Annotated in this window: 39 protein-coding genes (2 of these 39 cut by a window edge); 18 read left to right on the top strand and 21 right to left on the bottom strand. The window is 40.9% G+C overall.

Annotation, left to right across the window (positions count from 1 at the left end; translation table 11 throughout):
- From AACW45_RS28005 to AACW45_RS27980, 6 genes are all read right to left on the bottom strand, one after another.
- Positions 1-1,636, bottom strand: partial view of a two-partner secretion domain-containing protein gene (locus AACW45_RS28005; protein WP_190629392.1) — the 5' portion only. It extends 1,277 nt beyond the left edge of the window; 1,636 of the gene's 2,913 nt are visible here — the first part of the coding sequence; its start codon is at positions 1,634-1,636; its stop codon lies beyond the left edge, outside the window.
- Positions 1,637-1,992: 356 nt separating this feature from the next.
- Positions 1,993-4,911 carry a two-partner secretion domain-containing protein gene (locus AACW45_RS28000; protein WP_190629390.1) on the bottom strand — a complete coding sequence of 973 codons (2,919 nt, stop codon included), beginning with the start codon at positions 4,909-4,911 and terminating at the stop codon, positions 1,993-1,995.
- A gap of 280 nt (positions 4,912-5,191) precedes the next feature.
- Positions 5,192-8,101, bottom strand: a complete 2,910-nt coding sequence (locus tag AACW45_RS27995) for a two-partner secretion domain-containing protein (RefSeq protein ID WP_190629388.1) — start codon at positions 8,099-8,101, stop codon at positions 5,192-5,194.
- A 760-nt stretch (positions 8,102-8,861) separates the two neighbouring features.
- Complete coding sequence (locus AACW45_RS27990; protein ID WP_190629386.1) at positions 8,862-11,327, bottom strand: two-partner secretion domain-containing protein; 2,466 nt, start codon at positions 11,325-11,327, stop codon at positions 8,862-8,864.
- Positions 11,328-11,505: 178 nt separating this feature from the next.
- Positions 11,506-13,992, bottom strand: coding sequence for a beta strand repeat-containing protein (locus AACW45_RS27985; protein WP_190629384.1), 2,487 nt, complete (start codon positions 13,990-13,992; stop codon positions 11,506-11,508).
- 85 nt (positions 13,993-14,077) lie between these two features.
- Positions 14,078-16,561: a two-partner secretion domain-containing protein gene (locus AACW45_RS27980; RefSeq protein WP_190629382.1), complete on the bottom strand. Its 2,484-nt coding sequence runs from the start codon at positions 16,559-16,561 to the stop codon at positions 14,078-14,080.
- Positions 16,562-16,687: 126 nt separating this feature from the next.
- Between AACW45_RS27980 and AACW45_RS27975 the strand changes: the two genes are divergently transcribed.
- Positions 16,688-16,837 carry a hypothetical protein gene (locus AACW45_RS27975; protein ID WP_190629379.1) on the top strand — a complete coding sequence of 50 codons (150 nt, stop codon included), beginning with the start codon at positions 16,688-16,690 and terminating at the stop codon, positions 16,835-16,837.
- 7 nt (positions 16,838-16,844) lie between these two features.
- Here the strand turns inward: AACW45_RS27975 and AACW45_RS27970 are convergent, their stop codons facing one another.
- From AACW45_RS27970 to AACW45_RS27960, 3 genes are all read right to left on the bottom strand, one after another.
- Complete coding sequence (locus AACW45_RS27970; RefSeq protein ID WP_190692790.1) at positions 16,845-19,340, bottom strand: hypothetical protein; 2,496 nt, start codon at positions 19,338-19,340, stop codon at positions 16,845-16,847.
- Complete coding sequence (locus AACW45_RS27965) at positions 19,321-21,831, bottom strand: beta strand repeat-containing protein (protein WP_190629375.1); 2,511 nt, start codon at positions 21,829-21,831, stop codon at positions 19,321-19,323. Before AACW45_RS27965 ends, AACW45_RS27970 begins: the two co-directional genes overlap by 20 nt.
- Before the next feature lie 206 nt (positions 21,832-22,037).
- Positions 22,038-23,807, bottom strand: a complete 1,770-nt coding sequence (locus AACW45_RS27960) for a ShlB/FhaC/HecB family hemolysin secretion/activation protein (protein WP_242045539.1) — start codon at positions 23,805-23,807, stop codon at positions 22,038-22,040.
- 632 nt (positions 23,808-24,439) lie between these two features.
- Here AACW45_RS27960 and AACW45_RS27955 point away from each other — a divergent pair.
- From AACW45_RS27955 to AACW45_RS27915, 9 genes are all read left to right on the top strand, one after another.
- Entirely contained in the window at positions 24,440-25,627 is a 1,188-nt protein-coding gene (locus tag AACW45_RS27955) for an RNA-guided endonuclease InsQ/TnpB family protein (RefSeq protein WP_190629374.1), read from the top strand.
- A 126-nt stretch (positions 25,628-25,753) separates the two neighbouring features.
- Positions 25,754-26,596: a YaaW family protein gene (locus AACW45_RS27950; RefSeq protein ID WP_190629370.1), complete on the top strand. Its 843-nt coding sequence runs from the start codon at positions 25,754-25,756 to the stop codon at positions 26,594-26,596.
- Positions 26,578-27,903 (top strand): O-antigen ligase family protein, encoded by a 1,326-nt coding sequence (locus tag AACW45_RS27945; RefSeq protein WP_190629368.1) that lies wholly within the window; start codon positions 26,578-26,580, stop codon positions 27,901-27,903. Before AACW45_RS27950 ends, AACW45_RS27945 begins: the two co-directional genes overlap by 19 nt.
- Positions 27,904-28,260: 357 nt before the next feature.
- Positions 28,261-28,671, top strand: coding sequence for a hypothetical protein (locus AACW45_RS27940; protein WP_190629365.1), 411 nt, complete (start codon positions 28,261-28,263; stop codon positions 28,669-28,671).
- A 169-nt stretch (positions 28,672-28,840) separates the two neighbouring features.
- Complete coding sequence (locus AACW45_RS27935; RefSeq protein WP_190629362.1) at positions 28,841-29,362, top strand: Ycf51 family protein; 522 nt, start codon at positions 28,841-28,843, stop codon at positions 29,360-29,362.
- A 390-nt stretch (positions 29,363-29,752) separates the two neighbouring features.
- Positions 29,753-29,995: a hypothetical protein gene (locus tag AACW45_RS27930; RefSeq protein WP_190629358.1), complete on the top strand. Its 243-nt coding sequence runs from the start codon at positions 29,753-29,755 to the stop codon at positions 29,993-29,995.
- Between the two features lie 57 nt (positions 29,996-30,052).
- Positions 30,053-31,249, top strand: a complete 1,197-nt coding sequence (locus tag AACW45_RS27925; protein ID WP_190629356.1) for an iron-containing alcohol dehydrogenase family protein — start codon at positions 30,053-30,055, stop codon at positions 31,247-31,249.
- Positions 31,246-32,427, top strand: coding sequence for an aspartate aminotransferase (locus AACW45_RS27920; RefSeq protein ID WP_190629354.1), 1,182 nt, complete (start codon positions 31,246-31,248; stop codon positions 32,425-32,427). The genes AACW45_RS27925 and AACW45_RS27920 overlap by 4 nt, the downstream gene beginning before the upstream one ends.
- Positions 32,428-32,821: 394 nt before the next feature.
- Positions 32,822-33,232, top strand: coding sequence for a response regulator (locus AACW45_RS27915; protein ID WP_190629352.1), 411 nt, complete (start codon positions 32,822-32,824; stop codon positions 33,230-33,232).
- A gap of 94 nt (positions 33,233-33,326) precedes the next feature.
- On the opposite strand, the gene AACW45_RS27910 is transcribed toward AACW45_RS27915, so the two are convergent.
- Together AACW45_RS27910 and AACW45_RS27905 are read right to left on the bottom strand one after the other, a co-directional pair.
- Complete coding sequence (locus AACW45_RS27910; RefSeq protein ID WP_190629350.1) at positions 33,327-33,602, bottom strand: hypothetical protein; 276 nt, start codon at positions 33,600-33,602, stop codon at positions 33,327-33,329.
- A gap of 137 nt (positions 33,603-33,739) precedes the next feature.
- Positions 33,740-34,918, bottom strand: a complete 1,179-nt coding sequence (locus AACW45_RS27905; RefSeq protein ID WP_190629347.1) for an ARPP-2 domain-containing protein — start codon at positions 34,916-34,918, stop codon at positions 33,740-33,742.
- A 150-nt stretch (positions 34,919-35,068) separates the two neighbouring features.
- Here AACW45_RS27905 and AACW45_RS27900 point away from each other — a divergent pair, with 150 nt between their 5' ends.
- Positions 35,069-35,224, top strand: coding sequence for a hypothetical protein (locus AACW45_RS27900; RefSeq protein WP_190629346.1), 156 nt, complete (start codon positions 35,069-35,071; stop codon positions 35,222-35,224).
- 126 nt (positions 35,225-35,350) lie between these two features.
- Here AACW45_RS27900 and AACW45_RS27895 read toward each other — a convergent pair whose 3' ends face one another.
- The 3 genes from AACW45_RS27895 to AACW45_RS27885 all read right to left on the bottom strand — a co-directional run bounded on the left by AACW45_RS27895 (position 35,351) and on the right by AACW45_RS27885 (position 37,820).
- On the bottom strand, positions 35,351-36,811 hold the full coding sequence (locus AACW45_RS27895; protein ID WP_190629344.1) for a hypothetical protein: 1,461 nt from the start codon (positions 36,809-36,811) through the stop codon (positions 35,351-35,353).
- Positions 36,812-37,209: 398 nt separating this feature from the next.
- Positions 37,210-37,578, bottom strand: coding sequence for an alr0857 family protein (locus AACW45_RS27890; RefSeq protein ID WP_190629342.1), 369 nt, complete (start codon positions 37,576-37,578; stop codon positions 37,210-37,212).
- Positions 37,579-37,694: 116 nt separating this feature from the next.
- Complete coding sequence (locus AACW45_RS27885) at positions 37,695-37,820, bottom strand: hypothetical protein (protein ID WP_277880212.1); 126 nt, start codon at positions 37,818-37,820, stop codon at positions 37,695-37,697.
- A 461-nt stretch (positions 37,821-38,281) separates the two neighbouring features.
- Here AACW45_RS27885 and AACW45_RS27880 point away from each other — a divergent pair, with 461 nt between their 5' ends.
- From AACW45_RS27880 to AACW45_RS27855, 6 genes are all read left to right on the top strand, one after another.
- Positions 38,282-38,437, top strand: coding sequence for a hypothetical protein (locus AACW45_RS27880; RefSeq protein ID WP_190629340.1), 156 nt, complete (start codon positions 38,282-38,284; stop codon positions 38,435-38,437).
- A 99-nt stretch (positions 38,438-38,536) separates the two neighbouring features.
- Positions 38,537-38,938 carry a ribosomal maturation YjgA family protein gene (locus tag AACW45_RS27875; RefSeq protein ID WP_190629339.1) on the top strand — a complete coding sequence of 134 codons (402 nt, stop codon included), beginning with the start codon at positions 38,537-38,539 and terminating at the stop codon, positions 38,936-38,938.
- 258 nt (positions 38,939-39,196) lie between these two features.
- Positions 39,197-40,801 carry an alkaline phosphatase D family protein gene (locus AACW45_RS27870; RefSeq protein WP_190629338.1) on the top strand — a complete coding sequence of 535 codons (1,605 nt, stop codon included), beginning with the start codon at positions 39,197-39,199 and terminating at the stop codon, positions 40,799-40,801.
- Positions 40,802-41,350: 549 nt separating this feature from the next.
- Positions 41,351-43,753 carry a spherulation-specific family 4 protein gene (locus AACW45_RS27865; RefSeq protein ID WP_190629337.1) on the top strand — a complete coding sequence of 801 codons (2,403 nt, stop codon included), beginning with the start codon at positions 41,351-41,353 and terminating at the stop codon, positions 43,751-43,753.
- Positions 43,754-44,047: a hypothetical protein gene (locus AACW45_RS27860; protein ID WP_190629336.1), complete on the top strand. Its 294-nt coding sequence runs from the start codon at positions 43,754-43,756 to the stop codon at positions 44,045-44,047.
- A 284-nt stretch (positions 44,048-44,331) separates the two neighbouring features.
- Positions 44,332-47,268 carry an NACHT domain-containing protein gene (locus AACW45_RS27855; RefSeq protein ID WP_190629335.1) on the top strand — a complete coding sequence of 979 codons (2,937 nt, stop codon included), beginning with the start codon at positions 44,332-44,334 and terminating at the stop codon, positions 47,266-47,268.
- A 492-nt stretch (positions 47,269-47,760) separates the two neighbouring features.
- Here the strand turns inward: AACW45_RS27855 and AACW45_RS27850 are convergent, their stop codons facing one another.
- The 7 genes from AACW45_RS27850 to petC all read right to left on the bottom strand — a co-directional run bounded on the left by AACW45_RS27850 (position 47,761) and on the right by petC (position 57,223).
- Positions 47,761-48,309 (bottom strand): GrpB family protein, encoded by a 549-nt coding sequence (locus AACW45_RS27850; RefSeq protein ID WP_190629334.1) that lies wholly within the window; start codon positions 48,307-48,309, stop codon positions 47,761-47,763.
- 210 nt (positions 48,310-48,519) lie between these two features.
- Positions 48,520-49,017, bottom strand: coding sequence for a DUF427 domain-containing protein (locus AACW45_RS27845; protein WP_190629333.1), 498 nt, complete (start codon positions 49,015-49,017; stop codon positions 48,520-48,522).
- A gap of 149 nt (positions 49,018-49,166) precedes the next feature.
- The gene (locus AACW45_RS27840; protein ID WP_190629332.1) at positions 49,167-50,768 is read right to left on the bottom strand and encodes an HlyD family efflux transporter periplasmic adaptor subunit; all 1,602 of its coding nucleotides are present in this window, start codon (positions 50,766-50,768) and stop codon (positions 49,167-49,169) included.
- 85 nt (positions 50,769-50,853) lie between these two features.
- Complete coding sequence (locus tag AACW45_RS27835; protein WP_190629331.1) at positions 50,854-53,889, bottom strand: peptidase domain-containing ABC transporter; 3,036 nt, start codon at positions 53,887-53,889, stop codon at positions 50,854-50,856.
- Positions 53,890-54,732: 843 nt separating this feature from the next.
- Positions 54,733-54,966: a photosystem II protein, Psb35-related gene (locus AACW45_RS27830; RefSeq protein ID WP_190629330.1), complete on the bottom strand. Its 234-nt coding sequence runs from the start codon at positions 54,964-54,966 to the stop codon at positions 54,733-54,735.
- A gap of 591 nt (positions 54,967-55,557) precedes the next feature.
- The gene (gene petA / locus AACW45_RS27825; RefSeq protein WP_190629329.1) at positions 55,558-56,559 is read right to left on the bottom strand and encodes a cytochrome f; all 1,002 of its coding nucleotides are present in this window, start codon (positions 56,557-56,559) and stop codon (positions 55,558-55,560) included.
- Between the two features lie 124 nt (positions 56,560-56,683).
- Positions 56,684-57,223: a cytochrome b6-f complex iron-sulfur subunit gene (gene petC, locus AACW45_RS27820; RefSeq protein WP_096646536.1), complete on the bottom strand. Its 540-nt coding sequence runs from the start codon at positions 57,221-57,223 to the stop codon at positions 56,684-56,686.
- Positions 57,224-57,453: 230 nt separating this feature from the next.
- Here petC and AACW45_RS27815 point away from each other — a divergent pair, with 230 nt between their 5' ends.
- Positions 57,454-57,671, top strand: partial view of a DUF3067 family protein gene (locus AACW45_RS27815; protein WP_096646535.1) — the 5' portion only. 91 nt of this gene lie beyond the right edge of the window; 218 of the gene's 309 nt are visible here — the first part of the coding sequence; it begins with the start codon at positions 57,454-57,456; its stop codon lies off the right edge, out of view.

The following is a 57,671-nucleotide window of genomic DNA, read 5'->3' as shown; positions in this document are numbered from 1 at the left end:
CAGAGCCAGTAGTAGAAGTACCAATAAAACTGAGTTGTGCAGGTGAAACTGGCGATGCACCTACTATATTAATACTTTGTTCTGCAACTACCGTAACATCTCCGCTATTGCCAAAACCGGTTCCTGGTATTCCTGCTAAACGACTAGCAAAGGTAAAAATCCCTCCGCCATCGATGAGATTTAATATTCCTGTAGACACTTTGACATTGCCACTATTGCCAATACCAAATGTGTAAGTACTTATACCACTAGAAAGCAAACTGATAGGGTTAACCCCATTGGCGTCAATCTGCTCGGCAATATCAACAGTAACATTTCCACTTTGCCCAGTAGCTCCAGGAAAAACAATTGTTCCGATTAAACCACTATCTTCGAGAGTGAGTTTGCGAGCAACTACACTGACATCTCCGCCATTTCCCGATGCGAAAGTTTGACTAGCAATGCGGCTATTGCTGCTACCAGATGGAGCTAAGGGCGATTTCAGCGCCACGGCACCCTTAGCAGTAATGGTATCTGCTATTACTTGCACTTGACCTGCTGCCCCTGCACCCAGGCTAAGGGTTTCAATCGCTGCGCCATCTTGTAAAGTTATATCCCCAGCTTGAATATTCACGCTGCCGCCGTTGCCTGTAGCCCCTGGCGCTACTTGATTGACAATCCAAGCACTGGGAGCAAAAGCATAGGGATTTACGCCACCCAAAGAAAGCGATCGCTCTGCATTTACCGTAATATTACTACCCTGTCCTGTGCCTGCTGTTGCTGCGGCTATTTGCGATTGCTCGAGGCGAATATCTCTGCCTACTACTTGAATACCGCCAAAGGGATTGCCCACAGGATAGGGATTCCAAAGTGAAGAACGCTCTGTAAATTGAATATCGCCAAAATCTGTGACTTGGTTATAACCTAACTGCCATCCTGTGAGTGTGGGTGTTAAATTCACTGTCCCACTTTTGACAGCACCTATTTCGATTCGACCGAAAGGTGCAGTTATCACACCACCTGTAAATTTGATGTCTCCCCCTACTAAAGCAATGGTTTTTCCTGGATTTGCCACTATCCCCAAGTTATTTGTCGGGACAATGCCATCATTACCTTTACCTTGGATCTCAATAGCAGCTGAACTACCCATCTGCAACCCAATGGGTACACTGATAGTTAATAATGGTGTTGTTGCAGAATTTACTGCACTAAATTCACTACCATCGCTAAACTTAATACTATTAGCAGTTGTCCCAACAAATGAGCCGCTAATATTCAAGACTGCATCTTTACCAAAAACAATTCCTGCTGGGTTAATGAGCAATAAATTTACAGAATTATTGCCATTGATTGTCCTAATTAATCCATTTATTTCCGAAATCTTTCCCCCAGTAACTCGACTAAATATGTTGGTAATATTGGGTGTATTGACTAAATCAAAGATTGCTGAACCAGCACTAGGAACTGAGAAGTTACTGAAACTATGAAATAAATTATTACCTTTTTCTATGCCATTAATAATAGTGAAATTATTACCATTTGAGTTGACAATAGTGTTGATTGTACCATCAGAAATCACCTGAGACATTGCAGGTAATACCATCCCCGCAGTCAATAATCCTGTGGTGAATGCTGCGAGAAATTTAATTGCCCTCATGTCTTGAATACTCCCTTGATATGACACAATTTAGATTTCCCAAAATCGGAGAAATCCTAACAATGTCAAAGCATTTATTTGGCTTTTATATTACGCTATGAATAGCGTTTATACGAGTTAATATTTGTTTTAAAATAACATGATATTTATATATAATTCACTCAATTGTGCATGGAGTATTCATACCAATTCACGAAATTACTGATACAAATCACTTCCTCTGCTTCCTCTGCCCCTCTGCTTGCCTATGTGTATCATTTTTAAAGTGAAGCGGTATCAGATGCCAAACCAAGTGCGTAGACGCTCCGCATCTTGTCGCTAGACATCGCTGATTATATTTTCTTTCTCCAAGCAAATTAACTCTTGGGAATCGCCGCACAGGTTAATGCTGATTGCACTGGAGTCGAAGATTTCGCTGCGACTAGCTCAATTTTGCCTTGGGCGTTACGATGCCAAGATGTAGCTTGGATGAGAACTTTTGGCGATTGGGAGATTTGGGTTATGACTTCCTCACTGTTCCTGAATATCGAGATATTGCGGATATCAGCCCAAGTGCGATCGCTCCTCATTTCTTGCATCGGATTTTGCGGTATTCCACCCTTTCCTGTTGCCACAAAACTACTGGCACTATTACCAGTACAACCCGTAGCAATTTGTTGGGATGAATCAGCGATATTTAAGGGTAGTTCAATTAAACCAGAATTCGGGTCAACACCAAAATTTTGAATATCTACTGTACCATTTACACCAAATTGCGAACTAGCAGTAATATCACTTTCGTTTGTCAGTTGGCTGCTATATTTTAAGCCAAATATACCTTGGGTACTAATTTGAATATTACCGCCATTACCGTCAAAGGCATTAGCAATGATATCGCTGTTTTCTAAACCGATAATTACTGGTGTATTGATAGTGATATTGCCACCATTACCACTGCTGCGGGCTTCGGTGCTAATTTTACTTCCATGACGAATTACCAGAGCATCTGTTAGAAATAAGCTGGTATTACCACCTTTTCCTGATGCAGTGGTAGCATTAATATTCCCACGTTCCAAAAATATACTATTGGCTGTGATATTTAATTGTCCAGCGTTACCTGTACCTTCATGGGTAACACTAATACTACCACCATCGCGAACCGTTAGCTGTTGAGTATTGATGTTCAACACACCTGTGTTGCCTGTCGGCACATCTGGTAGATTATAAAATCTTCGGGTGGTTTCATTAAATATGGGTGCGCTAGCACCAATCACCGAGGGACGGTTATTCTTACCTTCTACCAGAATGTTATTTGCCTGAATGGTTAAATTTCCAGCATCACCAGTAGCAGCAGTACCGTTAGCAATTGCTCCACCATTTTGAACGAACAATTGATTAGTTTGCAGCTTGACATCCCCAGTTTTGCCATTGCCATAGTTACCGCTTCCTAAGAAACTAGTAGCTAATGTAAACTTATTGATGCCAGTGACTGTTAAACGCTCTGCAACATTCACGGTGATATTGCCACTATTTCCCAAATTATTGGACTGCTTGGGATCGCCAAAGTTGCCAATCACAGGCACAGTGGTGGTTGCTAAACCTGCTCCGGCTTGCAGTGAAAGAATAGGCGTTATAACTGACACATCGCCGCCATTGCCAGAGCCAGTTGTAGAACTACCAAGAAAGGTAAGTTGAGTAGGTACAACTGGTGATGTACCTACCAAATTAATACCTTGCCGTGCTATTACTGAAACATCGCCTGCATTGCCAATCCCTGTACCTGGTATTCCTTTCAAGCGAACAACAAAGGTAACAATTGCTCCCCCTTCTGTGAGATTTAATTTCTCTGTGTTGATGTTGATATGACCACTATTACCAATGCCAAATGTATATGCAGCAATGCCACTGAAGGTTAAACTAATGGGACTGACCCCAGTAGCATAAATCTCATCAGCGACATCAACAGAAATATCTCCCCCTTTTCCGGTAGCTCCAGGAAAAACAATTGTTCCGATTAAACCACTATCTTCGAGAGTGAGTTTGCGAGCAACTACACTGACATCTCCTCCATTACCTGATGCGAAAGTTTGGCTAGCAATGCGGCTACTGCTGCTACCAGATGGAGCTAAGGGCGATTTTAGCGCCACAGCACCCTTAGCTGTAATGGTATCTGCGATTACATTGACTTGGCCTGCGGCTCCTGCACCCAAACTCAGGGTTTCAATGGCTGCACCATCCTGCAAAGTCAATTGTCCCGCTTGAATATTCACACTTCCACCGTTTCCTGTGGCTCCTTGCGCTACCTGATTGACAATCCAAGCACTGGGAGCAAAAGCATAGGGATTTACGCCACCCAAAGAGAGCGATCGCTCTGCATTTACAGTAATATTACTACCATGCCCTGTGCCTGCTGTTGCTGCTGCTATTTGCGATTGGTCGAGGCGAATATCTCTGCCTACTACTTGAATACCCCCAAAGGGATTGCCCACAGGATAGGGATTCCAAAGTGAAGAACGCTCTGTAAATTGAATATTGCCAAAATCTGCAACTTGGTTATAACCTAACTGCCATCCAATAGGTGTGGTGATTAAATTTACTGTCCCACTGTTGACGGCACCTATTTCTATTCGACCAAAAGGTGCAGTTATTACACCACCTGTAAATTTGATATCGCCACCCACTAAGGCAATTGTCTTTCCAGGACTGGCGACTATCCCCAAGTTATTCGTCGGGACAATGCCATCATTACCTTTACCCTGTACCTGAATTGAACTGGCTGCACTACCCATCTGCAAACCAATGGGTACACTGATAGTTAATAATGGTGTTGTTGAAGAATTTACGGCACTAAATTCGCTGCCATCGCTAAACTTAAGACTATTAGCAGTAGTCCCGACAAATGAGCCACTAATATTCAATATGGCATCTTTACCAAAAATAATTCCTGCTGGGTTAATGAGCAATAAATTTACAGAATTATTGCCATTAATTGTCCTAATTAATCCATTAATTTCGGAGATGTTTCCGCCAGTTACCCGACTAAAGATATTGGTAATATTGGGTGTATTTACTAAATCGAAAATTGCTGAACCACCTGTAGGGACTGAGAAGTTACTGAAACTATGAAATAAATTATTACCTTTTTCTATGCCATTAATAATAGTGAAATTATTACCATTTGAGTTGACAACAGTGTTGGTTGTACCATCAGAACTCACCTGAGACATTGCAGGTAATACCATCCCCGCAGTCAATAATCCTGTGGTGAATGCTGCGAGAAATTTAATTGCCCTCATGTCTTGAATACTCCCTTGATGTGACACAATTTAGATTTCCCAAAATCGGATAAATCTTAACAATCAACAATCTCAAAGGATTTATTTAGCTTTTAATTACGCTTTGAATAGCATTAATACGTATTAATACTTGTTGGAAACTGAGACAATATTTATACCAATTTAAATAATATTTGCGACACATCAAAATATTCTAGAGGGCATGGCAGTGCCAGTGCCCCTACAATCTGTCGCATTCTTTTTTTCAATTGGTATTATCTGCAATTAACTCAAACACAAATTAATTCTTGGGAATCGCCGCACAGGTTAATGGTTGTTGCATTTGAGTAGAAGATTTAGCTGCTACTAGCTCAATTTTACCTTGGGCGTTACGATGCCAAGAAGTAGCTTGGATAAGAACTGCTGGGGATGTAGGTATTTGAGTAATTACCTCAGCCGTTTTTCTATATGCAGAGATATTGCGGATATCAGCCCAAGTGCGATCGCTCCTCACTTCCTGCATCGGATTTTCTGGTATTCCACCTCTGCCAGTGGCGACAAAACTACTAGTATTTGTCTGAGAACAACCTGTAGCAATTTGCTGTGATGAGTCAGTAATATTCGCAGGTAATTGCACTAAACCAGAGTTGGGGTCAATACCAAAATTATTAATATCTACAGTACCGTTAATACCAAATTGCGAACTAGCAGTAATATCACTTTCATTTGTCAGTTGGGGGCTATATTTTAAGCCAAAAATACCTTGAGTGGTAATGTTAATGTTACCGCCATTACCATTAACAGCATTGGCAATAATATCGCTATTTTCGGCAGCGACAATCACAGGAGAAGAAATGTTGATGTTTCCACCATTGCCTATACCACCTGCTTCGGCATTAATTTTACTGCCATGACGGCTCAAGAGTGTATTTTTTACTGCTAGATTAATGTTGCCACCTTTTCCTGATGCCGTGGTAGCACTGATTTCTCCAGCATTTAAAGAGATTTGATTGGCTTGGATATTTAACTCTCCTGCATTGCCAATGCCTTGATGAGTGACGCTAATAATACCTCTATTGCGAAGAGTTAGCCGATCGGTATCGATGTTCAAAACACCTGTGTTGCCTGTGGGAGAATTTGGGAGACCATACAATTGGCGTTGACTTTCATTCATAATACGGGCGTTAGCTACAATCCCACCAGCTAAATTATTTTTACTATCTATCAGAATGTCATGTGCCTGGATAGTTAAAGTTCCTGCATTACCGACTCCAAAAGTTGTGTTGCCAATTAACCCGCCATCAAGCACAAGTAATTGATTCGTTTGGATTGTTACATCCCCAGTATTGCTATTTCCACCAGTGAAACTGCCTAAGAGGGTGCTGTCACCAGTAAAAGGATTAATTCCACTGACGATTAAGCGATCGCTTATATTTAAAGTGATGTTGCCATTGTTCCCTAGATTATTGCCTTGGTTGGGATCTCCCATACTACCAAGCATAGGTAAGGCAGTAGCTCCCAAAGAAGCGCCGTCTTGCATCGATAGGATCGGTGTTGTGATGGACAAATTGCCTGTAGTACCAGAGCCAGTAGTCACACTGCCAATCAAGCTGCTCTGGATGGGGGAAATTGGTGATGTTCCGACTAGATTAATACTTTTTCGTGCTACTACCTCCATATCTCCAGCATTACCAATACCTGTGCCTGCTAAACCTGGCAAGCGAGAAGTAAAAGTTATAATTAGTCCGCCATCGATCAGATTAAATGTCCCTGAAGAAACGCTGATATTGCCACTATTACGAATCCCATATGTATAAGCAGCAATACCACTTTGATGAAAAGGAGCAAGCCCGGTAACATAAATCTCATCTGCGACCTGAACAGAAATATCTCCCCCTTTTCCGGTTGCTCCGGGAAAGACAGCTGTTTCCACTGCTGCACCATCTGCAAGAATCAGTTTGCGAGCGATCGCGCTGACATTTCCTCCATCTCCCGATGCATAAGTTTCACTAGCAATGCGACTATTGCTATTACTAAATAGAAGTAACGGAGATGTTACGGCAACCGTACCACTAGCAGTAATGGTATCTGCTATTACTTGGACTTTGCCAGCCGATCCCGCACCCAGGCTGAGGGTTTCAATGGCTGCACCATCTTGTAAAGTTATATCCCCAGCTTGAATATTCACGCCTCCACCATTTCCTGTGGCTCCTTGCGCTACCTGATTGACAATCCAAGCACTGGGAGCAAAAGCATTAGGATTTACCCCACCCAAAGAAAGCGATCGCTCTGCATTTACCGTAATATTACTACCATGCCCTGTGCCTGCTGTTGCTGCTGCTATTTGCGATTGGTCGAGGCGAATATCTCTGCCTACTACTTGAATACCCCCAAAGGGATTGCCCACAGGATAGGGATTCCAAAGTGAAGAACGCTCTGTAAATTGAATATTGCCAAAATCTGTAACTTGGCTATAACCTAACTGCCATCCCATAGGTGAGGGTATTAGATTCACTGTCCCACTGGTGACTGCACCTATTTCTATTCGACCGAAAGGTGCAGTTATCACACCACCTGTAAATTTTATATCGCCACCAACTAAAGCAATGGTTTTTCCGGGGCTGGCAACTATTCCTAAGTTATTAGTCGGTACAATGCCATCATTGCCTTTACCTTGCATCTCAATAGCAGCTGAACTACCCATCTGTAAACCAATGGGTACACTAATAGTTAATAATGCTGATGTTGTGGGATTTATAGCACTAAATTCGCTGCTATCGCTAAACTTAATACTATTAGCCGTAGTCCCGATAAATGAACCGCTAATATTCAATACTGCATCTTTACCAAAGACAATTCCTGCTGGGTTCATTAAAAACAAATTTACGGAATTATTGCTATTAATTGTGCTAATTAATCCATTAATTTCGGAGATGTTCCCCCCAGTTACCCGACTAAAGATGTTGGTAATATTTGGTGTATTGACTAAATCAAAAGTTGCTGAACCAGCACTAGGAACTGAGAAGTTACTGAAACTATGAAATAAATTATTACCTTTTTCTATGCCATTAATAATAGTGAAATTATTATTATCTGACTTGACAACAGTGTTGGTTGTACCATCAGAAATCACCTGAGACATTGCAGGTAATACCATCCCCGCAGTCAATAATCCTGTGGTGAATGCTGCGAGAAATTTAATTGCCCTCATGTCTTGAATACTCCCTTGATGTGACACAATTTAGATTTCCCAAAATCGGATAAATCCTAACGACATCAAAAGATTTTTTTAGCTTTTAATTGTGTTTTAAAGAGTATTAATACAAGATGCGATCTATGATAGTTTATTTGGGGTAATCGCTGCACAAGTTACAGCAGTTTTCACCTATTTGAACCACATCTATCGTAGCAGGGCTGTTTCATTCGTAATGGTATGTATTTTGTCAATATGATTGGCGATAAATATCAAGGCAAAAGTCATAAATCGATGACCATTTTGATACCTAATATTGAATGCCTTGCTTATTTTTCATCTCCTGAAGCCTTGCATTTTCAAGCCTTTTAGGGAATGAATCAGCCCTGCATCTATCGTAGGGGCACGACACCGACAATCTTTTGGTACATACAATAATTTTGGGAGCATCCCAAATGTGCAAAAACGCCCTCACCCTATAAGGGTGGGGCTAGAAATACGAAGCCTGCCTTGGCAGGCTATCAAACTTTTAGGGACTTACAAAAAATAAATTACCCATATTCCGTAGTGCGAGCATCTTGCTCGCTGATGTTCCAAAGCGAGCAAGATGCTCGCACTACAAATTTATTGGGTATTTAAAAAATTGTATGTCCCTTAGCCTGCGAAGGCAGGCTTTGTTGGTATAGCAATACCCTTCTAGGGTATTGCGTCAAAATTGGGATGCTCCCATAATTTTACTGATGCCGTGCCCCTACAGCGTGGTCTTGACTCTTATATATTATCTGGGAACCGCAGCACAGGTTAATGTTGGTTGCATTTGAACAGAAGATTTATCTGCAACTAACTCAATTTTCCCTTGGGCATTACGTCGCCAAGCAGTGGCTTGGACAAGAACCTCTGGCGATTGGGGGATTTGTGCTTGTACTGGCGCTGTTTTCCAAAATGCAGAGATATCGCGGGTATCAGTCCAAGTGCGATCGCTCCTCACTTCTTGCATTGGATTTTGTGGTACACCACCCTTTCCCGTGGCGACAAAACTACTACCACTAGTATCTGCACATCCTGTAGCAATTTGCTGTGACGGGTCAGTAATATTTGCAGGTAGTTCTACTAAACCAGAATTGGGGTCAACACCAACATGATTGATTTGTACTGTACCGTTAACACCAAATTGAGAACTGGCTGTAATGTCATTTTCTGGAGTCAGTTGGGGGCGAAACTTTAGTCCAAAGATACCTTGTGTTGTAATTTGAATATTACCACCGCGACCTGTGACCGCGTTAGCCATAATGTCACTGTTGTTAAATCCGACAATAACTGGGGAATTAATCATAATATTGCCGCCATCTCCTGAACCTAAAGCAGTTCCGATAATCAAACTCTGATCTCGAAGAATCAGGGCGTTTGTGTGGATATTCATATCACCACCTTGTCCTGAAGCTGTAAAACTCGCTAAAAAGCCCTTATTTAAGTCCACCATTTCCGCATTGATGTTCAGTGCGCCTGCATTCCCAATCCCATAGTTACCAGTATTAATTCTGGCTTCATCGCTAATTTTGAGGATAGGAGTATTGACAGTTACCTGTCCCGAAGAACCTCTAGGAATTTCGCTCAAATTTAATAATTTGGTGTAATAATCAGCGCTCAAAAAGCTAACAGTTGAGGAAATATTACTACCATAGGTAATACTTGGCGATCGACCACTTAGATTAATCGATTCCGTCGCATTAACAGTCAAATCACCGGCATTACCTACCCCAAGACTCGCAGTTGTGACACTACCACTGTCCTTGATTGTGAGTGTGCGAGTATTTAATGTCAGTTTCCCAGCATTACCACCATGACCAATAGTCGTATTAGCAATGACGCTAGCAATACTTATGGGAGTTGCGCCAATGACATTCACGCTATCGGCATCAATTGTAACTGCACCACTCGTACCCAGCCCAAAGGTTGTAGAACCGAGATAAGCACCGTCGAACACAGATAAATTTTGTGTTGTGACATTCACATCACCAGCTTTTCCGGTAGAGGATGTGAGTGTTCCGATTGCTGCGTAGGCTGAAGGGTCGGTAGAAATGTAACCATTGACATTTAAATTAGAGGTTGTGATGTTGATATAACCACTATCGGCAGATTTATAATTACGGTTACCAACTACCGCACCGTTGTTAACGCTTAAATTTGGTGTAACAACGCTAATATTACCACTCATACCACTGCTGACAGTTTCGTTGATTATACTGGTACGGATTTTCAAGTCAGTAGTCGCACCAGACAATTTCAGACCATCAGAGGTGAAAACATTAATATCTCCAGCTTTTTGGACTCCTCGGTTTTGCACCCATAATACAGAGCCATCTGTGAGGCTAACAGTGCGACCTTGTACTTGAATAGAACCCGCATTTATACCATTGACATTCACTAGCGATCGCTCTGTAAGATTAATATCACCAAATCTAGAAATGTTTTGATAATCCAGGTTAAATCCTTGATTGACTCTATTGAGTTGAACTTCACCTTCAGCTACACCACCAAGTTCAACTCGTCCCTCAGGAGCGAGTAAAATCCCACCATTCAGGTCAATAGAAGAACCCAAAAGTGCTAATGTCTGTCCCGATCTCACTGCTAAATTACTCTCCAATACTGTAGGAACATAGGGTGTAATCAGTGGATTTTGAGAGGTGAGATGATGTCCAGTTCCTTGTAAGGCAATTTTTCCTGAGTTTTGACCAAACTGCAAGCCTATCGGTACACTCATCGTTAATAATGGCTTCTCAGTTAAATTCACAGCACTAAATTCTGTACCATCTGCAAATTTAAGACTATTCGCCGTTGTCCCTATAAATGAGCCGCTAATATTCAACTTGGCATTTGTCCCAAATAAAATACCATTGGGATTCATTAAAAATAAACTAACTGGGTTATTGCCATGAACTGTGCTAATTAACCCATCAATACTAGAAATAGTATTACCTGTAACTCGACTAAATATGTTTGTAATATTTGGTGTATTCACTAAATCAAAAGTTGCTGAACCACCCGTAGGTATTGAGAAATTATTAAAGCTATGAAATAAGTTATTCCCTTGTTCAATTCCGTTAATAATCTGAAAATTATTACCATTAGAGTTAACAATTGTGTTAGTGCTGGCATCAGATGAAATCTGAGACATTGCAGGTAATACCATCCCCGCAGTCAGTAATCCTGTGGTGAATGCTGCGAGAAACTTAATTGCCCTCATGTCTTAAATACTCCTTTGATCTGACACAATTTAGATTTCCCGAAATCGGATAAATCCTAACAGTAAACAATATCAAAGGATTTATTTAGCTTTTAATTACGCTTTAAATAGTATTAATACGGTTTAATACTTGTTTAAAACTAAGACAATATTTATCTGCAATTAACTCCAACACAAATTAAGTCTTGGGAATCGCCGCACAGGTTAATGGTTGTTGTCCGGGAGTGGGAGATTTAGCTGCTACTAGCTCAATTTTGCCTTGGGTGTTACGATGCCAGGAATTAGCTTGGATGAGAACTGCTGGGGATGTAGGTATTTGAGTAATTACCTCAGCCGTTTTTCTATATGCAGAGATGTCGCGCATATCAGACCAAGTGCGATCGCTCCTCACTTCCTGGGTCGGATTTTGCGGTACACCACCCCTTCCGATAGCGACAAAACTACTACCACTAGTATCTGCACATCCTGCGGCTATTTGTTGGGATGGATCGCTGACATTTGCTGGTAGTTCCACTAAGGCAGAATTGGGATCGACACCAATATTATGAACGTTAACTGTACCATTCACCCCAAATTGCGAACTGGCGCTGATATCATTTTCTGGTGTTAGTTGCGAACGATATTCTAAACCGAAAATACCCTGAGTATTAATATTAATATTGCCACCTTTGCCTTGAACGGCATTAGCAACGATATCGCTGTTTTCCCACCCAAAAATAATCGGTGAATTAATAGTAATATTTCCCCCGTTACCATTACCTTGTGCCGTGGAGGTAATTTGGCTTTGATCGCGCATTAACAGCAAATCTCTGACTTGCAAGCTGATATCACCACCATTACCTGATTCTGTTTGCGCTTGAATTAAAGCTTGATTTTTCAATTGGATCTGATCGCTAATAATTTGCAGATTTCCTGCATTTCCAGTACCTTGACTAGTAACTGTTACTGTTCCCCCATCTGTGAGAGTGAGTTTGGGTGTAGTAATACTCACATTACCTGCATTTGCTGTGAGTATATCTGGCAAACCAAAGAATTGACGTATTTGCGGACTGTAACGCAAAACAAAAGAGCCAATATTACTGTTATTACTACTACCACGACCACTAATGGCGATCGCCTCACTAGCATTGATTTGGACATTGCCACCATTACCTACAAATAATGCAGATGAACCAATTACTCCACCATTTAATATCTGCAATTTCTCAGTATCTAATCTTAAATCTTTGGCATTTCCATCTGAAAATGTAGTAATACCAATGTTGCTAGACAGTCCAAAAGGATTTTCACCCATAACGGTAGTATTGTGATTGCGAATCATTACCTGACCAGTGGAGCCACTACCAAATGTCACCGATGATATAGAGGCTCCCCCAGAGAGTAATAAATTATTCCCATTAACCACGATATCTCCAGCCGCTCCTTTTCCATGCGTGCTAGTGCTAATAACTGTAACTCCAATGGGATTCAGGGGTGAAAAATCTGATACCTCCATATCTGCTGCTTGAATCTGGATGTTACCACCCTTAGCAGTTCCAAAACTGAGAGTACTGATTGCGGAACCTTCTTGGAGTGTCAAGCGGGGAGTAATAATACTGATATTTGCACTGTCTCCCGTTCCCAAAGCTTCTCCACGAATCCAACTACGAACTTTAGCATCGGGTGTGGTACCAATAATTGCGATCGCATCTGATGCTTGTAAGTTAATATTTCCACTGGGAAGAACGCCGTAATTCTGCGATAAAATCAACGAACCATCAGTAAAGTCTATATTTCTTCCTTGGAGTTGAACTGAACCGGAGTTAAACCCACTCACATCTAATAGTGACTTTTGCGCCAGTTGAATATCTGCAAAACTTTGTCCCTGCTCGTACTCTAATTTATAACCCTGAGTAATCGGTACTAAACTAACTAATCCTGCACCTCCCAAACTTCCTAATTCTATTTGACCTGTTTGGGCACTCAGCGTTGCACCATCCAAACTGATATTTCCACCCACCAATGCTAAGGTTTTTCCTGACTGTACTTGTAATTTTGTGGAGCTAGGATTGCGAATTACAGGCGAAAAACTACTGAGAGTATCTAGGTTATGTCCTGTACCTTGGACTTGTATCGATGCGGGATTCTGTCCCATCTGCAAACCAATAGGTACAGTCATTGTTAATAATGGTTTAGCGCCAGGATTTACAGCACTAAATTCAACTCCATCAGCAAATTTGATGCTATTAGCAGTAGTCCCAACAAATGAGCCGCTAATATTTAAACTGGCATTTTGACCAAATACAATTCCATTGGGGTTGATTAAAAACAAACTAACTGGATGATGATTGTTGAGAGTTTTAATTAATCCATCAATATTAGAAATACTCCCACCTGTAACCCGACTGAATATATTAGTAATATTTGGCGTATTGACTAAATTAAAAGTTGCTGAACCATCTGTAGGGACTGAGAAATTACTGAAACTATGAAATAAATTATTACCTTTAGCAGTACCATCAGTAATTGTAAAATGATTGCCTGAAGGGGTGACAATGGTGTTGGTGGTAGCGTCAGATGTTACCTGAGCGTTGGCGCAGCCACTCCAAAGGAGTATCGCACTTTTGCAAATTGCCGCATTACATAACCCAATTATCAGTGTAGATACACAAGCGATCGCTCTCATGCCTAAAATTATCTTTGACTCTAACTTTAATTAGAGTTCCCAAAATAACATAGTTTATAACTTGCCTTATCCAGGATGCAATCTGTTATAGTTTGCTCAAGGGAATCGCCGCACAGGTTAATGGTTGTTGTTTTTCAATAGAAGATTGACTTGCAACTAACTCAATTTTGCCTTGAGCGTTACGATGCCAAGATGTAGCTTGGACAATAACCTCTCTTGATTGGGGAATTTGTGCCGTAATTGCGCCATTTTGCTGGAATGCAGAGATATCACGGATGTCTGACCAAGTGCGATCGCTTCCCACTTCTTGCATGGGATTTTGTGGTATTCCACCCCTTCCTGTGGCGACAAAACTACTACCAGTATTTGCAGAACAGCCACTAGCAATTTGCTGTGATGGGTCAGTGATATTTGCAGGTAATTGCACTAAACCAGAATTGGGGTCAACACCAAAATTGTTAATATCAACTGTACCGTTAACACCAAATTGGGAACTGGCTGTGATGTCGTTTTCTATTGTTAGTTGAAGACGATATTGAAGACCAAAAATACCTTGAGTTTTGATGTTAATATTGCCACCATGACCTTGAACTGCATTGGCAATGATGTCGCTGTTTTCTAAACCAACAATTATAGGTGAGCTAATTGACAAATTACCACCATTCCCATTACCCACAGCAGTAGCTGAAATGGCACTATTGTGACGCATCAATAAATAATCTTGCAAGTCTAATCTGACATCTCCGCCATTACCAGAAGCAGTTGATGCGCTGATGCTACCTTGATGATCTAGAAAAATCGAGTTGGCATTAATTCGTACATCTCCGCCTTTACCAGGCCCATCATTTGTGACGCTCACAACTCCTCCATCTATGAGGCTTAATAATGGTGTGTTAATTGTTAAAGAACCTGAATTGCCTGTAGGAATGGCTGGTAGTTCAAATGCAGCTTGAATAGCTGGGCTGAGAATCTCAGCGTTAGAAAAGACGCGAGAGACTGTCCCCGCAGCATTACCCTGAGTAGCACGACCCTCAACATATATGGACTCTGAAGCTTTAATTTCCACACTACCTGCTGAACCTGTTGCTAAAGTAGAAGACCCCAGAGATGCACCGCCTTGAATCACTAATTTAGATGTGTTGATGATTGTGCTATTAGCATTACCAGAACCCTGAGTAAAAGTAGATAGCGAACTTTCAGAAAATGCCAGAGGATTGTAACCCGCAATTTCGATGAGATTTGCTGCATTAACTTGTATTTTGCCAGTCTCTCCAGAGCTAACAGCCACAGAACTAATTGCACCAGAATCCAGAATCCTGAGATTATCCGTGGATACAGTTATGTTTCCTGCATTGCCGCTATTTAATGAAAATGTGACAATCCCTGTATAAAGGGCTGGATTAGCAATGTTAAAGCCTCTGATATCGGTTGTGCTACCCACATTCGTGATAATGTTTCCAGCGTTTGTTTGAGTCCGGGTTCTAGTGACAATTCTTGCTCCATCCTGGAGGGATAGCTGGGCAGCTGAGATAGAAATATCTCCTACTTTACCTGTAGCGAAATTATTGATTTGGATCAAACTTCCCAATTCACCATTGGCTGTGTTCCCCATCAAGTTGAGGGAACCTGTGGCCTTAACCGTAATTCCCCCAGACTCTTGTATTCCTAAGTTTTGGAGCAAAACAGCAGAACCCTCAGTTAAGCTGATGTTTTGTCCTTGGATTTGGATTGAGCCATTGTAACCAGTAGCATTCAGCAGGGATTCTTCTGCCAGATGAACATCGTCTAATTTCAACACCGTGGAGTAATCTGGCACCCAACCCGTAGGAGTGGCATTCAGTCCAACTAGCCCAGTGCTTACACTACCAATTTCTAGATGTCCGCTACTCTTGGTGGAAGCAACACCACCGTAGAAGTTTATACCACTACCAATCAAGGCCAGTGTATGATTTTCTCCAACTTGTAATCCGGGGGGACTTTTGCTCGCGTTAGCTGTACCAAAGCCAGTACTATCTGTCAACTGGTTTTGATTTCCCTGGACTGTGATGCTACCAGGATTTTGTCCCATCTGTAAACCTACAGGTACCCTCATTGTTAACAAAGGTGGGCTAGAAGCATTCACAGCACTAAACTCTACCCCATCAGCAAACTTAATACTATTGGCTGTTGTCCCCACAAATGACCCGCCAATATTCAAAGCCGCATTTTTACCAAATACAATGCCATTGGGATTCATTAAAAATAGACTTACGGCATTATTACTATTTACTGTTTTAATTAACCCATCAATCTGAGAAACATTACTACCTGTAACTCGGCTAAATATAGTTGTAATATTTGGTGTATTAGTTAAATCAAATTTTGCCGAACCACCTGTAGTCACTGAGAAATTACTAAAACTGTGAAATAAATTATTACCCTTTTCAATACCATTGATAATAGTAAAATCATTGCCGCTTTGATTGACTATAGTGTTGGTAGTAAAATCAGATATTACTTGAGCATTCACAGGCAGTAAAACTCCGCAAGTTAGTAACCCAGTTGTCACTTGATATAGAAACTGCCTCATAGCGTTAATACTTTTTTAAGCGTATAGTATGAGGATTCCCATTCTATTCGTACTACTAACATTTATGACTGGATCGCTAAATAAGTATGTCTTACCTGTGGTCTGAAGTGATGTCTACAAAGGGCTATGACTAGGCGATACCGTTTTGACAAAATTCCTAAAAGTTGGGAAATTGACCATCAGGAACAGCAGTACAAGTTAAAAATGGTTGTACATTGGCAGTTTGAGCCACAACTAACTCAATTTTGCCATCAGCGCGACGATGCCAAGATGTAGCTTAACTCTATGATTTCTCATTTAATCTTGCTTTTGCTGCGGCGCGTACAACTCGATTTCCATCTTTCACCAAAATTTGCAAAATTTCTGTTGATGTTTGCGGATTTTGGGCGATGAGATAACGTTCATACCAAGTAAATAAATTTAATGTTTTTAATTTTTTTAAAAAATATTCCTTAGGTAATGTGAAATTTTGGATAATAGCCAAGCGAAATGGTATTGAATCGATAGTGCGAAAATTTGGTTCTATATACTGAACTAGATATTTGCTAGCGATTTCCGGAGCAATTTGTATTAGTTTTTTGACTGCTACTACAAAAACTTTATGTTCTTTAAGGTTATGGTGACGTTGATGACGAGTATATATACTAGGTTTATAGTGATAATTTTTAGCGAGAACTTCTAGTATAGGAATTGGAGTATTAATGTTGTTAGCAACTGATAGTCTCACAGCTTGATTTTTATCTTTTGCTAGCTTTTTTAGACAATTTCTAGCCTTTTCAGAATAACTATATGCTTCTATCAAGCTAGCGTTTTGGGCAACAGCTTCGCGAATCAGTACAGATTTATGCTTGGCTAGTTCAGCTAACTTTTCGATAGGAGTCTGTTCGTATACTGCGGCATTATATGCAATTAAAAAAATATTTTGATGCTCACTATTAGCGAATTTCTCTTTATATTTAATTAATGCAGCTTGGCGAACATCTGAAGTTATATCATATAATGAATTTTCTATAAATTCTAATGATATATGGGGATTTTGCAGCATTAGCCATCGCAGTCTATAGCCACTTAAATCTCTAAATTTTATGTTAGCTATTTTGTGGCAAATTTCATTATTTATATGTGGATGAGAAGCTACTGCTGCATATATATCTACACTACGAACATTTAAAATTTGTAGTAATAAATCTGGCGATAAATCGGGATTATAAACTACTTGTTGCCAAATATTATGTACTGCTTCCCAATAAATATTATCAGGTACAATCTTAATCAATTCTAATAATTGAGGAATTGGTGTCATTGCACTTGCGGCGATGTCATATTGTTCTTGACTAGGTAGTTCTTTTATTTCAATTCCTTGATAGTCGTATTCGGCATTAAACAGCCTGAGCCAGAGATAAATATAATTAGATTTTCTGGAAATATACTGTAATTCTAATTGTGCTTTTAATTCTGGGGAAGTAGCTGGATTTAAAGCGATATTTTGCAGTATGCGCCTATCTTGCTCTTGGTAAAGAAGTCGTAAAATTTCTGATGGAGTATGGGGATTTTTAGCCACATCAGCACGGACATGGACATGGCGATCGCGCGATAATATCTCCAGATATTCTTGAGGTGTTTGGCTATTTGACGCCACTGCTCGACGCACGAGAATGCTTTTATCTTGAGTAAGATGTTTGAGTATATGCATATCTGCACGAGGATTACTAGCAACAGATACCCTGATTCTCCATTCAGGCGATCGCGCTAATTTTTCTAAATCGCTTAACTCTAGATTTGGATGCTTTGCAACTCTGACGCGAATAAATGACCATTTACTCGTATATAGTTCCCGTAACTTTTCTACCTCTGTATGCGGATGAGTTGCTAAAAATCGTTCTTGAAAAAAATTATTAACTATTGACCTTGGTAAACTAGGATTTCTCATTGCAGCTTCCCGTACTACCCTAGAATTATGATTAACAAGTTCAATTAAACATTCAACAGGTGTATTTTTATTTTTAGCAACTTCAATCAGCGTGGGAATTTTAATTTTTAAAGTTAACAATTCTCGTAAATATTCTGGGTGAGTATCGCTAAATCTAGCGATAGTTTCCTGAATGTATTCTGAAGCTTGAGCAAGTTGCAACTTAGGCTCAATTCCCAACAGCCAAAAAGTAAATTGATAATATTCTCCTTTAGCACTGTTATAATAATTACATCCTAAGTGAGCAGTATTGTAAAATCCCGATGCAATACTATCATGAATATTTTGTAATATATTATCCGCATATTCTTGCCACCCTGAAGACATTTCTCCGGCAATATTGACATGCATTTCTATCAATTCTCGAATAAAATCATTGCAATATTGATTTTCCGTCACTAATTGTAGTACTTTTTTGCTGACTTGAGGATTTTGCACAATTAGCAATAAATAATCATAATGTCCAGAATTAGCAAACTCAATTAACCATTCTTCTGGAGCATCTTCAGAGGCTAAAATATTTTGGATAACTTCATGGGGAATTGTTTTGTAAAAATCATGATTTTCTAAATGTAATAAAGGTAAAATCGGATTTTTAATAAACTCTATGGGAAATTCTTCTGCTAGTTGAAATAACACATCTATGGGAGTATTAGGGTTCCCGGCTACAGCTTGACGAACTTGTATATCTTCATGTCTCGCCAATTCTGTTAATAATTCTGGTGTAGTATCAATATTATTTGCAGTTGCTATTGCTAATTGATTACCGAGTTGCATCAATTCTTCCATATTATTTAGCAACCGCAGCACAGGTTAATACTGCTAGTATTGGAGTAGAAGACTTATCTGCAAATAACTCAATTTTACCTTTAGCGTTGCGATGCCAAGATGTAGCTTGGACAAGAACCTCTGTTGATTGGGGGATTTGTGCTTGTACTGGCTGTGTGTTGCGGAATGCACTCAGATTGCGAACATCAGACCAAGTGCGATCGCTCCTCATTTCCTGTATCGGATTTTGCGGTACACCACCCCTTCCTGTGGCGACAAAACTACTACTAGGATTTGCACTACAACCACTAGCTATTTGCTGCGATGAATCGGTGATACTTGCTGGTAATTCTACTAAGCCGGAGTTAGGGTCAATGCCAATATTATTAATTTGTACAGAACCATTAATATTAAACTGAGAACTGGCTGTGATGTCATTGGTAAGTTCTTCTCTTGGTGTAAGAGTATTGCGGAATTCTAAACCAATAATCCCTTGAGTTGAGATGTCAATGTTTCCGCCTCGCCCTTGGACAGCGTTAGCAATAATATCACTATTTTCTAATCCTAAAATTATAGGAGAATTAATAGTGATATTACCACCATTGCCTATTCCTCCTGCTGTAGCACTAATTGAACTATTTTCCCGCATTCGGATAAGGTTTGAGCGTAAAAAGACATTACCTCCTTCTCCTAAATTGGTAGCGGCGGAGATAGAGGCTTGATTGTTCAAAACAATTGAATTGGCATTTATTTCAAGTTTTCCTGCATTTCCTTGACCAGGTTGACGAACGCTAACTTCTCCATAATTACTAACCTCCAACAATGGCGTATTGATCGTCACGCTCCCGGAATCACCAGAAGGCGCATCGGGTAAACCAAAAATTTGCCGTTGAATCGAATCTAAAATCAAGCCTGATGAATTAATAGAACTAGGATTGACACCACCATCTTTGCGATTTTTGACAACTATCGACTCTGTTGCATTTATCTCTACACTTCCAGCTTTTCCTGAGTTGACTGTAGATGCTGTTACTAGTCCACTTTCTGCAATGATTAACCTTCCGGTATTAATAAATACATTTCCCGCATTTCCTGTTCCAAAGTTACTACTGGAAAATGCGCTAGGGTTGAATAAAGGACTCATGCCAGTTAGCTCAATTACATCCTTGGCACGAACATTAATAGTGCCACCATCTCCTGAGCTAAAAGGATTGATGATAATTCCAGCTCCATTAATTGCCTTGAAGCTTCCTGTAGATACTTGAATATCTGCTGATTTTCCCGAAGCAAGACTAACGGAAAATAACCCACTAATTAAAAAAGCATTGCTTGGGGAAAAATCTCTAAACTCTGTAGATTCAGCAACTTCGAGGTTGATTGTACCACCTTCCCCTAAGCCATAAGTGCGGGAGGAGATACCTCCACCTCCCTCAAAAAGCAGATTACGGGCAATTACATTGACATTGGCAGCTCTTGCATGAGTAACTGTATCTACAATTACACCACTACCAATTGTGGCATCCAAAGTTGTACCTAAGAACTTGAGGGTGTCTTGTACTTCAATCCGAATCTGTCCAGCATCCTGAGTTCCTAAGTTAGTACTGCTGAAAATTGAACCATCACGCAGTTCAACGCTTTTACCTCTGAGGTAGATTGATCCACTAGGTATACCACTGACATTGATTGATGCAGCTTGAGATAGGGTAATGGGAGAAAACTGATTAACCCAATCGTATACTAAAGTCCAGCCTTGCAAGTTGGGCTGAAGCATAACTTGCCCAGAAGCAACACTACCAACTTGAATTTGTCCGCCTTGGGCGATCAGATTACCGCCATTCAAATTGACAGAATTTCCTAATAGAGCTAATGTTTTTTCACGTGGAACTTGTAGATTTGATACTGAGCTGTTAGTTGGAGTCAAAAAGCCTAAGATAGGTAACGAAGTTGTTAAACCATGTCCCAAACCTTGAATGTCAATCGCTCCTGAGTTTTGCCCCATCTGCAATCCTACAGGTACGCTCATCGTCAACAAAGGAGTTGCATTGGCATTCACTGCACTAAATTCTGTCCCATCAGCAAACTTAATACTATTCGCTGTCGTGACTACAAAAGAGCCGCTAATATCTAATCTGGCATCTTTACCAAATACAATTCCGTTAGGATTCATTAAAAACAAACTCACCGGATTATTACTATTAAGAGTTTGAATTAATCCATCAATCTGGGAAACATTTCCACCAGTCACCCGACTAAATATAGTTGTAATATTCGGTGTGTGGGTTAAATCAAAAGTTGCTGTACTACCCGTAGGTATAGAAAAATTGCTAAAGCTGTGAAATAAATTACTACCTTTTTCTATACCATTAATAATCTGAAAACTATTACCATTTTGATTAACAACGGTGTTAGTAGTACCATCAGATGTGACTTGGGCTATTGCGGGTAATACTAAGCTTAAAGCCAATAATTCTGTAGTTAATGATACGATAAATACATGAATTCTCTGGCTTATTGCAAAAGAAATCGCTCTCATATCTTGGATTTTTCTTGACCATGACTTTAGTTATACCTCTATTACACGTATAATTTATGACATCGTCAAGAGAGATTGTTATTTGTCACAGTTAACCCTGAACAACCATAGATTGATCGTGTTTGCAAATCAAGCAACAAATCTAATATTTCTTAGGTCTTTACAGGGTTTCTAAACATAGGAATTTAGGCTACAGTATTGTGCGATTAAAACGGCGAATACTGCACTGAAAAATACAGCCCATTTTCTTGCAAACTGCGTTTTTCACCCTCCACTGAAGTCAGAGGAATACCCCAATCAAAACGGGCTGAGAAACTATCGCCTTGTTTCCACAGTAGCCCTAAACCCGTACCTACTAAAGTACTGGGTGATGGATTGTCGCCTTTGACATTCCAGCCTGTACCCACATCAATAAAGGGTGTTAGTTGGAGGACTCCGCCTATTTTGGGAGCGCGGAGAATCGGTAACCGCAATTCTGCGGAGAATAACATGCCATTATCTGTAAGTAATGTATCCTGGCGGTAGCCGCGCACACTTAACTGTCCACCTAGACCAAATTGTTCTAAGGGTACAAGGGAATTTGCGGATAGTTGGATATCGCCTCTAGTTAAAAATAGGGTATCTGGTGCTAACTGTCGCACCCACTGAGCTTGTCCTCGCCAAGAGAAAAAGCGGCTATCTGGTTCATCTTGATTAACATTGGCTCCAAACCAATCTACACCTAAACTAAATTGCGATCGCAATGCAAAAACTTGGCTGGTACTACGCTGAGTATAATCTTGAAAAAAGCGTAAAGCAGAAATATTCGTTCTTCCTTGCTCATCTGCACCTGGTGACAGACGAAACGGGCCGATATTATCAATACCTAACTCAGTTTGGCTTTCCTGGCGAGAAAACGAGAAACCTACCGCTAATTCTTGAGTTGGCTTTTGCAGTAAGGGTTGACGATAACTAAATTCGTAAGAAGTTGTATCTGATTGAATATCGAGAACGCTGAAAGGTTCTTCTATGACACGGTTCCAACCTTTGTTAAACCCAAAGGAGAGAGTACCATTGTGCGCATTAATTGGTAGTGTGTAATTGAAATTAATTGTATTGCTGCCATCGGTATTGGCGTAACCGATACTCAGAGTATCGCCTAAACCGAGTAAATTCGCTTCTTGCAAATCTACACCCCGGCGAAAACTACCCACACTAGGCGATCGCCCATTATCTATACTTGTTGTTAGTCTAAAAGTATCGGCTTCTTGGATTTCCACCTGTAAAATATTACTTCCCGGACGCACACCCATCTGCAACTCTGCTGATAAATTTTGAATGCGCGGATCGAGGCGGAGGAGTTGCAGCTTTTCTAGTAAGCGGGGTACATTCAACGGGGTTCCTGCACCCAGTTGAATGCGCGAGCGAATATATTGACTATTTAATCGTCGGTTACCAACAATTTTAATTTCTTCCAGACTACCTTCAATTACCTGAATTTTGATGGTTCCATCTTCTACAGTTTGCGGTGTAATCAACGCTCCTGTGGTGACATAACCCTTATCTGTGTAAAGCTTGGTAATTGCATCTTTGATTTGTAATAACTCTGCAAATGTCAGTTCCTTACCCAAATAAGATTTTGTAATCGCTGCAAACTCTTCTGGTTTGAAGACTGTACTCCCAACAACTTCAATGCGATCGACACGAAATTTAATATTAGCCCCATTCTCTGCGGGATTTGATTGATCTGGTATTGTTGGTAGCGGTAGTAATTGATTGTCTTCTGGTGGTGACGGTAGTACCTCTGAGGGTAATGGCGTTACTGGTACTTCTTCTACCCTTCCTGGTGGTAAGGTTTGAGGATTTGCAGTTTGAGCTATAGCATTTTCATAATTGCCCGTGACAGCTAGGAAAAAAAAGCCAAATGTCAGCGATTTCAGGCTAAAAAGGTATTTTAAAGACCTATAAGAAATTGGGTTAGAGCCGATAGTCATCATGTTGTAATCCTTTTTGTCACTCCCCGACAAAGAAAATTTGTGCATCAAGCCTGTCTAGATCGGGCTTTTGGTTAGTCAATCGCACCATCCTCTAATCCCAGGGAATTTTTCCCTTCAAATGTTGAATTAGAGATTGGCTATGAATTCTCAGATTCTGCGTACAATAATTGAGCAGAAGCTAGAAAAGTTACTAAAAATCGGCAATTAGCGACAAACGGTAAATGATATTTTTTTAACTTCTATTGTAAGTAGTAATTCTGGAGAAAATATGAGGATTTATATTTTAATCTGCTAAAAAAGGCGAATCAGGTGATTTCGTAGAAAAAGCAAGTATAATTAAATTTTTTATTTTACTAAGACCCAAAAACATCCTTAAGTATATTTAATTAAGCAATAGTCTAAAAAAGATACAAAAAATTAAAAAACACTTGTACCGCTATAGATGATAGATCTCTGGTAGAGATTGGGAATACAGAAACTTCAGGAGAAAACTCAGATTTCATTAGAGCGATCGCAGATGTGAAGCAATTTTAGATTTATTCAACGAATAAAAATGAATTCATCATCAGAAAAATGGGTAGAAACCCCGTCCTTTAGTACCGGTTTACATGGAATGTGGTAAAATGTGAAGTATGGAAAAAGCCTACCGTTACCGTTTTTACCCAACTGCCGAGCAAGAACAGATATTGCGCCGGACAATTGGTTGCGTGCGGTTGGTTTTTAACCGAGCATTGGCAGCAAGAACTGAAGCTTGGTATGAGAGACAAGAGCGAGTAGATTACGCTCAAACCTCCACCATGTTGACGCAGTGGAAAAAACTCGAAGAACTGGAATTTTTGAATGAGGTTAGCTGTGTACCACTGCAACAAGGTTTGAGGCATCTGCAAACTGCTTTCACTAATTTCTTTGCAGGTAGGGCGAAATACCCCAACTTCAAGACCAAACGCAGTGGTGGCAGTGCAGAATTTACCAAGTCTGCTTTCCGATGGAAGGATGGACAAGTCTACTTGGCAAAGTGTTCTGAACCACTGTCTATTAAATGGTCTAGGCAACTGCCAAAGGGGTGTGAACCTAGCACCATCACAGTTAGGATTGAACCTTCTGGACGATGGTTTGTCAGTCTGAGAATTAATGATCCGTCTGACGAAACTTTGCGGCCTGTTGATAACGCTGTTGGGTTGGATGTTGGGGTGAGCAGTCTCGTTACCCTGAGTACGGGTGAAAAGATTGCTAACCCCAAAGCGTTTGACAAGCACTACCAAAAGTTGCGGAAAGTGCAAAAAGCGCTCTCGCGCAAGCAGAAAGCCTCTCGCAACCGAGATAAAGCCTCGCTCAAAGTTGCTCGGATTCAAGCTAAGATTTCTGACTCCAGAAAAGACCATCTGCATAAGCTGACAACCCGACTGATTCGTGAAAACCAAACGATAGTGGTTGAGGATTTGGTAGTTAAGAACATGGTCAAGAATCCCAAACTCGCCCGTGCCATTAGTGATGCAGCATGGGGAGAATTGGTGAGGCAACTGGAATATAAAGCTCTTTGGTACGGTCGAACCTTGGTGAAGATTGACCGATGGTTCCCTAGTTCTAAGCGCTGTGGGCATTGCGGTCACGTTGTGGAAAAGTTGCCGTTGAATATCAGGGAATGGGATTGCCCCAACTGCGGGATGCACCACGACCGAGATATCAATGCAGCTAAGAACATTTTGGCGGTGGGACACACCGTTACAGTCTGTGGAGCGAACATAAGACCTGATAGGCATAAGTCTAAAGGGCAGTTGCGAAAATCCAGTAATGGAAAGAAACAGAAACCTAAGTCGTGAGTCTTAGGAATCACCGTGGCGCGATTCCCGGTGAGGATGTCAACTTGCAACAAACGTTACTAAATGACTGCCGAAACCTAATAGTAGAATAGGGTACAGAAGCAGCAAGTAACGGAGGAAGGGAAATTGGATGAACTGAGGGCGGCTCTAGAGCTAGCAACTGAAGAAGAATTGCAGGATTTAACGGCGATTCTGTTTAGTCGTAAGTTCAATCCCTTAGACTACGTTCACACACCTGAACCGATTGAAGTCCAAAGTCAAGACCGCAAAGCTTGGTTAGATACACTAGAGGATCGTTTTCGCTTTTTAGCCGCAGATGGAATGACAGTATTGCGGGGACGCACTAGCCAAGTAACTTACCGTCAAGCATTAATTCAAGTATGTAAGTATTTAAAAATACCCTATTCTAACCAACTGGCAACAGTAGATTTAGAAGCAGAAGTATTTTTGCATCTATTAGGGCATGTGTGGAAAAAATTGCCAGAAAAAGAAAAACAAAAATTAACTCTACAGGTACAGCGTCACCTGATCAAATCGGAAGCGAAACAACCGCTACCGCTTTTATTACAACGCGATCCCTTAGGCATAATTTTTAAAGGTGGTAGTGCTTTAGCTGTCACTTCTGTGATTCAACCACTGGTACTGAAACAAATTGCTAGACAATTTGCTACACATTTTGCTACCTATCAAGTAGCGAAAACCGCCGCTATTCAAGGAACAGCAACTACAACTACGCAATTTCAAACTTATGTAGCGTTACAAATGGCACGGCGGGGGATGACTGTCAACGCTGCACGTTATGGAGCGATGCGGAGTGTTTTCGCGGTGATCGGCCCGGTGATGTGGGCTTGGTTTTTTGCAGATTTAGGGTGGAGAGCGATCGCTACTAACTATGGTCGCATTATCCCGACTATCTTCGCCCTAGCGCAAATTCGTCTAACCCGTAGTGAATGCTGGGAGCTAGCTTGATACAGGCTGTTTACCATCCAAACAAAGCCTTACAATTGCCTTGGAATTTGACTCAAGTGGGGCTGGTTCTCTTCCCATTGAGTCCCTTTTTGGGGGCTGTATTAATTGTATTGGCATCCCTAATTACTTTGGCGCGTCAATGGGGTAAAGTTATTCGCCGCCCTATTAATTGGGGATTTGCGCTTCTAGCTGTGTTGCTAACCATTACAGCTGGGTTCGCCGAAGACAAAACCCTGGCTTATGTCGGCTTATTTAATTTTGTACCCTACTTTATTGTTTTTGCTGGATTAAGCGCTTTATTTCAAAAAATCGCTCAATTACGGCAAATGGCTTGGATTTTGGTCATTGCTTCCGTGCCTATTACTATTTTAGGCTTAGGACAGTTATTTTTGGGCTGGTCGCTCAATTTAACCTTTTTATGGGTGGTATTGGAGTGGACGATCGCACCAGGAGGAGAACCACCAGGGCGGATGTCATCAATTTTGATGCACGCTAATACATTAGGTACTTATTTAGTTATACTTTTTACTTTTGGTTTGGGTTTAGGGCTAGAACAATGGCAGTTAATTAAGCAGCAAATTCAAAGGTCTAAAGCACCGCTAATCTTTTTGACCATTACGGGAATTATCAATTTCATAGCGTTAATTTTTACCAACTCCCGGAATGCTTGGGCGATCGCTATTTTTGTTTGTTTAGCTTATGCACTCTACCAAGGTTGGCGAATTCTGGTAGGTGGTGTAAGTGCGATCGCAACTTGTATTTTATTAGCAGCGTTTGCGCCTTCACCATTCGCCCAATTTTTTCGCCGCTTCGTTCCCGCTTTCTTTTGGGCACGCTTAAACGATGATATGTATCCCGACAGGCCAGTAGCTTTAATGCGTAAAACCCAATGGGGATTTGCTTGGTCTTTAACTCAGCAACATCCTTGGACAGGTTGGGGATTACGCAATTTTACAGGATTATACCAAGCAAAAACACAGATTTCTCTAGGTCATCCCCACAACTTATTTTTAATGCTCACGGCTGAAACTGGGATACCTAGTACGCTGTTATTTTGTGGTTTAATAGGCTGGATTTTGTATGCATCTGTGAAATTGCTACGCGAAGCAAAATTCCCCAATTCTGAAGATAAATTGCTATTTTTCACCTATATAATCGCCTTATTTGGCTGGTTACTCTCTAATATTGTTGATGTCACTCTCTACGATTTTCGTTTGAATACGCTGTCATGGTTGATGTTATCCGCAGTTTGTGGATTAGTTTATCGTTACAACCAAGATAATAAATCCAAATCTCCAGAGAATTAGAGTCAATTAGCGAAGTTTTGATGACTTATTGGTAAGTACTTTATTGTCTGTAACAACCCCCATCAACAGCCAAGCAGATTAAATATATAAATTAAATTCGGCACAGTTGATGAATCTACACAGTACATAACTTTTTCAGTGTATCCACCGGAGTCATTCATCCTTAACAGTTAATAAAATTACTAATATTCACGTCTGTGAGTGTCACTAATTCAAGTTAGTGACTGTTGCTGATTGTTGGGAAGGTGTACGGATAACCCTTTTGGGGGTTTTCCTGCATAATAGGCATCTGTAAAAGATGCCTTTTTTTTATCTATTTTGTTGTAATAAACCCATCAATAATCTCAGAATTTGTGTATGAAAATATTCTCTTCATTCTTAGCAGTTGTCACATCTTCTTGCGGTTTATTAACCTTAAATCTGGCAATTTCTTTACCTGCTCAAGCTTCAGTTGTTTGTGAAACAGACACTATCACCAAATATGGAAATGGCTCCTTAGCAAGTTGTATCCTCAGTCAAGATATGAATTTGCAAATTTCTAGTTATAAAACAGGTACATCTAATTTTGTTTGCAAATCCGAAAATTATATTTCGTTTAGTGAAAAAGGGCAATTTGCCAGTTGTATCTTGGCAGCAGAAATGAAAATTATTAAAGGTAATGCGGTAGAAACTTGTTTACCACAATATCAGGTAAATGTTGTCAGTGCTGAAGATGGTAGTCTAGCGATTTCTTGTAAAAGTTTGAGATTATCATCTTTCAACCTTTAACTAGGGTATGGGGTGGACAAATACAGCGAATTGTATTGTAGGGGCACTTGCCATGCCCCGAAGCGCTAGTTTTGCGTTGTTTTCCAGGGTTGGTTGATTTGCGGTATCGCACCACTCGGTAGAATGGTGTTGTCCGTAATCGAAAAATCACGCTTCAGTAGCCAACCTTATGCTCACAACAGCAGATTTTCTTCAATATACCCAATGGTCAGGTATTGCCACGTTGGTATTTGCCGTTTTAACAGTCCTGGGTTTAATCTTCAAATGGGGTATTCGCTTTCGGCTGGTGGGTACGACTGGTTTTATGCTGGTACTGACAGGTGGTTTATTTGCACTCTCGTTAGTACCTTTAAGCCGTACTGTGATTCCTGGCGCAGTGCGTTTCACCCTAGTTTATGACAATGGTTCTACACAAGCAGTCATTGCGATCGCACCAAATATTACCCCTTCAGCACTAGAAGCAACTTTACGCCAAGCAGCTAGTAATCTCTATTCTTATGGGCGCTTAGGTTCCAAGAATGACAATTATCTGACTATTCGTGCCCGTACCCTAATTCACCCAGAACTAGGGTTGACCGTACCACTATACTTAGGTCAGGTCAAGCGCACTCTAACTCAGCGAGAAGATCCCCAAATGGCGGTGGAAATTTATCCTGAGAAATTTGCCCAATTACCGAAAGCAGCAGCGTAGGGAAGCAGGGGGACAAAGAATTTTAGATTTTAGATTTGCGATTTTGGATTCTAATCTAAAATCTAAAATCCAAAATCCAAAATTGTTTCAATGCCCCATGCCCCATGCCCAATGCCCCATGCCCCATTCTATGTACTGTTTGTATCACTAATTAAATTTATATTTTTGGCTCTGAGATTCTATATTGACGTTGTGAAGTGGTGTTTTTTTCTCAATGATACAAATTATTTTGTAAGTATATTTCTCTAAATTAAATGAGGATTTATTGTTAACAGTAAAACAATATTTTTTTTGTATTTCAGTATACAATAATTATTTTTTTTAGATTAAGATATTAATTTAGCCATGCCATTGGTGGGAAAAAGTTAATCAGTCTGTTGGTTACGGGTAATGATGGCAGAAGACATTATTAGTGAAACCCACATGACCAAAGCCTTTTTCTTCCTTCTGTGGGAGTGGTATTGTGAATTAGTTATACGATTATTCAAAACTTTGATTGTTCGGGATTTAAGGCTAATGGGCACTATTGAGTCAAGCCATGTCAAACTGCTCAAGCAGTTGGCAAAGGGCTTTGTGGAGTTATCTGGATTTCTCGTGGTAGCAAGCAGCCTGATTTGTAACTATTCAGCATAAGCCCGATTTTTATTGTCAATTTGCTGAGAAATATCAAGGTTTTGGCAAACTAGTTATATGCCCAATCAATCTTCTACTCAAACTTTGTCTACTCAAACATCTAGTTCGTTATTAACGCTAGCGATCGCGCCAGCAAAAGTAATTCGTGGTGCCAGTGTATTAGAATCGGCAGCAGCAGAGATTGCTAGCTTGGGAAGTCGTCCCTTAATTGTCGCAGGCGATTCGACTCTGGCAATTACTCAAGCCAGTTTGTCACCAATTTTAGAAAAACAACAGCTGCATGTAGCTCAAGCGCCCTATGGTGCAGATTGCTGTGAAGCTAGCCTGAAATCCTTACGTAAAGCGGCAAAAGACCATAAAGCAGATTTAATTATCGGTGTTGGTGGTGGTAAAGCACTAGATACGGCGAAATTAGTCGCCCATCAGTTGCAATTACCAGTGGTGACAATTCCTACTTCCGCAGCTACCTGTGCAGCTTGGTCGGCGCTGTCGAATGTGTATTCTGAATCTGGGGCGTTTCTTTATGATGTCAGCTTATCGCGCTGTCCCGATTTACTCATTCTCGATTACGACTTGATTCAAACTGCACCACAGCATACATTAGTTGCTGGAATTGGGGATGCGATCGCAAAATGGTATGAAGCCTCAGTTAGTAGCGGACATTCACAACAAACCCTTACCATCGCCGCAGTCCAACAAGCAAGAGTTTTGCGCGATATCTTATTGCAAAAATCCACAACCGCCTTACAAGAACCAGGAAGCGAAGTTTGGCGGGAAGTTGTAGACGCGACAGTGTTAATGGCTGGGGTAATTGGCGGACTTGGTGGTGCCCAATGTCGTACCGTTGCCGCCCATGCAGTGCATAATGGTTTAACCCATGTTGCCGGTCATAGCAGTATTCACGGTGAAAAAGTCGCCTATGGGATTTTAGTGCAACTGCGATTAGAAGAAATGGTACAGGGCAATCAGCTAGCAACCTCAGCCAGACAACAACTGTTGAAATTCTATGCAGAGATTGGCTTACCAAAAAAATTGAGCGATTTGGGATTGGGCAACATTACTCTAGCAGAACTGCAAACAGCAGCCGAAGTCGCCTTAGTTCCCACTTCTGATATCCATCGGCTACCGTTTAAAGTGGCGGTGGAACAATTAATGGCGGCGATGGTTTCTACCACTGCACCAGTAGAAAGCCGAGACACGGTAAATCGCGTCTCAGTGAGGGGAGTAAGTGACGAGGTTGAGGTTCAGGAATGAGTTTGGATTGGATTGTTCCCGCAGAACGAGTACAGAAGCTACCACCCTATGTATTTGCCCGTCTTGATGAACTCAAGGCTAAAGCTAGGGAACAAGGCTTAGATTTGATTGATTTGGGCATGGGAAACCCTGATGGCCCCACACCACAACCGGTGGTAGAAGCCGCCAAGCAGGCTTTGCAAAATGCGGCTAATCATGGTTATCCCCCCTTTGAGGGAACTGCTAGTTTCCGCCGTTCTATCACTAATTGGTATGATCGCCGTTACGGTGTTTCTCTCGATCCTGATAGCGAAGCCTTACCTCTACTCGGTTCTAAAGAAGGATTAGCCCATTTAGCCTTAGCTTACATCAATCCTGGCGATATAGTGCTGGTACCTTCTCCTGCCTATCCCGTCCACGTTCGCGGCCCCGTAATCGCTGGCGGACAAGTTTACAGCTTGATGCTCAAACCAGAGAACGATTGGTTAATTGATTTAGCCGCGATTCCCGAAGAAGTTGCCCAAAAAGCCAAAATCCTCTATTTCAACTATCCCAGCAATCCCACGGCGGCGACTGCACCCAGGGAATTTTTTGAGGAAATCGTCGCTTTTGCCAAAAAACATGAAATTCTCTTAGTGCATGACTTGTGTTATGCCGAGTTAGCTTTTGATGGTTATCAACCGACTAGCTTATTAGAAATTCCTGGTGCAAAAGAGATTGGTGTCGAATTCCACACCTTATCCAAAACCTATAATATGGCTGGTTGGCGCGTGGGGTTTGTGGTGGGGAACCGCCATGTAATTCAAGGTTTGCGGACTTTAAAAACCAACCTGGATTATGGTATCTTTGCTGCCTTGCAAACCGCCGCCGAAACCGCATTGCAACTACCAGATGAATACTTGCATGAAGTCCAACAACGCTACCGCACCCGTCGCGATTTCTTAATTGCTGGGTTAGGAGAGTTAGGCTGGAATATTCCCGTAACCAAAGCAACTATGTATTTGTGGGTGAAATGTCCTGAGGGCATTGGTTCCACTGATTTTGCTTTAGATGTACTGCAACAAACTGGTGTTGTTGTGACTCCAGGTAATGCCTTTGGCGCTGCTGGCGAAGGTTATGTACGTATTAGTTTAATTGCAGATTGCGATCGCTTAGGTGAAGCCTTGCACAGATTTAAAAAAGCGGGGATTCATTACTAAGGGCTAGGGGCGAGGAATTTTAGATTTTAGATTTTGGATTTTAGATTTAAACCTAATCCAAAATCGGAAATCCAAAATCCAAAATTGAATTGCCCCATGCCCAAATCTTTACAAAAATATATAGACATAATTAGCAGATATCATTGCAGCTGTATCTACCTTGGCGATAAATAAGCGGGATAAGCAGTTTCATGTGAGTATTATCGAGTTATAACAGCCAAATTGGCTGATTTATGAAGCAATATGTCGCTATGTAAGCATTGATAAATATTATTACATTTCTATGTGCGGAAGCGGACAGACCTGAACATCTAAAAGCGTTTAAATAGAAGATGAGCGAGTATTGGCATTTCATCACCACGCCAAGTTTGACATCTTCATTAGGGTCGAAATTATGAATAACAAACCCATTTCGTTCAAGGGACTACGCCTACTTGTAGTTGATGATGACCGGGATACAAGGAAGTTACTCAGTATTTTATTTGAACTCGATGGGGCAGAGGTGCTAACAGCAACTTCAGCGCGTGAAGCCCTAGAAATCATTTCCTGCTTCCAACCAGATGTCCTGATTTGCGATATTTGCTTACCTGATGAAGATGGCTATTCTTTACTGCGGAAAGTGAAAAGAATTGACATCGAGCAAGGTAGAATTACACGAGCGATCGCACTTAGTGCCTATGTGATGGATGAGAATCGCCAATACGCCTATTTAGCCGGTTATCAAAAGTATTTGCACAAACCAATTAACTTAGATGAATTAGCAAAAGCTGTGAATGATTTAGCGCAACTACAGCAGTATGCTTGATTGTGGAGAGAAGGCAGAGAGGACAAGGGAGACAATTGTACAGACGCGATTAATCGCGTCTCTAACTAATGACTAATGACCAATGACAGATAAATCATTCTACTGTACGCTCCATAGAAGCACCACCAAAACTAAACGCAACATCATAGCCAATTCGCATAGTGAATAATCTAGCTTTGGGATTTTTCTGCTTTAACATTAATGCAGATTCTACACCAGTTTTATCAATTCCATATTCGCCTGTTTCCGCATCGATTACAATCATCTTGCCAATATTATCGCCATATTCAACTTGTTGACGAATGCCATTTTCGTAAAATTGTTTGGCTCTTTGGGCAACTTCTTCTACAGTCCAAAAAAGAGCTTGCATATTACACCTACTGTTAGCCGAGCGTTCTTATATATTCTCATTATAGAGGTGGGGAATTATCAATTTTTTCAACCGTGATGCTATTGTTCTCGGTCAACCGTCAACCGTCAACCGTCAACTGTCAACGATACTATGAATTATTTTTTCCCTTTTTTCCTAGCTGCATCTCGCACTTGTTGATTGAGTAAATAACCGAAGCCGACTGTCTCTAAGCGGGTGACAAATTCCTCGCGGGTGTTACCTAGTGCTTTGGCTGTAGCATCTATATTCCAGTTATAAAAATGTAGCTGGCTGAGTAGATAAACTCGCCGGGTTTGGGCGGTGGAAAGACGGTAAGTTTTGAGATATTCTAATTCGCCATTTTCTCGGATAATTGCTTCCCCAATATGATTTTCCTCCTTGGGGCGCAAATCGGTGATAAATCTTTGCAGGACAAAGGGCCCTGCTGTAAAAACTCTTTGGGAATTTAGCTGACGTTGTAATAATCCTTCCGCCATGAATCCCTGAAAAGCAGCCCAATGCGATCGCATTTTGGCGATCGCGCTGCGCAAATCTGCCAAACTATTAATTGTCGAATCATCTACCGACAAATCCATTGGAAAAGGCTTGTCAAACATCAAGCTGTATTCATAAATTAACTCGCCGTAGAAGTCCTCAAGTAAACTGGTATGTAAAGCGCGGTAATCTTCCGGGGTGGGAACTACAAACGCCGATGCTAAAGTCTCAGCGACAAATACCAACACTCCAACTTGTCGCGGATGAATCTCAAATACTCGCAAAGCATCTTCCAATCCCGCAATATAACGTCCACTCACGGACATTTCATAGCGCGAACCTAAGCCATGAGATAAAGCATACTTAGAATATTCACTCCAAGCAATATCGGGGCCGGAAAAAAACAACGAGAGAAAACCTTCCATCGCCAAATGTAGCGGTAAAAATCGCAGTTGATTCTTGGCTTCTCGCTTCGCCATGCGATGCATTAAGCGTACAGTCGCACAACCGCAATCTAAACGCTTTCCATCTGATTTTATTATCTGTCCGCCAAAGCTAGCCAGGGGACTTCCATCGTCACTCCAAGACATCACCAACCCATGAGGCACATAGGAATAGTATTTCATCCCAGGTTCCGCGATCTTTCCGTCTAAGGAGACAATAGTAATATCTTCGTTGTAGTTACGCTGCATTAAGCGTAAATCTCCCCGCACCTCACGCCGCAATAAAGGAACAATTCGCACGGCACCGCGTATCTGAGATGGTGCAATTTCTAAGCCTTTTAAGGATATATCTGTTAATAATTTCTGTTTGGTTGCCATGATTAAGAAGGGAAGTTAGGGTTGAGGCTTTTTTAACGCGGAGGGGTGCTGAGTTCTCGCAAAGGTACGCGGAGTTTTCTTGAGTTAATTGGTTGAGAAGGGATTATGTTTTGTTGTGAGGTGGAAGTTTTGAGTTAAAAGGTGGAAGTTTTGAGTTCTGAAGTTCATGCTTCGAGTAAAAAGGTGCAACTTTCGAGTTCTGAAGTTCATGCTTCGAGTAAAAAGGTGCAACTTTCGAGTTCTGAAGTTCATGCTTCGAGTAAAAAGGTGCAACTTTCGAGTTCAGAACTTCATGCTTCGAGTTAAAAGGTGCAAATTCCGAGTTCTGAACTTCAAGCTTCGAGTTAAAAGGCTCAACTTCCGAGTTCAGAACTTCAAGCTTCGAGTAAAAAGGTGCAACCTCCACTCTCAAAGCTTTAATTCTTGTGATATTTACCTTTCTTCATTTTGAATTTTGAATTTTGAATTTTGAATTGTTATCATTTGTCGCACTCTTTCCGCTAAATATGCTTCTAATTCTGACAACGGCGCAGAACCATCAGCGAAACGTGCAAATCCTAACATCGTGGGTAAGTCTTCTGCATCCCTTAATCCCACTGTGGGGATGGTGTGGCTGAGATTACGCAAGGAAAAGTCTTCGGAGTTAAACACGGGATTGCAATGAATGATGGAAGTTCGCCTTTGCGGATCTAATTTAGTCCGAAATATCCGCAAAACTTCCGCCGCACCTTGGGGAGGATAGTTTTCACAACCGTCAGATACAATTACCACCAAATCTGCACCAGAACCTAAGGCGGCTAATAGGGGTGTAGCTAAATCAGTTTGTCCGTAAGCGCGGATTTGTAAGGGATTTTCTGGGGGTATTGTCCAAAAAGCACGATATTCCTTGGCGGCGGCTTGTAATAAGTAGTGCGTAGCCAAAGCTACACCCAAAGGACGACGGCGTTTTTCGCTAGAACCAGAGCTAGAGTAGCTACAATCTAACACAGCCGCGACTTTTCCCAGCTTTAACGGTGCTTTTTTCAACACAAACCGCGCGGATTGCTGCATTGCTTGGTGTAAAATCTCCCGTTTTTCTGTTCTGATTTCCAGAGGTAAGGAAAGAATATACAACGCCAACTTAGTTAAAGGTAAACGTCCTAAATCTAAGTCAATTTCTACCTTTTCCGTGCGTTCTGCTGCACCTTGGAAGCGTAATTTTTCCCCTACAGTCATTTGCTGTTGAATGCGGGTTAAAAATACCTCGCGCTTAATCTTGTGTTTAATTGCTAATCCTTCCGCTACTGTGAAAGGTAACTCGTAAATTGCTTCTGCACTGTAATGTGCTTGACGAAACTTTTCAAATAATGCTGTTTCATAAATCTTTTGTCTCCAGTTATGAAAGAGAAAAGTACCTAATTCCCCTTGAAGTTTCAAGTGTGCGTGAACTGCGATCGCTCTTACCTTGGTACGATACTTCACAGCATGGAAACTCAAATCACGACGCTGCTCTAAATATTCTCGCGCGATCGCGCGACTGCGGCGATTATTAATCCGTCGTTGACGCAACTGTTGTAATACCCCCCAAGCACGTTGCGGTGGTAAATTATGCAAAGCCTGCGCAATTAAAGCACCCTCTTCTTCCTTATATTCTGGTAACGTATCCTTCCCCGTCGCCAACAATTTCAAAATAATCTGCGCCTGATTAAAATGATTAATTCCCGCAGCCAAAGAACGGGCATAAAGTAAGCGATAATTCCCCAAAATATAATCATGTAAAAAGTCAATTGATACCCTTTGTCCATAAGCATCATCATAAAACTCACGCTGTCCCGTACAAGCCAGACAAGCATTAATAAACATCACCAAATCTTCCCGCGCCACCTGTTCCACGCGGTTATTTTCAACAACCATAATAAATTACGAATTACGAATTACGAATTAGTTCGGGTGCTGTTTGGGGAGAGATTAGCACGACTTAGTTGAGCAATTTAACAAATTGGAACGGAAGTCATACTCAAGTCCCGCAAACAGCAAAACTAAAAACTTCAAGATAAATTTAACCTATAAAAAATTACGAATTACGAACTACGAATTACGAATTATTTCGGGTGCTGTTCGGGGAAAGGCGGCGCGACTGGCTAGTACGAATTCACAGTTCGGGTTCGGAAGTCACACCAAAGTCCCGCGAACAGCAAGACTGAAAACTTAAGGAAACTTCAAAAAACAAATTCTTATGTTATTAACAGTCAACAGTCAACAGTCAACAATCAACAGTCAACAGTCAACAGTCAACAGTCAACAGTCAACAATCAAACGTAACAAAATTGTTCTGTTTTCGCGAGTCCCTCAAGCAATAATTCCGCAGATTTGCTCAGTGAAGTGACAAAAATACCTACTTCACTTTCTTGATGAGCAGCTATCCAAGTACCTTTGAGAATAACTTCTACAGTTGTAGCATCACAAGGACAAATATCTACAATATTTGCTTGATTTAACTTCTCTAAATCTACCAAACGCGCAGATTCACATGGCAGTAAAAATGCAGCTTGACTAGCTTCAATGTAAATATTAGTTGCGGAATGCAAAGCTAGCGTAACTCTTTGATTCACCCAATCTTCTAAAGCGGTTTCCAGATATTCTAAGCTAAAGCTATTTTCGGTGTAGGTAAGTTTTAACATAATTGGCTGAGTGATATTTAAGTTTTAGTTGTTTCATCTATATTTTGAGAATATGCCAAAGAAATTCCCCCAAGCCAGTGGAAGATAAAACAGCCAAAAAGCTTGTCAAATCAGGCTTAGACAGCTAGGGGAGGTTCGGAAGCTGGGGGAATCCCCCAACTTATTTTGCTTAATTTTAGTAATGCGATCGCGCTAGGAACATCCGATTTTTTAAATACCCAATAAATTTGCAGTGCGAGCATATTGCATGATGAATGAACACCAGCGAGCAAGATGTTTGTCCTTCGGACACGCTACGCGAACGCACTACGAAAGATAGGTAATTTATTTTTTATAAGTCCCCTATGCACCCCAAGCGCTAAACTACAGCAGATTGCAAGTTGGTGATATACAAATTATCGTTGACTGTAGGGGCACTGGCACTGCCATGCCCCAAGCGCGTACCTCATTTATCTGAAATACGCTGTATATTATTAGTAATAGTCTTGTTAGTAATAGCTTCAATACCTTTGTAGATTTGTAATGAAGTTTGTCAATTAATATCCAAGCTTAATGTTTTTTGTAATCAATTAATCTAGATAAACTTTTCTAGAGATTCTTATCATTGCTCGCGATTCTCATCAGAAATGTACTTTAATTGAAAATAGTTAGCAGAAGTGATTCTGTTTATAAACGTACTGAAGTACTAGAGGGGAATCGTATCATGCGTGAAATGACTTTTAAACCCTTGACTGAAGCAGACCGTCAGAGAAATCAATATCTAGATAAGATTAATCATGCTCCCTACCCGACAATTTTCTTAATGGCAATGGGAGTGTTTGTGTTATTTACTATCGGCGTGTTAATTGGTGCTTTTTGATTCGATTTTGTACTGTTCCAACAATTCATTGTTTTTGATGAAGTTCCCAGTGCCCTATCTTGATTCAGAGATAGGGTTTAATTTTTTTATCCTAAAATAATGGCAATTAACAGAAATATTCGCTGGCGAACTATTCTATCTTTAGCTGTAGTTCTCCCCATTGGACTTTTATACAGCCACTATCGCAATTCTGTTTGGTGGTTAAATCAAGAAGTAGGCGGAATTTTTTATGAAATATTTTGGTGCTTATTTGCCTTTTTATTTATTCCTACTCGTAAAGCAGTTTGGCAAATACCTTTATGGGTATTGGTAATTACTTGCTTGTTAGAATTTCTGCAATTATGGCAACCACCATTTTTAGTTTGGGTACGTTCATTATGGTGGGGTAAATTGTTATTTGGTAGCGTTTTTACTTGGGCAGATTTTCCCTATTACTTTATTGGTAGTGGCTTAGGATGGCTGTGGTTAAAGCTAATTGCTAGAGGCACAAATTTAAAATAATTTAAGATTTCCGCAATTTTTTGTAACTAATTAAATTTAGCGCGATCGCATCCTATCACCTCAAGCGATCGCGCTCAATTTACTATGCTTACCTTCCTTAACTTCTAGATAACTGAAAATTTACTAATTATCTAACTCCATTGTGATAAATTCCAACTTTGTAATTAATCAATTTTGCTCCAGCCATCCTATTTAAATGGTGAAAACTATTAGTTTCACCTGTCAACAGTCAACTGTCAACAGTCAACAGTTAACATTATGGAATCCAAACCTCTAATGAAGTTAAACCGCCGCCAATTCTTACTCACTTCAGCTGCTACAGGCGGTGGAATTATCGCTAGTAATTTTATCTCTCAATCACCAGTTTTCGGTGAAGCGCCTGCAATTATTACATCAGAAAAGATGCGTCCTACCATACCTTATGGCGTAGCTTGCGGAGATATTAGCGGTAATAGTGCCATAATTTGGAGTAAGAGCGATCGCCCCTCACGAATGATTGTAGAATATTCAACCAGCGAATCTTTCCGGCGCGTGCGGCGGCTAATTGGGCCAGTAGCTTTAAAAGATAGCGATTTTACAGCTAGGCTAAGTCTTGATACCTTACCCCAAGGCGAACAAATATTTTATCGAGTCATCTTCCAAAATTTAGCTGATAAAAAAATTTACAGCGCACCAGTTACCGGAACTTTCCGCACTCCATCCAAATATCGCCAAGATATTTTCTTTGCTTGGGGTGGAGATACAGCCGGTCAAGGATGGGGTATTAATCCTGAGTTTGGCGGGATGAAAATTTACGAAACCATGCGGAAAATGAAGCCCGACTTTTTCATCCATTCTGGTGATAATATTTACGCAGATGGCCCGATTCCATCACAAGTCACCCTTGATGACGGCACAATTTGGAAAAATCTCACCACAGCAGAAAAATCGAAAGTAGCAGAAACTCTCGATGAATTTCGTGGCAATTATATCTACAATTTAATGGATGAAAACATCAGACGTTTTAACGCTGAAGTTCCCATTCTCTCGCAGTGGGATGACCACGAAGTTACTAACAATTGGTATCCTGGAGAAATTCTGCCAATTAGTGATACTCGCTATCAAGAAAAAGATGTTTCTGTACTAGCAAGCAGAGGAAGACAAGCATTTTTAGAATATATGCCCATTCGCTTTAATGGCGATCCAAAAGACACAACAAATATTTATCGCTCTTTTAACTATGGCCCATTACTAGACATTTTCATGCTTGACGAACGTACCTATCGCGGGCCAAATACACCTAATCGTCAAACAGTACAAAGTCAAGACACAGAATTTTTAGACACAAAACAAATAAGATGGTTGAAAAAGCAATTACAACAATCCAAAGCTACATGGAAAGTAATTGCTAGCGATATGCCTTTAGGGCTTGTAGTGCGCGATGGTAGCACCGATTTTGAAGCTTGGGCGAATGGAGATGGCCCAGCTTTAGGAAGAGAACTCGAACTAGCTGATTTACTGCGGTTTATTAAACGCAACCATATCAAGAATGTTGTTTGGTTAACAGCTGACGTACATTACGCCGCAGCCCATTATTACGATCCCGCTAAAGCCATGTTTACTGATTTTAAGCCTTTTTGGGAATTTGTCGCCGGGCCTCTTAACGCCGGCACATTTGGCCCTAATACACTTGACAATACCTTTGGCCCCCAAGTGAAGTTTCTCAGCATTCCCCCAGGAATGAAAGCAAATCGCCCACCCAGCGAAGGTTTGCAGTTTTTTGGTACAGTCAAAATCAATAGTTACACCACGGTGATGACTGTAGAATTGCATAACTTGAAAGGGGAGACTCTCTACAGTATCGACTTACCCCCGGAAAAATAAAACCTATTCTCTGCGTCTTTGTGGTTTAAAACTAATTTAACCGCAGAGGCGCAGAGAACACAGAGATAAGAGGTTACTGAGGAATTGATTGTAAGAAAATTATTATCCACTAGGAAATAGCCAATTAATCTCAGTATTGACAAAATTACCAAATATAGTCTTTAAAAACACATTTATTGGATAGTGAAATTATTTTAATATCGAATCAATCATAAATCAGGTTAATAAACCCTCAACTAAGACAAAAAATGAGTAACCATAATTGCTTAATTAAAGCAGATCGTAGGTGCATGGCACTGCCATGCCCCCCATAGGTGTAAGGCTGCATCAGGGTTTGGGCTTGCAGCAATAATAATAAAAATAAGCTGTAAATCAGATAAAAAATCTATATTTTATCAATTACAAGCTTCAAAACATTTCAATATATCCGGAAATTTAATAAAATTTTTGGTTACAAAATAACGTTGATGATTATATAATTTTTGAAAAAGTTAATTGTAAAATTGCTTAATCTTCGCTGATTTATCAATATAAAAATAAAAAAACAATATGGTTGCATCAAGACTAAATAGTACTAAATTATACTTATGGGATAAACCGTTTTTTGCATCACCCACCATTGCACGTTCGGATATCTTGACAGTTAATGATGGCGGTTGGACAAATCAGGATCGCTATTTTCGCCAATTAGCCGATGTTAACGGCGATGGACGGGCTGATATTGTGGCTTTTGGGCTAGATGATGTTTTAGTCTCGCTCGGAAACAGTAATGGTACTTTTGCCAATCCGTTGATCGCCCGTTCTGATATCTTTACAATTAACGATGGCGGTTGGTCAACTCAAGATCGTTACCCCCGTCAGCTAGCGGATGTTAATGGCGATGGAAGAGCTGATATTGTTGGTTTTGGCTTAGATAATGTCTATGTCTCATTAGCTAACAGCAATGGTACTTTTGCCAATCCCTTTATCGCTCGTGCTGATAGCTTTACAGTTAACGATGGTGGATGGCTAACTCAAGATAGCCATTTTCGCCAGCTAGCGGATGTAAATGGCGATGGACGAGCTGATATTGTTGGTTTTGGCTTAAATAATGTCTATGTCTCATTAGCTAACAGCAATGGTACTTTTGGCAATCCCTTTGTTGGCTTGACGACAAACGATGGGGGATTAATTAGTCAAGATGCTTATCCTCGCTTGCTAGGAGATGTTAATGGTGATGGACGGGCTGATATTGTTAGTTTTGGGACAACCGATGTTTGGGTAATTCTCGGTCAAAGTAATGGCACTTTTGCCAATCCTATATTAGGTATTAAAAACTACTTTACCACGAGTAAGAATTGGACTAGTCAAAATCTCACTCCCCGTCAATTAGCGGATGTTAATGGCGACGGAAGGGCTGATATTATCGGTTTTGCTGAAGATAATGTTTATATCTCTCTAGCTAAGAGTAATGGTACTTTTGCTACTCCTACTGTCGGGATTAATAACTACACAGTTAATAGTAATTGGACAAGTCAAAATTTAACTCCTCGCCAAGTCACCGATGTTAATGGTGATGGTCATGCTGATATTGTTGGTTTTGGGGTAGATAATATTTATGTTTCTCTGGCTGCTACCAATACAATAGAAATTGTAGGCGGTGCGGGTAATGACTTACTTAATGGAACGGCACAAAACGAACTGTTAAAGGGGGGAAGTAGCCCCAATAGCGATTATATAAAAGGTTTAGCAGATTTGCGCAATGCTGGCGTCGCGATCGCAGGTTATGTCTGGACTAATTACGGCAAACGCGATATTGAAGAAGTTAAAGCCGATATTGATTTATACCAAGACTATTACAACGTCAATAGCATTTTTCTGGATGAAGCGGCAAATACTGCCAGTCAGGTGAACTACTACAAAGAATTACACGACTATATCATCAACACCAGCAAACTAGACAAAGTTATTCTCAATCACGGTACTCAACCAGACAGTCGTTATTTGTCGGAATTACCCAACGCTAATTTAGTGATTTTTGAGAATCAAATCGGTTGGACTACAGCGCCAACTCCAGCTAGCGGCTATAACTCCGATCGATTTTCCAGTTTAATATATTCTGTCACCGATCCGGCGGTGATGAAAAACTATATAGATATTGCAGTTAGTCGCAATGTGGGGTATATCTACGTTACAGACGATGGCGCAGATAAAAATCCTTGGGATAGACTAGCTTCTTATTGGCAAGAACAAGTTAATTACATTGATTCTTTACCAGCAGCTAGCAACCTTAACATTTTATTGCCACTATACGCCTATCCTAATTGGTATAGTAGCAGCTATCTTTGGGATGATGTCGCTGCGGCTAACGCTAAAGTACCAATTACTGCAATTATCAATCCCAATCACGGCCCGCAAACGGGGAACGATACCCTCAATGGCGGTAATGGCAATGATACCCTGATGGGTTTTGATGACAACGACTCTCTCAACGGTGGAGGCGGTAACGATTTGCTCATCGGCGGTGCGGGTAATGATATCCTGTACGGTGGATCTAATGGCGACACCCTTAAAGGTGGTAGCAATGACGACAAACTTTATGGTGATAGTGGTAGTGACTTCCTTGAGGGTGGTTATGGCAATGATACCCTCAGTGGCGGAGGTTATTCGCTAACTAGCACGGAAATAGATACTTTAACTGGTAATAGTGGCGCAGATAGATTTATCGTAGGAGATCCATCAGCGTTTCTCTATATTGGCTCCAGTTATGCCAAAATCACCGATTTTAAAGCTTCTGAAGGTGATGTGATTCAGTTAAAAGCCTCTGCTAATGTGAATGAATACACTTTTACCTATGAATCTACTAAATATGGTAGTGCAGCGATTTCAGACTCATTAATTTATCGAGGTAACGATTTGATTGCAGTGGTGCAAGATGTTTTAGTGACGACACAAAATATTATATTTGTTTAAATGGGGCATGGGGCATGGGGCATTGGGCATTGGTTAAGAAAGGATAAGCAAGGCGATGCATTAACAATGCCAGGCGATGCATTAACAATGCCAGGCGATGCATTAACAATGCCAGGCGATGCATTAACAATACCAGGCGATGCATTAACAATGCCAGGCGATGCATTAACAATACCAGGCGATGCATTAACAATACCAGGCGATGCATTAACAATACCAGACGATGCATTAACAATGCATACAGATCCACCCCGTAGGGGCGGGGTATCACCCATTGGTGTCAACTTAAGCTAAAAGCTATATAGGGTACAAAAACTTTCGCCCTCATCCCCTAACCCCTTCTCCTGGGGGAGAAGGGGAATTAAATCTCTTGCTCCCCTCTCCCTGTGGGAGAGGGGTTGGGGGTGAGGGCAAAAACTCTGCTACAAAGCGGGTTTCACGTTAAGTTGACACATATGGGTATCCCCGCCCTTAGCGACAATCCGTATGTCACAATCATTAATTGAACCCGTATAACCTAAGGATATTGCTAAACTGAGAGAATTCTTGGAACTTTGTTCAGTCTGAAAACTACAGCGATGGCAAGACCGAGTTATGGCCCAGAAGCAAAAAAGCGATCGCGCCGCTTATTAGAAGTATTATTAACTTATGCTAATGATGCGATCGCCACTCAGGATGAAGCGACTTTAGAAGCATTACGTCCCCAAATCCAAACTCGCTGGTTATCAGAACATCGTCTAGTTATCAGAACTAAGCTGAGATTTTTGCAAGCACTGACAACCTTAGCGCCTGGAGAAATTCAATTAAACGCTGAACATATTAAAGAAGCTTTAAAACGATTTACCGATTTCTTAGAAATTTTAGAAGATAATCGTCCGGCTCGTAGCGGTTCGGAAACTTGGCATTTTACCCTCAATCTTTGGCATACACGCCATGATATTGTCGCTAATTTACAAAAATTTGAGCTTGAATGGGAAAATCGTCGTCCTGAAAAATCAAAGCAGGTAGCAGCAGAACAAGGGGAAGGGGGACAAAAGGAAGGGGGAGAAATCATAGATTGGCGGGGGATTTGTCGTGATGCTTTAATGGCACAAAATCACCAACGTTTGACAACTAATCCGCTTACTAGTGCTGATGGTGTGAGTTTTGAATTAGATCAAGTATATGTACCGTTGGGATTGGTGGAACGCAAACATCGTCAGCGTTATGGTAGTGATGTCAATCCTCAAGAGGGTTCGCGGTTGTATGAACCTGAAGATACAGAAGTTACCCAAATTTTTAATCATGAGGAATTTCTCCAACAATTACTCAGAGAACAACAAAGTCAGCGCATTGCGATTGTTGGCGAACCAGGCGCAGGAAAAACAACTTTACTGCAAAAAATCGCCGCTTGGGTGTTAGAAAATACCCAAGATTTGCCGATTTGGGTTGATTTGGCAGATTTACAAGGTAAAACTTTAGAGCAATATTTAATTCAAGCTTGGTTACCTGCGGCTATTCGTAAGCTTCGCGTTCCCGCAGAAGTTGAAGAAGCATTTTGCGAACAGTTTAATCAAGGACGAGTTTGGTTATTCTTAGATGCAGTCGATGAAATGGCTTTGGAATCTAGCCAAGCTTTAACGAAAATAGCAAATTATCTGACAGGTTGGGTAGGAGATGCAAGGATAATTCTCACCTGTCGATTAAATGTGTGGGATGGGGGTAAGAATGCGTTGCAATCTTTTCAAACTTACCGCAATCTTAATTTTAGCTATGGGGAAAAATCTGCTCTCAATTCCTCACATTCATGCAATCAAGTAGCACAATTTATTCGTCGCTGGTTTCAAGATAATCCCGATGCTGCTGAGAGTTTACAAGCTGAGTTAGCGCAACCAGAACGACGACGGTTAAAAGATGCGGTGAAAAATCCTTTGCGTTTAGCTTTACTGTGTCGCACTTGGGGATTAACTCAAGGAAGATTACCCACAACTAAAGCGATGCTGTATGAGCGATTTGTGGAATCAATTTATGAATGGAAACAGGATCGATTTCCCACAACTTCCACCCAGCGACAACAATTAAATCGTGCTTTGGGAGAATTAGCGCTGTTAGCAATTTCTCAAGAAGAAACCAAGTTTCGCCTGCGACACCGTTTTGTCTGTCAAGTTTTAGGCGCGCCTGATGATGGGATGTTTCAATTAGCGCTACAGTTAGGCTGGCTCAATCATGTAGGCATTTCGGAAACTCAAGGCGAAAGAGTTTATGCTTTTTATCATCCCACCTTTCAAGAATATTTCGCCGCTCAAGCTATTACTGATTGGCGTTTTTTCTTTAATTGCAATTCATCTCATCCCAGTTATCGCATTTTTGCACCCCAATGGCGAGAGGTAATTTTATTATGGTTGGGTAGAGATGACATTCCCCCAGCTCATAAAGAAGAGTTTATCCAAGCTTTAACAGCATTTACTGATGATTGTGGCGGATATTATAGTTATCAAGCTTATTTTGTCGCCGCACAAGGCATTGCTGAGTTTACAGATTGTCAACAGGCACAGAAAATTGTGCAGCAGTTGGTAAAATGGCGATTTGGCTATTACGAAAACGAGCAACAGCAGTTAAGATATCCCGCACCAATTGTCGAATGCGCGCGAGTATCCTTATTAAAAACCGATCGCCTAAAAGCGATCGCGGCTTTAGAACAATTCGTTACATCTAGTCAAAACGAGTTCGATATCTGGAATGCAGCTTATAGTTTAGGTAAAGTCTTCGATCCTGGTAATCAAATTGCGATCGCAGGTTTAGAAAAGATTTTACAAACTGTACGCTATGAAGCATTGCGCTGGCAAGCAGCGTATAGTTTAGGTAAAGTCGATCCGGGTAATCAAATTGCGATCGCTACTTTATTAGAAATTATTACCTCAACCAAGAGTGAATCTACTCGGCGCAAAGTTGCTTATAGTTTAGGCAAAATCGATGCTAAAAATGCCGTTGCTATCTCTACACTAGAGAAAATCGCCGCATCTGCAACCGATCCATCCCAAAGTCGTCAAGCATTAGAAAATTTAGCCACCCTACACAGCGATAAATTATCTTCTGTCGTTAATTCTATCCCCGCACAATTTCCCAAAACTAGAAGACGTAAGCGTAAAACCAAGCCACCATCATCATATTACTCGCTCAATTTTCAGATAGCAGAATTAACCCAAGGTATCGCCTTAGCAGAGGATGAAGATACCCAAAGAAGAAGAGCGTATAAATTAGCGCAGCTTGTTCCTAGTAATTTAATTGCACTCAATACCTTATTACAGCTGATCAAATCCAGCAAAAATGAAACACTGCGCAAACGTACCGCAGATAACATTAAAGAAATTTTACTTCCCGAACAATTCCCAGACGCGATCGCATCATTGAAAAATTGTAGCTGTCAGCAATTTCTCAATGATGAACGAGAACGCTGTCGCGACTGTTATAAACTAATTTGGCACTGTGCAGACAATATGGATTATTTAGATTTTTATCAAATTTGGCATCAATAATGTTAAGTAGTCGCAATGATGACATAATCTTGTCACCCCAATGTCACCAAAGAGTGAGATATTGTAAATAGATGGATTGTTAATTTTCTTACCAAGGCAGGAGAACCTGCCTTTTATTTCAGTAATTTCTCAGTCAGTCTCTAGAAGTTGTTTATTCCCGTTCTCTGCTGTTATCTGGCGCTGAATAATTTCAATCAAAATTATAATTTAATATAGCAATTTTTGTATCCGGAAGATTTACAAAAATTCACCGTTTTTGGCGATCGCGGATGAGGAAAACCGAGCCAAAATCTGTAAATACTAGTAACTGAAAAATAGCAATAAAACATCCTACTCAACATTCATTGAGTAGGATTAAAATCAAAATATTTCTTTAAACCCAGTTTTATTTTACACTGCTATACGCATAGATTGTAGGGGGGTATTACCCCTCACCATTTATCGGTAATTATACTGATGCGCAATTTAAATATATTGAGTGACTTTGCGCCATCAATCAAGGTTAGGTTTAGATGAGTTAGGTTGAAGCAATTGCTTCCATTCGATGGCTTTTCTTTCCATCTCCTTGATAAATCCGTCTTTGCCATTCACATATGCTTCGATATCATTGGGATATTGCTTGGCTAATTTCCGCTTCAAATCGCTGTATTTAATTGCATCTTCTGGATGTGCAATCATGTAATCGCGAAATGCTAAGTGTCTTTGAACTTCAGCAACATTAATCTTGAAGAAATGAACATGATGTGTTCTGATTCCTTCCTCATTATGTTTACGAAAGAAACGACGACCAGGGAGACCAAATTCACCCATATTTTGATAAGCTAATGCAGTCATTGCTGAACTTTGCTCATCTACCTTAGCAATGTCCTTAACCTGAACTAATATATCAATAATTGGTTTTGCATAAATGGTAGGAATCGAAGTACTACCAATATGATGAATATCCACGATATTATCGCCCAATGCTGATAAAATCAGTTTGGCTTCAGCTTCAAACTTACTCCGCCATGTTGGGTCGTGGGGTACAACTTCTACTTTCATGAGAGACTTGAAAAATTGCAAATACAAAACTCAAAACAGTTTTTCTGGAGGTATAAATAAGTAGGCGATTGTACACAATTAAGATACAAAATTTCAACAAATTTGAAGCCCTGACAAATGACAAATGACAAATGACAAATGACAAATGACCAATAACAACCCTGACTAGTTATCTTTAATTGCGCCAACTTACTTAGTTATTGATGATAATTACCATCCCCAACTACCAGGAATCCCCTTAAAAGGCCCAACTATATCCCTAGTAATCCAACCACCATAAAAGTTACCAGGTTGGGGTTGTACCTGTTCGCCATCAACATAGCAAGCATCCATCGTATGCGCGTAAAAAGCAACATAATCTTTCATTGCTACAAAAGCTGATGTCGGATCGGGATAAAACCAAGCAGTATTCTCAACTGCTTTGTCACCAACCCGAATGCTGTAATAATTGGCGAGTCCTTTCCATTCACAAAAACTAGACTTTGATGTCAGAAAAAGGTACTCCATTTTAATATCAGCAGGCGGAATATAATATGTAGGCGGGTGGCTAGTTTCTAGAACCCGTTTTGCTGCGTGAGTATCAACAATAGTTACCTGATTGCAAATAATTTGAATATGTTTATTTGTATCCTCAAGACGTGGGGGACGAGGATAATCCCAAACAGATTCTTGTCCGGGAGATGGTTCAATGCGTTGTGGATAAACCATAATTTAATTGACAAATGTTAATAAGTAAGCTGAGAAACAATATTAATTCCCCAAATAAAAAAACAACACAAATGGTCTGATGAAACATCTGCGACCGTTTGCGTTTATAGAGGAATTAAACATAGGGGGATGCACCCTGAAAAGCTAGCCTAACGTACTTCTTTGAGACTTTCAACCTGTTTGGTGAACAACTCAGTGAATAAACTCAGTACAGAACGTTCTTCGCGAACTTTAATATTAGCAGTTAACGACATACCAGACTGCAAGTTGATTTTTTTATCCCTGACTGTCAAGTATTGTTTTTCTAAACTCACTCTGGCGGGAAAGCGATAAAACTGATGTGTTTGATCTGGCGGTAATGCATCAGAACCAATACCAATCACTTTTCCTTTAATATCTCCAAATTCACTAAAAGGAAAAGAGTCAATTCTCACATCAACTTTCATGTCTTCCCTCACAAAACCAATATCTCTATTAGTAATGAAAACTTCAGCAATAAATTTGTCATTCGGTACTATTTGCATGAGTTTCTGTGTGGGGTTAGCCACATATCCTGCCGTCTTCGCTTGCAAATCAAAAATTGTACCGCTTACAGGCGCTCGCAGTTCTTGATATTTAATATTCTGCCTAGCTTGAGCAATTTTGCTATTAATATCTGATAATCGCTGCTCATTTTCTAGCAAAATCTTCGAGAATTGGCTATCAATATCCGCAATGCGCTGTTTGTTTTGCGAAATTCTCTCTAAAATATCTTTATCGGAAGCGGCTACAGTATTGACTGACTGCTGCTGTCCTTTTTGAATCTCGAATTGCAGGCGTTTTTCTTCTTCAGCTAACTGCGCGATTTCCGCTCTGAGATTTTGTACCTGTTGCTGCTGGTTGAGATATTGTAGTTGGGAAATCCCACCTTCTTCAGCTAAGATTTTCACCCTACCTAAAATAGTACTTTGGATTTCTAAACTTTTTTGCGTATCTTCTTTTTTAACTTGAGTTTGTGCTAGTTGTTTGCGAGTTTTTTCAACTTCCAACTGTGCAGCTAAAGAGCGTGAATCTAACTCTCTGCGTGCTACTGCTAGGCGTCGTTGCTCATCAGAGCCTAGTCCAGCGTCTGTGCCACTTTTGTTTAATTGATTGCGTAACAAGTCATTTTCAGAAACTAACTCTCTGCGACTTTTAAGCAGAAAAGCTGTATCTTGAGGTAAGCGACTGCGCAAAAATTCTAATTCCGATGCTGTCGCCGAACTTACACCCATCAAGCGCCGATAAATTTGGTTTTCTTGCGTGATAGCAGCGCGAATTTGGTTTAAAGAATTTAATTCCGCACGGCTAGCAATGGAATCAAATGTTAACAGCAAATCTCCCGCTTGTACTTGTTGACCATCTTTTACAAAAACTTCTTTCACAACTCCATTAACAGGAGCTTGCACATCTTTAACTGTTCCTTCTGGCTTTAATTGACCTGTGGCTGGTACTACTTGCTCAATTTTGGCTAAATATGCCCAAGCTAGGCCAAAACAGGCAATGAGCATGAGAGATACCATAATGGTACGCGACCAAATCGGAGATTGACGCAAGATGACTGCTTGCTCAAAGTTAGGCTCGCGGAAGTTAAATTGCGGCTCTTTGACAGGTTGAACATCAACAGATTCTACAGATGTTGTCACTACTTGCTGTGAATCTGATTGTGTTGGAGTACGTTGTTTGCCGTTACTGTTTGTATCGTTAAAGCTATTATCGTTCAGTTGAGTCATAGGGACTTTAGATTGTAAATTAGTAAATGTTTTTATTTAAGAGTTATCAGTTATTTAATATGTTTGATAACTGATAACTCCATCATTACAGATTGACTTCTTGCTGCTGATAAAGGTAAAAATAATGACCTTTTGCATCCATTAACTCTTGATGGCTTCCTTGCTCTTTGAGCCTACCGCTATCCATGACGATAATTTTATCTGCATTACTCACAGTACTTAGGCGGTGGGTAATAAAGAACACCGTACTTCCTTTAAAGCCTTGAGCTAAGTTCAGACAGACTTGTCTTTCTGTTGGGTAATCGAGAGCACTAGTTGCTTCGTCTAATACTAATAATTTTGGTCGTTGTAAAACCGATCGCGCGATCGCAATTCTCTGTCTTTGTCCCCCAGAAAGTGATGCACCTCGTTCGCCCACACGGGTATTGTAACCATTAGGCAATCCCATGATAAACTCGTGGGCAACAGCAATGCGAGCCGCTTCGATAATTTCTTCGGTGGTAGCTTCGGGATTAGTTAAAGCAATATTTTCTTGCACTGTACCATCAAATAACAGTGGATCTTGCGGTACTACACCCAGCTGTCGCCGCAGGGAATACAATTCTACTTTGGAAATATCATAACCATCGATGAGAATTCTCCCAGACTCGATATCATAGAGTCTCAGCAGTAATTTCATCATCGTACTTTTACCCGATCCACTCTGACCGACAATTCCCACAAATTGTCCGGCGGGAATATCCACATTCACACTCGAAAGTTGTAAGGGGCCGCTAGGCGCAAAGCGGAAGGAAACATTTTCATATTTGACTGCTCCCTTAATTGCAGGTAAGGGGATGTTGTCGCGATTAGTTTCGGCTTCTTCGGGTGTATCAACAATATCGCTTAACCGCTCTAAAGATAAGGCAGTTTCTTGGAAGTTTTGCCACAGTTGCGCTAAACGTAATATTGGGCTGGTAACATAGCCAGAGATAATTCTAAAGGCGATTAATTCTCCTAGAGTTAATTCGTTTTGCAGTACTAAATAAGCACCCACCCACAACACTAATAAACTACTAAGTTTGTTGAGAAAGTTACTCGTAGAATTGGCTAGAGTCGAGGTGACAACGGTTTTAAACCCAGCCGCCACATACTTTGCATAACGCTCTTGCCAAGAAAAGCGCGATCGCAATTCGATATTTTGCGCTTTTACTGTTTGAATCCCCGACATCACCTCAACTAAATAAGATTGAGTTTCGGAGTTGCGTTCGGCTTTACTACGTAACTGTCTGCTGACAGTAGGCGAAGCAATTAAGGTGATAATTACAAAGATGGGAATTGTGCCCAAACCCACCAATGTCAATTGCCAACTGTAAAACAGCATCACGATGATATAAACCACCGAGAATACTGCATCTAATCCCACAGTTAAAGCCGTACCTGTCAGAAATTGGCGGATATTTTCTAATTCGTTAATCCTTGTTGATAATTCCCCTACCGGTCGCTTTTCAAAATATCTGAGTGGTAAGCGCAGTAAGTGGTCGATAATTTCCGACCCCAAACTCATATCAATTCTGTTAGTAGTATCAACAAATAAGTATGTCCGCAAGGTAGTTAGTACGGCTTCAAATATGCCCACTACTAACAGTAAGATCCCCAAAACATTCAGCGTATTAATACTATTTTGAACAATGACTTTATCAATAATTAGCTGAATAACTAAGGGATTGGCTAATGCCGCCAATTGCACAAAGAAGGAAGCGATAAAAACTTCTATAAGTACGCGACGGTGGCGTGATAAATAAGGAATAAACCACCGCAAGCCGAACCGCTCTTGAGGTGTTTCTTTAGTAGCAGCTACCAGCAAGATCCGCACTTGATTGCTTTCATCCACATCCAAACCAGCGACTAATTCAGCTGGTTTGCAGCGTAAAATCCCTTGAGATGGGACACCCACCACTACAGAATTAGCATCGGCTGCATATAAAACCGCAAAACTATCACCATAGCGAATCAATGCTGGCGTGGGAATCCTGGTAATGGCGCTGACAGGGATATCTACTAAATGAGCTTTGAGTCCAATTAACTCTGATAGGTAAGCACAAAGCTGAAATGAGAGAGTACCCTGTTTTCGCATTTGCTCTGTTAAGATGCGCCGCACGACTTCCCGCCGAAAGGGAATGTTGAGGTGCTTGCAGAGCATCTGATAACAAGCAAAGGTGGTATTTACCTCTCCAGTTCCCCGAAAGAAGGGAAATTTCTGATTTTTTTGCTTACCCTTGGAGCCTACTGCTGCTTGGGAAACCTCTTCTACAGAGGCGTAGGGAATATCTACTGACTCAAGTGAGTAGCGCGGTTGCGAGTGAGAGCGAGATATAGACTGAGACTGAGACTGAGACTGAATCGTTGTTACTTGCTCTTGTACCGGCTCATCCTCAAGAAAATACAAATTTGCCGGATCTAAACCGAGTATCCGGATAGCATTTGGCCCTTGGACTTCAATGTTGCCGCCATCACTAAATTGCAAGCGCGAACATGTAGCTAAATTATCCACTGAACCACTACCACTGACAAACCAAACGCTGTCATGATTGAGTTGATTCAGTCGGGTTCTTCCTGGCGGAATGTAATTTACTTTCGCCTTGGGTAAAGCTTGATCTGATAGTTCTTTGAGATTAGCACTGGCCAAAGCTTGCTTTTCTAGTTGCCAGCCAATAACATCAAATATCTCAATAATATGGGGGCGATTTCTGCGCACATTGGCAAAAGCTGGGTAGGAAGACAGCAGCCGTAAATATTCAACAGTGCTTAAAGTTACGCATACTGTTTCTGTGGATGCGATCGCTGTTTCACAACCCACTTGACGCAAAAAACTGATTTCTCCTAGTACTTCTCCTGGTTGCAATAACCTCAAAGTTATTGGCATTTGGGTTTGCGGATCGTATCCTAAAAGGCGTACTTGTCCTTCATAAATAATTGTAATTTTGTCAGGAACAACTTCCTTACCGATAATTTTTTGACCTATGCGATAGCGCCACGCTTGTAATTGTTGCGCGAGTTCGACGATTTCCTCTTGGGGTAATTGGTCAAAACCTTCGATAGTAGGAAGAAATTCTTCAAAGGCGTTCTTAATATAAGTCATGCAAGCTTATTAATCACTTCTATATAGGTTTTACTTATTGGTAATTGGCTACTAGGCCTTAAGAAACATATCTCCTGGCATACTACACATTATGCAGGGTAAAAGTTACAATCTTTGCGAAGTTTTACTTAAAAAAGTTACTCTTGGTGTCATTTTGCGAGGAAATCGACAAGATACAGTAATGTCTTGTTAAATATAATACTTAATGCAGAGGTAATTTCATATTGTGGTGCTAGCTTAGTTGCAAGTAATTTTTGATGCCTTAGATTTATCTAGCTCACTAAGCGATCGCTTCTGCAAATAGCTTCAATGTTGTGTAGCCTACATATAAAGAAACTCCAGATTGTCTCTCAGGATTTCTGGAGCTGTCTGGAGTGGTTACAGATGCTTAATACGAATCAATTTTTACCTGCTTATCGCCCAATGTCTTTAGGGTATATACCGAAGTTGCTGAAATTTGGTCATTAGTCAATGGTCAATGGTCAATGGTCAATGGTCATTAGTTACCCACAACTGACAACTAACAACTAACAACTGACAACTAACAACTGACAACTGACAACTGACAACTAACAACTAACAACTGACAAACCCAAAATAAAACCTCGGCCCGATGCGGAAGCCGAGGTGAAAGAAGAAAACTCCGAGATACCCAAATGTCAGATTTTTCTTCTGCGTTGTCGTTGTTCTAAATATTGAGATTTCTTAGCTTTGTAAGCTTATATTAATATATTTAACATATTCTTCATAAAACGTCAATCATTTGAAGTTTTTGTAAAGCCAGACCCCCAATAATGGCTTGGGGGCTATATCTATTGTCATGCTAATGCGCCACCTTAACTTTTATTGAGGCAGATTGCGGCTGGTGTAGGCATCCGTTGCATAAGCATAAGCAGGAGTGCGTTCAGCATAATCAGTATCTTGCCCTGTAATCGACTTCGCCAAGGTTTCAAAAGCATCTGAGCGCCAGTTACGCTCGTGGATGGGCTTGCTTTGCTCTCCCAAAAAATAAGCCAAAGTACCGATAACTGAAGCAGCTACCCAACCCACAACCAATAATGCAATTAAGATAGTCATTTCAAACCTCTACTTAAGCTTTGTAACTTTATGTAAATAAATATAACTTTCTTGTTACAAACATTGCAATATACAAAATAACGTGCATACCGATATTAAAAGTGAGGTAATCCACACCCAAGGGACTTACAAAAAATAAATTACCCATATTTACTAGGGGACTTCCAAATAAAAAAATATACAACTATTTATTGTGGGGTGGGCGTCTCGCCCGCCCATAGTCAAAGGCGGGCAAGACTTCGGCGTGAGCGCTCAGTCGAACGCTGCCCACCTCACAAGATTGGATAATTTATTTCTTGGAAGTCCCTAGTAGTGCGAGCATCTTGCTCGCTTTTAAACATCTGCGAGCGAGACGTTTGTCCTTCCCTGCGGGAGGCTGCGCCCTAAGCGAAGCTATGCCGCAGGCTTTACGGACACGCTACGCGTTAAGCGAAGCTATGCCAAAGGCTTTACGCACTACAAATTTATTGGGTATTTAAATAAAAAATTGGATGTCCCCAACAGTGCGATTGTGAGCGTGCTTTCAGTCGAATCGGCAATAAAAAAGACAGGCAATTTGCCTGTCTGAAAATAAATGAATTCGCAAATCATTTAGAAATTCATTTCAGCCGCTTGGACTTTCTCAACCTGCTTCTTCTTCAAGACGAGCATGACTTGAGCTAGCATCACCAGTGCGATGAATGCAATCAACCATTTAATGCGATTAGCATCTTGCAATACAATTTCTGCATCTCTTTGACCAAATCCACCAACATTAGGATTATTTGTCAAAGCATCGCCAGATTTTACTGCTTGTCCTTCAGAAACAATTAATTCTGGGCCTACAGGAATTGTCTCAGTGACAACTTCACCAGATTCGGTTTGGATGCTCACTAAATATTGGAGGTTACCCTCATCATCTTCTTCTTTAGCAATCTTGGTAATGGTACCAGCAGCAGAAGCGTTATAAACGGTGTTATTGCTCTTTTCGCCAGTTGGGTAAACTTGTCCGCGTCCCCGGTTACCACCTACATGCACTGAATATTTACCAAAGTGGATATTTTTATCAGTTGCGGGGTTGGGGGAGAGAACTGGGAAGATTATTTCCTGATACTGTTCGCCAGGTAAGGGGCCGACGATGACGACGTTTTCTTTCTCTTCGCTGTAGGCTTGGAAGTAAGTATCGCCAACTTCCTCTTTCAGTTCTTCAGGAATGCGGTCTTCGGGAGCAATTTTGAAGCCTTCGGGGAGCATCAATACCGCACCGACGTTTAAGCCGACTTTAGAACCATCAGCACCTACCTGCTGGACGCTGGTATCGTAGGGAATTTTCACTACAGCTTTAAACACAGTGTCAGGTAGAACTGATTGGGGAACTTCCACTTCTGTCGGCTTTGCAGCTAGGTGACAGTTGGCGCAAACAATTCGCCCGGTAGGTTCGCGGGGGGTTTCTGGATAGGTTTGCTGGGCCCAAAAAGGATAGGCAGCAGCAGATTGGGGCAGAGCTAAATCGCTGGTGAAGTAGAATGTCACTGTAGCGATCGCCACGAGCAATACTTTAACTATTGCTCTGGTATTGCGAGCTAACCTCGCGATTATCGAAGCATTTCTCATCTCTATAAGGGCAACGATTCTCTCATGAATTAGTCATTGGTCATTAGTCATTGGTCATTAGTCATTAGTCAATAGTCAATGGTTTACACTATGGACTTTTGACTATTGACTTTTGACTAAATTATTAAGCCCACCAAGGTTCTTCGCCTGTGCGGAAGTCGGTTTCAGTCCAAGGACTAATGACGACTTTATCGTCTTGTACAGTGGTATGAGCCAAAGGCAAAGACTTAGGTGCTGGGCCGCGAACAACTTTACCGGTGGCGTCATATTGGGAACCATGACAAGGACATTTGAATTTGTTCTCGGCTACGTTCCAGGGGACAACACAACCTAAGTGGGTACAGATAGCATTAATCCCGTAATCACCTATAGCTTCTTTGCTTTCTACAACAAGATAAGTGGGGTCGCCTTTAAGTCCCTGAACTAGGGCGCGATCGCCTACATTATGGCTTGCTAGAAATTTGCTGACGCTCACATCGTTGCCCAGTTCGTCTTTTGCTGTTGCACCGCCACCAGCGCCACCACTAGCTGGTGGAATAAAATACTTGACCACGGGATACAATGCACCCAGAGCCACTCCAGTGACGGTTCCAAAAGTGAGCAGATTCATGAATTGACGACGCCCCATATCGGGCACGTCTGCTGATTCAGAAAATTGAGCCATAATCTACGCGCTCTTTCGTGTATTTTGTTAAGCATTTTGATAAGAGTACTAGTAGGTGAGCAACTCTTATCTAAGTCGAAATGTTAATGCCCACAAAAATGCCATACTTCTCTGTTCCAAGATATTTCTAGCATCTTTTCTGTTAGCATTACATTTCTTTATATCCTTATCATACTTGAGTTACGGAACTTAACATCATAACTAAATGTAAATTCTAATTGAGACAACCTATGACAGGACAGGAATTACGTCAACTGTTGGTTGATAAATGGGGCTATTCCTACGATGTGCAGCTGCGGCGCTCTCAAGGGAAAATCTTTCTCCAAGTCATGTGGAAATATCTAGAGCAGGCTTCTTTTCCTTTGAGTGAAGAGGAGTACCAGGCCCATCTAGATAGCATTGCCAATTATCTCCATGCTTTAGGAGGAGCATCCCAGGTACAGACATT

Source organism: Calothrix sp. FACHB-168, from assembly GCF_963889195.1.
In the GTDB taxonomy this organism is placed as follows: Bacteria; Cyanobacteriota; Cyanobacteriia; order Cyanobacteriales; family Nostocaceae; genus Aulosira; species Aulosira anomala_A.
This window is presented reverse-complemented; position numbering and strand designations above follow the sequence as displayed.

Excerpts from the sequence above, each read along its gene's own strand:
- AACW45_RS27990 (WP_190629386.1), bottom strand. The coding sequence starts at position 11,327 with ATGAGGGCAATTAAGTTTCTCGCAGCATTCACCACAGGATTACTGACT.
- AACW45_RS27855 (WP_190629335.1), top strand. The coding sequence starts at position 44,332 with ATGGCAAGACCGAGTTATGGCCCAGAAGCAAAAAAGCGATCGCGCCGC.
- AACW45_RS27850 (WP_190629334.1), bottom strand. The coding sequence starts at position 48,309 with ATGAAAGTAGAAGTTGTACCCCACGACCCAACATGGCGGAGTAAGTTT.
- AACW45_RS27870 (WP_190629338.1), top strand. The coding sequence starts at position 39,197 with ATGGAATCCAAACCTCTAATGAAGTTAAACCGCCGCCAATTCTTACTC.
- AACW45_RS27890 (WP_190629342.1), bottom strand. The coding sequence starts at position 37,578 with ATGTTAAAACTTACCTACACCGAAAATAGCTTTAGCTTAGAATATCTG.
- AACW45_RS27940 (WP_190629365.1), top strand. The coding sequence starts at position 28,261 with ATGAAAATATTCTCTTCATTCTTAGCAGTTGTCACATCTTCTTGCGGT.
- AACW45_RS27840 (WP_190629332.1), bottom strand. The coding sequence starts at position 50,768 with ATGACTCAACTGAACGATAATAGCTTTAACGATACAAACAGTAACGGC.
- AACW45_RS27845 (WP_190629333.1), bottom strand. The coding sequence starts at position 49,017 with ATGGTTTATCCACAACGCATTGAACCATCTCCCGGACAAGAATCTGTT.
- AACW45_RS27880 (WP_190629340.1), top strand. The coding sequence starts at position 38,282 with ATGCGTGAAATGACTTTTAAACCCTTGACTGAAGCAGACCGTCAGAGA.
- AACW45_RS27945 (WP_190629368.1), top strand. The coding sequence starts at position 26,578 with ATGCTGGGAGCTAGCTTGATACAGGCTGTTTACCATCCAAACAAAGCC.
- AACW45_RS27955 (WP_190629374.1), top strand. The coding sequence starts at position 24,440 with ATGGAAAAAGCCTACCGTTACCGTTTTTACCCAACTGCCGAGCAAGAA.
- petA (WP_190629329.1), bottom strand. The coding sequence starts at position 56,559 with ATGAGAAATGCTTCGATAATCGCGAGGTTAGCTCGCAATACCAGAGCA.
- AACW45_RS27935 (WP_190629362.1), top strand. The coding sequence starts at position 28,841 with ATGCTCACAACAGCAGATTTTCTTCAATATACCCAATGGTCAGGTATT.
- AACW45_RS27915 (WP_190629352.1), top strand. The coding sequence starts at position 32,822 with ATGAATAACAAACCCATTTCGTTCAAGGGACTACGCCTACTTGTAGTT.
- AACW45_RS27865 (WP_190629337.1), top strand. The coding sequence starts at position 41,351 with ATGGTTGCATCAAGACTAAATAGTACTAAATTATACTTATGGGATAAA.
- AACW45_RS27905 (WP_190629347.1), bottom strand. The coding sequence starts at position 34,918 with ATGGCAACCAAACAGAAATTATTAACAGATATATCCTTAAAAGGCTTA.
- AACW45_RS27930 (WP_190629358.1), top strand. The coding sequence starts at position 29,753 with ATGATGGCAGAAGACATTATTAGTGAAACCCACATGACCAAAGCCTTT.
- AACW45_RS27960 (WP_242045539.1), bottom strand. The coding sequence starts at position 23,807 with ATGATGACTATCGGCTCTAACCCAATTTCTTATAGGTCTTTAAAATAC.
- AACW45_RS27985 (WP_190629384.1), bottom strand. The coding sequence starts at position 13,992 with ATGAGAGCGATCGCTTGTGTATCTACACTGATAATTGGGTTATGTAAT.
- AACW45_RS27835 (WP_190629331.1), bottom strand. The coding sequence starts at position 53,889 with ATGACTTATATTAAGAACGCCTTTGAAGAATTTCTTCCTACTATCGAA.
- AACW45_RS27860 (WP_190629336.1), top strand. The coding sequence starts at position 43,754 with ATGGGGCATGGGGCATGGGGCATTGGGCATTGGTTAAGAAAGGATAAG.
- petC (WP_096646536.1), bottom strand. The coding sequence starts at position 57,223 with ATGGCTCAATTTTCTGAATCAGCAGACGTGCCCGATATGGGGCGTCGT.
- AACW45_RS27830 (WP_190629330.1), bottom strand. The coding sequence starts at position 54,966 with ATGACTATCTTAATTGCATTATTGGTTGTGGGTTGGGTAGCTGCTTCA.
- AACW45_RS27910 (WP_190629350.1), bottom strand. The coding sequence starts at position 33,602 with ATGCAAGCTCTTTTTTGGACTGTAGAAGAAGTTGCCCAAAGAGCCAAA.
- AACW45_RS27980 (WP_190629382.1), bottom strand. The coding sequence starts at position 16,561 with ATGAGGCAGTTTCTATATCAAGTGACAACTGGGTTACTAACTTGCGGA.
- AACW45_RS27975 (WP_190629379.1), top strand. The coding sequence starts at position 16,688 with ATGACTAGGCGATACCGTTTTGACAAAATTCCTAAAAGTTGGGAAATT.
- AACW45_RS27885 (WP_277880212.1), bottom strand. The coding sequence starts at position 37,820 with ATGCTCGCACTGCAAATTTATTGGGTATTTAAAAAATCGGATGTTCCT.
- AACW45_RS27925 (WP_190629356.1), top strand. The coding sequence starts at position 30,053 with ATGCCCAATCAATCTTCTACTCAAACTTTGTCTACTCAAACATCTAGT.
- AACW45_RS27895 (WP_190629344.1), bottom strand. The coding sequence starts at position 36,811 with ATGGTTGTTGAAAATAACCGCGTGGAACAGGTGGCGCGGGAAGATTTG.
- AACW45_RS28000 (WP_190629390.1), bottom strand. The coding sequence starts at position 4,911 with ATGAGGGCAATTAAATTTCTCGCAGCATTCACCACAGGATTATTGACT.
- AACW45_RS27995 (WP_190629388.1), bottom strand. The coding sequence starts at position 8,101 with ATGAGGGCAATTAAATTTCTCGCAGCATTCACCACAGGATTATTGACT.
- AACW45_RS27875 (WP_190629339.1), top strand. The coding sequence starts at position 38,537 with ATGGCAATTAACAGAAATATTCGCTGGCGAACTATTCTATCTTTAGCT.
- AACW45_RS27965 (WP_190629375.1), bottom strand. The coding sequence starts at position 21,831 with ATGAGAGCGATTTCTTTTGCAATAAGCCAGAGAATTCATGTATTTATC.
- AACW45_RS27920 (WP_190629354.1), top strand. The coding sequence starts at position 31,246 with ATGAGTTTGGATTGGATTGTTCCCGCAGAACGAGTACAGAAGCTACCA.